This window comes from Rhodoferax sp. ZS1R8 (genome assembly GCF_056521325.1).
The window spans coordinates 1079491-1137161 of record NZ_JBWMBA010000001.1 but is presented as its reverse complement, the minus strand read 5'-3'; the positions used below and the strand labels follow the sequence as shown (position 1 = coordinate 1137161).

Sequence of the window (57671 nt, the reverse complement as noted above, 5' to 3'; positions counted from 1 at the left end):
CCATGACCAGGAGATCGGCTCCCGGCGGGAAGATGGACTCCGCTTTTTTGGCGTTCAACGGTGTAGTGGACATAGGCCCGGTTTTTGTAACAGCAAGTAATGGATGGGTTGCGCGATTATCAAGGCTTTGCGCAAAGGGAACGCCTGCGCGCCCAAGCCGAATGGACTATTGCACCAATGCCGCTCAACTCCAACACGGCGTTGATCGCGATGCTGTTCCAGCTGAAACCCAGCAGCACATCGACGTGGTGGAAGGATGCCGCCCTCACCAGAACAAATACACCCAGGACGACCAAACCGCAAGCCGCTCGGCGGGCGTAGACATCCAGGTCTTCAAGCCTGCGCGCCAGCCATGCGCCGACACCCAATCCCCCCAGGGCCATTGCCGCTATGAAGAGCGCCTGCACCAGGCGGCGCTGCGCGTACCAGCCGTACTGCAAGGCCAAATCCCGCCCCACCTCGGTCAACCAGGTTTGCAAGTCCAACTGCTTGTTGACGCCCAGCGCCAACATGACCAGCGTCAACCCCATCCAAAATCGGTGCTCCGGACCGGCTGGTGAGCGACGCTGGCACAGGTAGCACAGCACCACGGCGGTGGCATAGGCCGCAACGGTGATCCAGCCCATGGCATGGGGGTCACCGATGCCAGGGTGCCAGCGACCATCATCAACCGTGGTCATCGGACAACCACCTTTGCCACGCCCTACCGCGCAAATGGCGCAGCCAGCGGCTCGCCAATGAAAACGCCCTGTGCCGGCCAAGCCACGCTGCTCCAGTAGGCCTCGATTGCGGTTGCCCCTTGCAGGTAGTGGGCCAGCAAGATTGGGGGATGTGGAAACTTTTGTACGTGGTTGCAAGGCTCACTGACGGTGCCATAGCTGGCTGTGGCGCCCGCGTCCAGCCACTCCATCGCACTCATCTGCTCACCAGTGCCGCGCAATACGCCGCCAAACGACGTCAAATGGTCGGCCAGCGCGCCCGGTAGCCAGGGTACCGTGTCGGGGGCCTCCATACGTACCAAACCCGTTTGGTACAGAAACACGCGGTGCAGCGGCTTTGTGTCGGCCGCGTCTCGCCGCACAATCTGAAAGCCCAGGTTCGGCATAGCGCGCGCTGGCGGGTAGGTCCGCGCCCGCACATTGCGTGCGGCGTCACCAGTGCTCACCAAGACGGCATCGGCGATGGGCACGCCACGCTTGCCAAGCTGCTGGTCGGAGGCGATGCCCCGGTCGATCATGGCCATGGCCTTGTGCACACTCCCCGAGGCCAGCAGCATGGAGGGCCTGACGTTCAAGTCAGACCACGGCCGCCGCGCCCTGCTGTCGAACAGCCGTGACGGCGCACTGGGCGCACAGGTGTTAGCACAGACGGATGCCTGGAAACCCAGACTCAGGGCCGACGTGATGGAATTGCACTCGACAGCGTAGGGTTCGACCCAGGCCAGCGCCAGCGCCTGCACCTGGGGACCCATGTGCTCACGTACCTGCGTGGCCAGTGCATCAAACTCGGCGACGCTCAGGCTGGACTTAACCGGCAGGGCCACGCGCAACACATGGTCTGGCGTGATGCCGCGGCGCTGCGCATAGTATTCGCCGACCGCGACCGAGTAGGGATCGGCCGTGTTAATGACAAGGCCCAGGTCTTTCGCGGTGAGGCGCGAGCTGCTCTGCGCCCAGGCGGGGCTGCCGACAACACCCAGACATAACGCGAATGCTACTATTTTTGTAGCTGAACAAGCATATTTCACGAGGGCTACAGCCGAATTCGACCCAAAGGTCTCAGACAAACCCGGATTAGAACGGGATGTCGTCGTCCATGTCGTCAAACCCGCTGGCAGGCCGGGGTGCCGGTGCCTGGCGCGCAGCCGGAGCTGCGGCGGCGCGGGGTGCTGGGGCGGCTGCCGGGCGGCGGGGGGGCGCGCTGTCGTAGCCACCACCGTCATCACCAGCCGGTTCGCCCATGCCTTCGCGGCCGCCCAGCATCTGCATTTCATTGGCGATGATGTCGGTCGCATACTTCTCGACGCCATCCTTGTCGGTGTACTTGCGGGTCTTGATGCGGCCCTCCACGTACACGGAGCGGCCTTTTTTCAGGTACTGGCCAACGATCTCAGCCAGCTTGCCAAAGAAGGTGACGCGGTGCCACTCGGTCTCTTCGACCATTTCGCCGGTTTTGTTCTTGTATTTGCTGCTGGTGGCGATGGTGATATTGGCGACCGGCTCCCCGCTGGGCAGGTAGCGGATTTCGGGGTCGCGCCCCAAGTTGCCGACCAGAATGACTTTGTTAACGGATGCCATGGTGTTCCTAATGGTTTGAAGCCAGTTTATCGGGAGTTTATCCGGCCTTGGGCAGCGCTAGGCCAAAGTGGCCAACAGTCATTATCATGGTGGGTTTTTCCAAAACGCCGTTCATCTCCTCTCTCTTCCGCGGGCCACGACCTTGAACTCTCCTTCCGACGGCACCTACCTTGCCCGGGCATTGCAGCAGCAAACCATCAGCATTCGGGGTGCGCGCACCCACAACCTGAAGAATATCGACCTGGACATCCCGCGCAACCAACTGGTGGTGATCACGGGTTTGAGCGGGTCCGGCAAGTCCAGCCTGGCCTTTGACACGCTGTACGCCGAGGGCCAGCGCCGCTATGTGGAAAGCCTGTCCACCTACGCGCGCCAGTTTTTGCAACTGATGGACAAGCCTGACGTGGACGTCATCGAAGGCCTGTCGCCCGCGATTTCCATCGAGCAAAAGGCCACCAGCCACAACCCGCGCTCCACGGTGGGTACGGTGACCGAGATCCACGACTACCTGCGCCTGCTGTTCGCCCGCGCGGGCACGCCCTACTGCCCCGACCACGGCTTGGCGCTGCAAAGCCAGACCGTCAGCCAGATGGTGGACGCCGTGCTGGCCCTGCCCGTGGATACGCGGCTGATGATCCTGGCGCCGGTGGCGCGCGAGAAGAAGGGCGAATTTCTGGACGTGTTTGCCGAGATGCAGGCCCAGGGCTACGTGCGCTTTCGCGTCAACGGCAAGACCTATGAATTCGACGAACTGCCCACGCTGAAGAAGACCGAGAAGCACGACATTGATGTCGTCATCGACCGCATCAAGGTGCGACCCGAGTTGCAACAGCGCCTGGCCGAAAGCTTTGAGGCCGCACTGCGCCTGGCCAATGGCCGCGCCATAGCGCTGGAGATGGACACATCAAGCGGCACAGAGAATGTCGAAAATGATAGCGCCTTACGCACATCTGGCGAGGGCTACAGCCCGAAAGAGCATTTGTTCAATGCCAAATTCGCCTGCCCTGTCTGCAGCTATTCCATCAGCGAGCTGGAGCCTCGGCTGTTTTCGTTCAACTCACCGGTAGGCGCCTGCCCCAGTTGCGACGGCCTGGGCCAGCAGGACTTTTTTGACCCGGCGCGGGTTGTCGCCTTCCCCACACTCAGCCTGGCCAGCGGTGCCATCAAGGGCTGGGACCGGCGCAATGGCTACTACTTCTCGATGCTGGAGAGCCTGGCCAAGCATTACAAGTTTGACATCGACGCCCCGTTTGAATCGCTGCCCGAAGCAGTGCAGCAGGCCATCCTGCACGGTTCGGGTGAAGAGGACATCAAGTTCAGCTACGTGATGGATTCCGGCGCCTCGCAAGGCAAGAAGCTGACCAAGAAGCACCCGTTCGAAGGCATCGTGCCCAACATGGCGCGGCGCTACCGCGAGACCGACTCGGCGCTGGTGCGCGAAGACCTGTCGCGCTACCGCAGCACCCAGCCATGCCAGTCCTGCCTCGGCTCACGCCTGCGGCTCGAGGCCCGCCACGTGAAGATAGGCGAGGGCGACCAGGCCCGGGCCATTTTCGAAATCAGTCGGTCCACGCTGCGCGAAAGTTTTGCCTATTTTCAGACGCTGACCATGCACGGTGCCAAGGGCGATATCGCAGCCAAGGTGGTGCGCGAGATTGGCTTGCGCCTGAAGTTTCTGAACGACGTGGGCCTCAACTACCTCAGCCTGGACCGCAGCGCCGAGACGCTCAGCGGTGGGGAGTCGCAACGCATACGCCTGGCATCGCAAATCGGCTCCGGCCTGACCGGTGTGATGTATGTACTGGACGAGCCCAGCATTGGCCTGCACCAGCGCGACAACGACCGCCTGATCGACACGCTGAAACACCTACGCGATATCGGCAACAGTGTGCTGGTCGTGGAACATGACGAAGACATGATGCGCGCCGCCGACCACATCATCGACATGGGCCTGGGGGCTGGTGTGCACGGCGGGCATGTCATTGCACAGGGCGACTTTGACGCCATTGTCTCCAACACCAAGTCGCTGACCGGCCAGTACCTGGCACAGGCGCTGAAAATCGCGGTGCCGAAACGCCGCACACCGTGGCTACCCACGGTCATCGCCCAACCCTACAAACCTGCAGACAAGGGGCAGCGCTATGTACCCAGCCCGGCCGCGGTGCGGCGTGCCGAACGCGAGGCGCAGCACCTGGCCACACAGGGCGATCTGCAAAGGCTGCGGGTGGTGGGCGCGAGCGGCCACAACCTCAAAGACGTGACGGTGGACTTTCCGGTCGGACTGTTCACCTGCGTGACCGGTGTCTCGGGTTCGGGCAAATCCACGCTGGTCAACGACACGCTGTACGCCGCCGTTGCCCGCACCATCTACCGCGCCCATGACGAGCCGGCACCGCACACGGCCATCGAAGGCATCGAGCACTTCGACAAGGTCATCAACGTGGACCAGTCACCCATTGGCCGCACACCGCGCAGCAACCCCGCCACTTACACCGGGCTATTTACACCGATACGCGAGCTGATGGCCGAGGTGCCGACTGCGCGCGAACGTGGCTATGGCCCCGGGCGCTTTTCTTTCAATGTGGCCGGTGGCCGCTGCGAGGCGTGCCAGGGCGACGGCATGGTCAAGGTGGAGATGCACTTTCTGCCCGACGTGTATGTGCCCTGCGATGTCTGCGCCGGCATGCGCTACAACCGCGAGACGCTGGAGGTGGTGTACAAGGGCAAGAACATTGCACAAATATTGGACCTCACCGTCGAGGCGGCTTATGAGTTTCTGCAGGCCGTGCCCACCATCTCGCGCAAGCTGCAAACCCTGCTGGATGTGGGCCTGAGCTATATCAAGCTGGGCCAGGCCGCGACCACGTTGTCCGGCGGCGAGGCGCAACGCGTCAAGCTGGCGTTGGAACTTTCCAAACGCGACACCGGCCGCACGCTGTACATCCTGGACGAACCCACGACCGGCCTGCACTTTGCCGACATCGACCTGCTGCTCAAAGTCTTGCACCAGTTGCGCGACGCGGGCAACACCATTGTGGTCATCGAGCACAACCTGGACGTCATCAAGACTGCCGACTGGCTGATTGACATGGGCCCCGAAGGCGGGTCCGGCGGTGGCACCGTGCTGGGGGTCGGTACCCCCGAAGACATCGCGGCCAACCCGGCCAGCCATACCGGACGCTATTTACAGCGCTTGCTGTAGCCACTGCCAGCGCGCAGACGGCGTTCTGCGGCTTCCGTGCTATTGTGCAGTGGCCGCCGGGCGCATTACGATGCGAGCCAGTACCTGGAATCAACAGCCACCCCTCCATGCTTTTGTTTGAGCACAACGTCGAGGTCGACCGCCTGGCACGGCTACTCGAAAGCGCGCGTGTGCCGGACGAAGATCTGCAAACCCAGGTCACACTGGCCTGGTATTTGCGCCAACAAGACAATGTGCGGGCCTGTGCGCTGGCCGGCAAGGCCCGTGCACTGTTGGCCGCGCAATCGGTGGTGGCACCCCAGGAGGTACAGCGGCTGCTAGCCCGGCTGGACCTGGTGGATGCCGAAACACATTGCATGCTATCCGACTTTGACCTGGCCCTCAGGACCGCGCACGACGCACTCGCCGTTTTCAACGCCATTGACGACCCCACAGGTTGCGCCGATGCCCATGGCATTTTGGCCGCCGTGCATTCTGGCACCGGCGACCTTCCGCAGCGCGACCGGTGCCTGGCCGCGGCTGCGGACCACGCTGCACGCTGTACTGACCAGCAACGCGTCGACTATTTCGAGGCCAACCGCGCACGCTACGCGGTGCTGCGCGATGTACGCCAGAGCAACCTGGTGTGGGGACAGCGGTTTGCCGACGACACCAGCGGCATGCACGCCAGCGTTGCGGCCAGCATCCACTCCTACTTCGCCACGCGCGACTACAGCACCGGCAACTTCGCCCGAGCAGTCGTGCAATTCGACAAGGCCTTCGAGGCGGCCAGCCAGTCCGGCCAATTGCTGGTTGCCGTGGTGGCGGCAGTCAACACTGGTAACACCTACGAAGCGCTCAACGACCACGACGCGGCGCTGGAGTGTCTGCAGCGCGGTCTGGACCTGGCACGCACCACAGGCTGGGCCGTCGCGCTGGGGCCTTGCCTGCACCAGATGGCCGAAATCATGGGCGCCATGGGGCGCCTGGACGCGGCCCAATCCATGCTCGACGAGGCCGTACAGATCTACGCGCCGCTGCGCAATTCGCGCAACTACGGCGCCGTATTGGCGTCACTGGGCGAACTGGCGCAAAAACGGGGCGACTATCCCCGCGCGCTGGGACTGTTCCGCCAGCAGGTCGCCCGTGCACAACACCTGGGCCAGACCGACCAGTTGATAGAAGCCCAGACTGGCGTTGCCAGCGCGCTGCTGCAATTGCGTGACGACACCGAGGCCGAAGAAACCGTGACCGCGGCATTGCGCATGGCACAACACCAGGGCGCCGCAATCCTGGAGGTCAGCGCAAAGCGCCTGCTGGCGCGTATCCACGCCTACCGGGGTAACCGCGTGGCGGCGATGGAATGCCTGGAGCAGGCCCTGGCCACCGCACGCAAGGTGGAGGGCTATCTGATCCCCAGCGACCTGCTGTTGGCCGTCGCCGAAGAATATGCCCAGGCGGGCCGACATGCCGAGGCCTACCAGCATGCCGTGCTGGCCGGTGCGGCCCGTGAGCGCGTGCTGAACCAGGAAGCGTCCAACCGCGCGACCGCGATGCAGGTCCGCATGGACACAGAGCGGGCCCGTGCCGAGAGCGACTTCCACCGTCGCCAGGCTGAGGCCGAGACCCGGCGCGCCGCGGTATTACAGCAAAGCAGCGACACGCTGAAGCTGCTCGGCGCCATTGGCCAGGAGATCACGTCGCAGTTGGACAAGGAACATGTCTTTGGTGTGATCGAACGCCATATGCACGGCCTGCTGGATGCTTCCAGCTTCTCCATTTATCTGATGGATGCAGACGGACAAGGCCTCACGTCGGTCTACGACGTGGAAGAAGGCCAGCGCCTGAGCGCCGACCAGTTGTTGCTTGATGACCCCCATTCGTTTTGTGCGCGCTGCGTGCGCGAGCGCCGCGAACTGCTGATCGACTTTACGAATCCCGCGCAGCTACCCAACTATGTGCCGGGCACGCTGGTCACTTTGAGCGCGCTGTTCGCACCGCTGACAATCGCCGACCGCGTGCTCGGTGTCATGACGATACAGTCCACCCGTGCCAATGCCTATGCCGAAAATGAGCGACTGGTGTTCCGAACGCTGTGCGCCTACACCGCCATCGGCCTGGACAACGCGATGGCCTACACCCACCTGCGCGATGCCAAGGACCAACTGGTCGTGCACGAGAAACTGGCGGCGCTGGGATCCCTGGTGGCAGGTGTCGCCCATGAGCTCAACACCCCCATCGGCAATAGTTTGCTCACTGCCACCACCTTGCAGGAAAACACCCGCGCGCTGGAAGCCGCAGCCGCCAGCGGTAGCATGCGCCGCAGCACCCTGACCGACTACATCTCATCTTGCCACGAGGGTCTGGAACTGGTGACCCGCGGCCTGCGTTCCGCCGGCGAACTGGTGCAAAGCTTCAAGCAGGTGGCGGTGGACCGCGCCACGGAACAGCGGCGCACTTTTGACCTGCTGCGCACCAGCCAGGAGGTGGTCGCCACACTACAACGGAGCATCCAGGTGGCGGGCCATAAGCTCGAAATGGATATCGCGGATGGCATCGTATTGGACGGCTACCCCGGGCCCTATGGCCAGGTCCTGACCAACCTGATCAACAATGCCACGCTGCATGCCTTTGGCTCGCGCCGCGGTGGCGCAATGCGGCTGCAGGCACAGCTGGTGCGCAATATTTTGGTGGAAATACGTTTCAGCGACGACGGTGTCGGCATAGCGGTCGAGAATTTGAAGCGTATCTTTGACCCGTTCTTCACGACCAAGCTCGGCCAAGGCGGTAGCGGCCTGGGCATGTCCATCAGCTACAACATCGTCACGTCGCTGTTTGGCGGTGAACTGGAGGTGGAAAGCACGCCGGGTGAGGGCAGCTGCTTTGTGCTGCGCCTGCCGCTGATCGCTCCCCACCACCCGGAGGACAACCGGCACCTGGCTTAGATGGGAGCCCCCACGCGCCGCTGCGCGGGTCGCTACCCCCTCTAGGGGCTAAGTCCGCTGGGGCAGCCCGGCGCGGATTTGCTGTTGCCTTCACTTGCTTGCAATACTGGGGCGGTCGGCCACCCGGTCGCGCCAGGCCTGCAACGCGGCCATACCCTCGCGCCCGGGGTGAAACTTCATCAGGCGGGCAAATTCGATGGCGCAAAATGCCGTGATGTCAGCAATCGTGAAGCGATTCCCCGCCAGCCACGGCTGGTGCTGCAGCACCGTATCAAACCAGGCCGCCACCTCGCGCACCTTGTGAGCCTGCGATTGGCCAAACTCCGGAAACTGCGGCTGCTCCAGCGGCGCCAGCCCCGGGTGCGTGTGGCGTACCGTATTGGCAATGCCAGCCAGCAGGTACAACTCGGCACGCCGGTCCGCCATCTCTATGAACGCACGCTCCTCGGCATCGACGCCCATCAAATTGGGCTGGGGGTACAGGCCTTCTAGGTAGGTGCAAATGGCGCGGGTCTCGGTCAGCACGCGGCCGTCGTCCAGCTCCAGCGCCGGCACCTTGGCCAAAGGGCTCAGGGCGCGGTAGGCCTCGCCCTTGTGCTCCTGGGCGTTCAGGTCTACCGTCACGAGATCAATGCCGGTGATGGCCTTCTCGGCCATGAACGCCAGCACGCGGCGAGGGCTGGGCGCACCGGGCGCGTAGTACAGCTTCATGCTCAGACCCCAGACGTGCGGGACTGTCCCATCTCGACCATGTTGCGCGCAGCCTCGGAGAATTGCTTGGCTTTTTCCTCGCTGTCGCGTACCGGGGATGGCGGGTTTTCTATGCCTCTTTGTACCGCAGGCCGCGACCGGATGGCCGACAGCCAGCGCTGCAGGTGGGGCAAGTCGTCCACCTCCACGCCGGACCAGCGGTGGGTGCGCACCCAGGCCCAGTTGGCGATGTCGGCAATGGAATAGTCGCCTGCCAGGTACTCGTGGTCCTTCAGGTGGCCGTCCAGCACGCGGAACAAGCGCTTGGACTCACCCTGGTAACGGTCGATCGCGGCGGGTATCTTTTCGGGGAAGTAACGGTGGAACACATTTGCCTGGCCCATCATCGGACCCACGCCACCCATCTGGAACATCAGCCACTGCAGCACGCGGGAGCGGCCTTTGGCGTCGTGCGGCATCAGCTGCCCGGTCTTTTCTGCCAGGTAGATAAGGATGGCGCCGGATTCGAAAACGGCGAAGTCATCCGCCCCGCGGTCCACGACGGCAGGGATGCGGCCATTGGGGCAAATCGCCAGATACGCGGGCAATTTCTGCTCGCCCTTGCTCAGGTCTAGCACCTTCAGCGTGTACGGCAGCGCCAGCTCTTCCAGCGCGATAGAGATTTTGTGCCCGTTGGGCGTGGCAGCGGTGTAGAGATCAATCATGCGGCCCATTATGGGGCAGCGACCCGCTCAGCGGCGCAGCGTGGGGGCTAGCTCGGCATCAGCCCAAGAAGCCCAGGTTCGTCGGGTAATCGGGCCGGCCCCCTGCAACGCCGAAACGCCGCAGATTGGGCAGGATGCTGGCCAACTCGCTATCGGCTACACCAAACCAGCGGGCCAGCGTGGCCGCATACTGGTCTACAGACGTGGTGGGCAGCAGGCGCCCTTGGCCTACGTGCCACTGATCCTGCGCCGCGGCGGTGTTGGACACACTGACCGGTGGCGCCGTACCGTAGAACGCTGCGCCGCGGACCGCGCCACCGACCATCAGGTGGTGGCTGCCCCACCCGTGGTCCGAACCATCACCATTCGATGTCAGCGTGCGACCAAAATCCGAGGCTGTGAATGCTGTGACGTTGTTGGCAACGCCCAACTCCAAGGTGGCGTTGTAAAACGCGCTCAACGCCTCGCTGACCTTGCCCATCAAAATGGGCTGTTGCGTGATCAGGTTATCGTGCAAATCAAAGCCGCCCAGCGACACCAGGAATACCTGGCGCTTGGCTCCCAGGCCATTGCGCGCACCGATCAACCGCGCCACCAGCTTGAGCTGATCGGCCAGCGAATTGCCGGTAGGAAACGGTGTGGCAATCGTCGACGCGGCCAGGCCGGTAGAGATCTGCGCCTCCGCACCAATGGCCCGCGCCGTGACCCGGTTGTATTCGTTCTCCAGCGTATGGGTGCGCGGCTGCTGCACCAGGCCGGCCAGGGCCGTCTTGACTGCGCTGGAGCCGTATACATTGTTCTTCACCGCATTGATGGGCACGGCGCCGTTGCTGCTGACCTGGTAAGAAAGCGCACTGGCACCCGACAAAAATACCGCGTTGCCAGTCACATTGATGCAGGTGAACAGCGAGTTGCCGTTGCCCGACAAGGCCAGGTCGCCTATATTGCCACCCCAACCGGTGGTGGAGCCTTCGGGAGACGAGGATTGCCAGATGGACTGCTGGTCGTTGTGCGAAAACAGTTTAGGGGGTAGCGGGAAGTTGACGCGATCCGAGCCTAAATACTGCGCCTTGGTCAGCGGCGCCACCAGTGGGCCTACGTTCAGCTGTACTGCGGCCTTGCCGCTATTGAACAGATTGGCAAGGCCGGTCATCGACGGGTGCAACGCGTACTGGCGCCCACCCGGCAGCGCTGTGGTCGGGTTCAGCAGCGTGGCGCCCAGCGCGGACTTGGCCAGCGCGATCCCCCCAGCCGTCTGCCCGAAGCCCCCCCCACGGATGGTGCTGTACTGGTTGTAGCTGGGATCGTCGTAGGTGACGACGGTGTTGGCATAGTCGTTACCGCCGTAAAAGAACACGCACACCAAAGCCTTGTAATCGGTGGCCTCAAATGCCGCAGCCTCGCCCATGGCGGCCAGATTCAATGCAAAGGGCAGAGCCGTGCCGCTCAGGGCCAGCTGGCCGCTACGCCGCAGAAATGCGCGGCGCGTGTGTTTGTCGGAGTCAAGCAAATGCATGGCGCTTCCTATTTCACTATTTTTGGATGAGGTATTCACTGGACGCCATGACCATCAACACGGCGGCGGCCACGCGGTCGCGCTTGACGCTGTCCGAGCTCGTGGCAGTGACAGGGGTGGCGTTGAGCGCATTGACAATCAGGGTTTGCGTGGCGGCCGACATCTGCCCCGCGCACAGCAGCAAATTCAGACGCTTGACCAGAGCTGCAGCGTCCAGCACCAGAGCCAACTCGGCCGTGTAGGTGGCCGTGATGTCATAGCCATTGGTCGCATTGCTCGTGCTCTGCGGCAAGTCGGGCGCGTTGACAAAGATGCCACTGCGTATCGTGGTCTGCATCGCGTTCAGGTAGCCGCCAACACTGCTTTCGTTGACCAACTGAAACTCTGGCGCCGGTGTCTGGCTAGCGCTTAAAGCGGTGCTGGGCGGCACATAGCCGGGCCGGAAAAAATTGAAAACACTGGGAGAGCGCAACGGACTCTGGCCAATCTGCGTGGCCGGGTTGCTGAGATCCCCGATCTTCCAGCTGCCGCGCGCAGAATTGATGCCAAAGGTGCGGCCCCACTGCACCAGGCGCACGATGGGTTCGCGCAGCTTGCCAAAACCGTTTTGCGTCAGGCCCGCCGGGCTGCGTGCCTCTTCGTCCAGCAGGACAGCAGAGAACACCGCTTTCAAATCGCCTCGTACGCCCGCTCCGTTGTTGTTGAAAGCGCGCGCCACACGTTCCACATACGCCGGACTGGGATTGCTTGTGACCAGTCGCTGGATCATCTGCTTGCCAAAGAACGGTCCGACATTGGGGTGGTTAAACAGCGTGTCCAGCGCGATCTTCAACGCTGCGACACCATCGGTGCCCGCTGGAACCGTAGCGCCGAGAAAGCTGGCCGCCAGTGTGGAATGGTTACTCGGTGTCAGGCGCATCGGAACGCGCGTAAATACCGTGTTGGGGATGTTGCGGTTGTTTACCGGCTCCAGCGTGAAGACGTTTTGTGTCTGGTCGAAATCCCATCCGGTAAATACGCGAGCGATATTGGTGACATCGCTCTGCGTATAGGTTTCCAGCTTGTTGCCGCTGGCGTCTTTTTTCACGGTGCCATCGTTGTTGAGCTGGTAGACGCCCAGCGTGAACAACTGCATCACCTCGCGGCCGTAGTTCTCGTCTGGCGCACGACCGGTAGCCGGATTCTCTTTGAGGTTTCCCTTGGTGTTCAGGTAGTACCCCATCGCAGCGTTCAGCGTCACGTCCTGCAGCAGGTTGCGGAAGTTTCCCGTGGCCTGGGAGCTGAGCATGTCCCACCAATAGGCAATTGCGTGGCTGCGCCACGAAAAATCCAGCCCCGACAGCGACAGGACAAAGAATTCGGACAGTGCAAGCGTCATGCGTTTGCGCACTGCGTCGCTGGACGTCATCAGCTGGTTCCAAAGGGCGTAATCACCGGGGTAGCTGTTGTCGTAGAAATTGGTGGCGCTATTGATGGTGCCGTAGCCGCGCAGGTTCAACCAGTCGTAGGCGGAGGTGCTGGGGGCCGCTGCAAACTGCTCGTTCAGCCAGACCGCATAAGACTTGCTGCGCACTGCGGCAATATCCGCGTCCGATGCAGAAAACTGCGCTTGCAGCAGAAAACGCGCTGCGTCTTCGTCGCTTGCGGCCATGGTGTAGGTGGGGGCAGGCGGCGCGGCAGTCGTGGCTGTCGGCGAAGAGCTGGGCCCCGTCGTCGCACCGCTCCCGCCGCTACCGCCACCACCGCACGCCGCCAGCAGGGCAGCAGCGGCCAGGGCCGGGGTCAATTTTTCGGGGTTGATGGCGGGGCTGTCCGCCGCGACGGCCGGTTCGCAATCGGCCAGATCTGTGACACGCATAGTTTTCGCACCTGTTACTGTAGAGGTGCAGCTTAGCGAGATTCTCTGATCGGTAAACCTTACAAAAGCTCGGTCAGACTGCGCAAGTGTTACGGCGTGTAAACACTCCCAAGGGTTTACCCGCCCCCGAGTTTCGCCGGCGTGGGCTGCGCAGGCTAGCGCGACGCTTGCAGCAGTTCGCGGGTGCGCAAGGCTTCCGCCCGGGCGGCACGGGCGAAGTCGGCCCCCGAGGATGCGTACAAAATGGCCCGCGATGAGTTCACAACGACAGGCGCCGTGGTCTGCCCGTCGGCACTGCGCCAGCCCGCCTTGACGGTGGCGGCCGCATCGCCCCCCTGTGCGCCGACGCCGGGTATCAGCAGTGGCAGCGTGGGTGCCAGGGCACGCACGCGTTCGATCTCGGCCGGATAGGTGGCCCCGACCACCAGGCCCAGTTGGCCATTGAGGTTCCACGGGCCTTGGGCCAGGCGGGCAATATGCTCGTACAGCAGGGGCTGGCCGTCGACCGATGCCAGGCGCTGCGACTGCAAATCGTCACCGCCAGGGTTGGAGGTGCGGCACAGCAGGAAGGCGCCCTTGCCGTGGTACTTCAGATAGGGCGCCACGGAGTCAAAACCCATGAACGGTGACAGCGTGACGGCGTCTGCACCGTAGCGCTCGAAGGCTTCGATCGCATACTGCTCGGCCGTGCTGCCGATGTCGCCACGCTTGGCGTCCAGGATGACTGGCACATGGGGTGCGGCGCTGCGCATGTGGGCAATCAGTCGCTCCAGCTGGGCTTCGGCACGGTGCGCAGCAAAGTAGGCGATTTGGGGTTTGAAGGCCATGGCCACATCGGCCGTGGCATCGATGATGGCCGCGCAGAAGTCATAGATGCGGCTGGCATCGCCGCGGTACTGGTCGGGGAATTTGGCAGGGTCCGGGTCCAGACCCACACACAACAAGGAACCGTTTTGGCGCTCGGCTGTGCGCAGCTGGTCTAGAAAAGTCATGGGCCTTATTGTAGGGAGGCCGCCCAGCGACCCGCGCAGCGGTGGAGGGAGGGGGAGCAAATCCGCGCCGGCAGTAATCTAGCCTTCAAGCACATCCATCCCCAAGCACAGGTCGGCCCAGGCCTTTGCCTTGTCGACGCTGGCGCGCAGCAAGGACCTGGGGTGGTAGCTGACGATGACGGGAATGCCCCGGTAGCTGTAGACCTTGCCGCGCTGTTTGCCCAAGGGCAGCGCGGCCTCGGTTGGGTGCTCCTCCAGCGCCAGCTGCGCGGCAAAACGGCCCATGGCCAGGATGAGCTTGGGCTGCACCAGGGCCATTTCGCGCTGCAGGAACTGTGCGCACTGGGCCAGTTCTGCCGGCTGCGGCAGGCGCCCCATCGGCGGGCGGCACTTGACCACGTTGCTGAGGTATGCGCCCTGGCGACCCTGTCCGCCCCGGCTGGCACCCACCGCCTTCAGCATGTTGTCCAGCAGCAAGCCCGCCTGCTCCACAAAGGGCTGGCCCAGGCGGTCTTCGTCTTCATCGGGTGGGTCGCCCAGTACCAGCCAGTCGGCCTGCAGCGCGGTGTCCGGCATCTGCAGCGTGCTGTGTTTGCGCCCGGCGCACAGGCCGCAGGCTTGGCAGGCGGCGGCCGCAGCGCGCAAATCTGCCGCGTTCGCAGACTGCAGGGCCAAGGCCTCGCCCGGCACCAGCGCCGCAACGGGGCGGCCATTGGGGTACCCGTCGCCCGCACGGGCAGGCGATGGCGGGGGCGCAACAGGCGGTGCGGTGCGGGGTGCCGCAGGCGCAGGTGGGCTGGTCCGCGCCTGCTCGGGCACAACAGCCTCGGTCTGCGGCAGCCACACGCGCACACCCATCTCCTGCAGCATGGCGCGTTGGCGGTCGTCGAGGTCTAGGCTCATGGTGTGATTATGGATTTAGACCAGCTTGAGGCCCATGACGACCGCGTCTTCGCGTTTGCCGTGTCCCGCAGGGTAATAGTCTTTGCGCACGCCGACGCGGGCATAGCCTTGGGCCTCGTAGACGTGCATCGCGCGGGTGTTGCCTACGCGTACCTCCAGCCACAGCCACTGCGCTTCGCGCCCGCGCGCCCACAGCGTCAGCGCGTCCAGCATGACGCGCGACCAGCCCTGGCGCTGGAACTCCGGCGCCACCGTGATGTTCAGCAGGTGCACCTCTTCCACGCCTTCCATGGCCACAAAGTAGCCCAGTACGGTCGTGTCGGCCAGCAGCACCTGGGCCTGGTAGCCCGACTGCAACGCATCGACAAAATGGGGGCGGTTCCACGGATGGGCGTAGGCGCGCTGCTCAATCTGCATCACCGCATCGACCCGGTCGGCATGCAAGGGCTCGAACCGGACCTCGACGGCCGTGGGGCTGGTACTGCGCATGAGCACGCGCAGTCAGTTGCCAGCAGCGGCAGCGTGCGCGGCTGCCTTCTCTGCCATGCGCTCAGCCGTGGTCTTGGCCACCTTGTCGCGGATATAGCTGGGCAGCGCCTGCTCGGCCGGCACTCCCCTGCCGGCAGCCAGCAGCGCCGGCGCCAGGCGCAGCATGGCCGTGGCAGTGGGCAGCGCGGAGATGCGCTGTGCCGCAGCGGCGGCCGGATCCTGCGCGGCCACCCGCTCGCCGTAGACGGCAAATACGTTGCCGGCCAGCAACCACGGCGCTTGCGACAGACCCGGCTCGGCCTGGGCGCGCAGCAATTGCTCGGGTTGCACCAGGTGGCTGCCGCGCAGCTCCGTCCACTGGCCAGCAGCAAAGGCGTAGCTGGCACAGTACATCTCGTCCATGCGGGCGTCCAACAGGGCCGTGACGACACCGGTGGCCTGCGCGGCCAACGCCGTGTACCGCGCTTCTTCGGCCACGGCCAGTAGCGAGTCCACGGCCAGCACCGGCACGCCAGCGCCAAATGCCAGGCCCTGGGCCACCGAGCACGCGGTGCGCAGGCCAGTGAACGAACCCGGGCCGCTGCCAAAGCAGATGGCATCCAGCTCCCGCAACCGCAAACCGGCCTGCTGCAAAAGGCCCAGAATCGCCGGTATCAGATCGGTAGACGCCTTGGCACCGCCGCTCGACGTGTGCTGCCACTGCTGCACCTGCCCGCCCTGCGTGCGGCAGACGGCAATCGACAGCACCTCGGTCCCGGTGTCAAAGGCCAGCAGATTCATGGTTTGCGCCTATGGTTCATAGCCAAATCAGCCTCTAGCCCTCGTGGGGAGAGCGTAAGCAGCTCCTAATTTTGTAGCATCCACAGCAGCCTTGCGCACGCCGAAGACGATGCCCGATGTCACCAAAGCCAGCCCGGCCAACAGGTTCCAGACCAGTGGCTCACCCAGCACCAGCGCGGCGGAGAGGGCCGACAGGCCCGGCACCAGCGCCGTAATCATCGTCGAGCGCACCGGCCCGAAATACTGGATCATCTTCGTGAACGAGATGCCGGAGATGACCACCGAGCCCACGCCCTGGAAGAACATCTGGAAGGTGACATCGTGCAACGGTGCCGTCAGCACGCGCCCCGGCACCCAGTGCAATAGCAGCAGCGCGGTGTAAACCGGCACATAGGTCATGAACGCAAAGGTGGTGATGGCGATGGTGGCACGCACGGCATCCAGCGCATAGCGGCGCACCAGCACGCTGTAGCTGGACCACACGAAGGCTGCCAGCATGAACAGCACGTCGCCGCGCCACACGCCACTGCCATCCAGCGCATGCAGCAGGCTGGCGCCGCCCACCAGCAGGTCACCGCCTACGATCAGCGCCAGGCCCAGCGCACGCACCGGGGTGATGCGGTCACCCAGCACCACGACGGCCAACAACGCCGTCCACAGCGGCAGGCTGCCCGGCATCAGCACCGAGGCATGGGCGGCGGGCGCAAACACAAACCCGCTGTAGGCCAACATGGCGTACAGCAAGCCGCCCAGCACACCGGTCAACAGCGTTTGCCGCAGAGGCAGCGGCGAGAAGCCAAACAGCGAGCCCGCATCCGGATTTGTTCGCCGGTCACGGCGCACCAGCCACCAGCCCCACGGCAGCAGGATCAGGCCGGCGCCCCACAGGCGGGCATAGACGATATCGAAGGGGTTGAGCACACCGCCACGGGCCGGGTCGGCCGACGCGCGGGCGATGACGATGAACGACGTCCAGATGACCACGGTGACCACTGCAGCCAGCACGCCCACAGCTTTGGGGGACAGGGCGGCGAACGGGTTGGCGGGGCGTGTGGACATCCCTTCGATTATCGGGGATGCCCGCCGCTCTTGCCCGCGCGGGATAATCCCATGCATGCAGATTTGCTCCCCAATATCCCGTGCCGGCCCGCCGCCCACGGTGCGCCAACGCCACCTTTCCAATGGGCGGTGCGCCGCCGCTGTGCTGGGTGGCTTGCTAGGCCTGATGAGTCAACTCCACGCCCAAAATTTGCCCCCCGAGGTGGACGCCGCACTGGCCCGCGCCAAGATTCCGCGCGAGGCCGTATCCGTGCTGCTGGTAGACGCCCAGGGCCAGGGTGCGCCCCGCGTCAGCCACCGCGCCAACACCGCGATGAACCCTGCATCGGTGATGAAGCTGGTCACCACCTATGCGGCACTGGACCTGCTGGGGCCCAGCTACACCTGGTCCACACCGGTGTTTGTCGACGGCCCGGTGCGCGATGGCACGCTGCACGGCAACCTGACGATCCAGGGCCAGGGCGACCCCAAGCTGGTGCTGGAGCGCATGTGGCTGCTGCTGCGCCGCGTGCAGGGCGTGGGCATACGCAGCATCGTGGGCGACATCGTGCTGGACCGCAGTGCCTTTGATGTGCCCAATGGAGATCCCTCCGCCTTTGACGGCGAGCCGCTCAAGCCCTACAACGCCGCGCCGGATGCGCTGCTGATCAATTTCAAATCAGTGGTCATGACCTTCGCGCCCGAGCCGGGCGGCACCCAGGCCCGCGTGCAGTTCGACCCGCCACTGGCCGGCGTGCAGATGCAGGCCACGGTGCCACTGCTGGCGGGCGAATGCGGCGACTACCGCTCCACGCTGAAGGCCGATTTCAGCGACCCCAAACAGATACGCTTTGCCGGCAGCTACGCGCCCAGTTGCGGCGAGAAGGTGTGGGCCGTGGCCTATGCCGACCCCAAGAGCTATGCCACCCGCGCCGTGCAGGGCATGTGGCAGGACATGGGTGGCAAGCTGCAGGGCACGGTGCGCGTGGGAACGCTGTCCGGCACCACGGCGGCAGCCTACAAACCGGTGTTTGACGTGCGCTCGGCACCCCTGGCCGAGATCGTGCGCGACATCAACAAGTACAGCAACAACGTGATGGCGCAGCAGGTCTACCTGACGCTGGGGCGCGTGCTGACGCCGCCAGCCACTGCACCCGGCACCAGCGATGCGGTGACGGGGCCGGGCACGTTCGAGGCCTCGCACAAGGTGGTGCAACGCTGGTGGGTGGAGCGCTTTGGCGCGGATGATGTGCCGGTGCTGGAAAACGGCTCCGGGCTGTCGCGCAATGAGCGCATCAGCGCCAACGCGCTGGGGCGTTTGCTGCAGGCTGCCTATGCCTCACCGCTGATGCCTGAGCTGATGAACTCGCTGCCCATCAACGGCGTGGACGGCACGCTGCGCCGCGCCAAGACCCGCACCAGCGGTTACGCCCATCTGAAGACCGGCAGCCTGAACGAAGTGGTGGCCGTGGCCGGCTACGTGCATGGCGTGGCTGGCAAACGCTATGTGCTGGTCGCCATCGTCAACCACCCCAATGCCCGCGCCGCAAGGCCTGCCATCGATGCGATGGTCGACTGGGCCGCTCGGTAATTTATGCCCCTATCTGAAATCATCGGCTACGCCGCGGCCTTCCTCACCACATCCAGTTTTGTGCCGCAGGCGGTGCACACCTTCAAAACGAAGGACGTCCGCGGCATCTCGCTGACGATGTACAGCACCTTTGTGGTGGGTATCACGCTGTGGTTGATTTACGGACTGCTGTTGAACGCCTGGCCCATCGTTCTGGCCAATGCCATCACGCTAACTTTGGCGATCGCGATCCTGGCGATGAAACTCAAGTACCGGTAAACCAGTTTCACCGCTTGGGCGGGACACCTGCCACATTTAAGTCAGACCACCCAAAAAAAGTCGGTGTTTACCCCATGGTCCGAAGGGACCAACCATTCCATAATTTACTGTTCAAAACGAACGGTCGTTCTATTTTATGGAGAGCACAATGAAACAATGGAAATGGGCAGCAGTCGCAGCAAGCTGCGCGGTAGTTTTGGCGGGTTGCGGCGGGGCGAGCGATGGCTCCAACACTACACCCAAGACGGTCGTTACCTCGGCCAAGGTTTTTGGTGACAGCATCATGGACAGTGGCACGTTTGGCTACAAGTTCACGATCCAGAGTGCCGACGCGGCCAACCCGTTTCTGATATTTCCTGAAGTGGTCGCCGCCAATTTTGGCGCGCCCAAGCTCTGCCCCTTCTTCAATTTCAACGGTACGACCTTTGTTCCCAAGACCACCTGCACCAGCTATGCGGTCGGTGGTGGGCGCATCAACAACCTTACCAATGCCTCCGCTCCCGGCAACAATAACCCGTTCTCCATCACCTACCAATTGAGCGTGGGTTCTGCCTCTCTGTCGCCATCAGACCTGGTCATCATTGACGGTGGCGGTAACGACCTTGCCGATCTCACCGGTGCCTACCTGGGCGCCACCACACCAGCAGGCATCGCAACCTACATGGGCCTGCTGGGCACCCTGCTGCCACCGGCGACTGTGTCCGCCATCATCGGCACCCCCACGCCTACCAGCCTGGGCAACGCAGCGGGCGCATACGCTCAGGCCCTGGGCACCACTCTGGCCGCTTCGGTCAAGGCCAATGTCGTGGCAAAGGGTGTGACCAAGGTTGTAGTCGTCAATTCGCCAGATATCACGGTCACGCCACGCTTCTTGGCGGTGCTGTCTGCGGTTGCGGCTGCGGGCGGTACTGCCCAGCGCGATGCCGTCCAAGCCGCTGCGCGGGCATGGACTGCCGCATTCAACAGCAGCCTGGCTGCTGGCCTGGCCGGCACCGGCGTGCAAGTCTATGACTTGAACACCGAAGGCGCAAAGATTTCGGCAACGCCATCACAGTTTGCACTGACCAATGTCACCACACCGGCTTGCCCGAAAGTGGCTGGTGGCCTGGACAGCGTCACGGGCCAGGCCAGCTTGAGCGCACCCGCCACTGTCGCAGCGTGCAACTCCGCGAGCATGTCAGCCAACATCCCGGTCGGCGAGACCTCGGCGAACTGGTGGAAGTCATATGCCTACTCGGACAACTTCCACCCCACACCAGCACTGCACCAGTTGATCGGCCAATCCATCAACCTGCAATTGGCCAAAGCGGGCTGGCTGTAATTTACGACGGAGCAAAACACCATGAAAAATTCTGTGAAATTCCTGCTGATCCCCGTCGCTTTCGCATGTGCGGCGGCCGCCCAGGCGCAAACTGCCGGTACCTGGATGGTGCGCGGCGGTGCCACCACCATCACGCCCAATGTCAACAGCGGCGACCTGAGCGCTCCCAGCCTGGCTGGCACCAAGGCCAGCATCAACAGTTCGACCAAGGTCTCGGGCGGCATCACCTACATGCTGGACAACAACATCTCCATCGACGTGCCGATTTCTGTGCCCTTCCAGCACGACATCTCGGGCGATGGTGCGGTAGCCGGCGCAGGCAAGATTGCCGACGTGAAGGCTTTGCCAGCGACTGTGTTGGTCCAGTGGCGCTTCATGGAGCCTACCTCGGCGTTCCGCCCCTACATCGGCGCGGGCATCACCTATGCTGCCTTCTACGGTGCGCGTTCAACGTCCACGCTGACCGCCATCTCGGGTGGCACACCGTCTAACCCAACCACCTTGTCCATTGACTCCAAGTGGGCGGCAACGGTACAGCTGGGCGCCAGTTTCGCGCTCAACAGCAAGTGGTTTCTGGATGCCAACTACACCTACACCCCGCTGAGCACGCGCACCACGCTGTCTACCGGGCAGACCCAGGACATCAAGCTGGACCCCAGCTCGGTCAGCTTGACGGTTGGGTATAAGTTTTAGAGTGGGGTTGCCCCCACGGTTGCCCACTGCGTGTGGCGCCCTGCCCCCCGAGGGGGCCGCGTTTGGCAAAACCCCAAGTCCACACCTTGGGGCGGCCCGGCGGTGAAACATCCGCTCAATCGGTACAAAAGCAGCCTTCGGGCTGCTTTTTTTTGTGGGATGCTTGGGGCCTATGTATTCGCAACACTTCGGACTGACACAGGATCCGTTTTCCATCGCCCCGGACCCGCGCTACCTCTTCATGAGCGAGCGCCACCGCGAGGCCTTGGCGCATCTGCTGTTTGGCGTGTCGGGCCCGCACAGCACGGCTGGCGGATCGGGCGGCGGCTTTGTGCTGCTGACCGGCGACATTGGCACCGGCAAGACGACCATCTGCCGCTGCTTTTTGGAGCAGATCCCAGCCGGCTGCCATGTGGCCTACATCTTCAACCCCAAGCTCACGGTCGTGGAGCTGCTGCAGTCCATCTGCGAAGAATTCCACATCACGCTGGGAGCCACAGCATCGACGCCGGCCACGCTGAAGGACTACATCGACGCACTGAACGGCTTCCTGCTGCAGAGCCACGCAGCCGGCCAGAGCAGTGTGCTGATCATCGACGAAGCCCAAAACCTGCAGGCCGATGTGCTGGAGCAATTGCGCCTGTTGACCAATCTTGAGACCAACGCGCGCAAACTGCTGCAGATCGTGTTGATAGGCCAACCCGAGCTGCGCACCATGCTGGCGCGGCCCGAGCTGGAGCAACTGGCACAACGCGTCATCGCGCGCTTCCACCTGGACGCGCTGACCGAAGCCGAGAGCACGCAGTACATCCAGCACCGGCTGGCCGTGGCCGGGCACACCGCCCCGTTGCCGTTTGACCGCAAGGCCTTGCAGACCATCCACCGGCTGGCGCGTGGGGTTCCGCGGCGCATCAACCTATTGTGCGGGCGCGCGTTGCTGGGGGCGTGGGCGACGGGTCTGCACAGCGTCAACCGCGGCGTTGTAACCAAAGCTGCGGGCGAGGTATTTGGTGCCGAACAGGATGCGCCGCGAGCCCCGGGTGGGCCAAATAAAGCCTGGCTGCTAGCGGGCTTGGGTGTGTTGCTGGGCGCGGCCGCCACGGCGGCACTCACGCTGTCCAAAGGGCAGGTACCCGCTCAGCCAGCTGTGAAGGCACCCGTGGCCGCTGCCAGCGCACCCTCGGCTGCTGCCAGCGCCGTGCCACCGGTGGCGATGGCGGTGGCTGCGTCCGCCAGCGCCAGTGCTGCTGCAACACCGGTGCCGCCCAGCATCGCACCGCTGGAGACCGTGCTGGCCCAGCTGCCGGGCGACCTGACTCCCGCCTGGAATACCTTGTCCACCCAGTGGCAGTTGCCAGCCGACAGTGCCGATCCCTGTGCCGCTGCGCTGGCGCAGCAATTGCAGTGCTACCGCACGGCGAAACTGAATCTGCCGCTGTTGCGCCAACTGAGTCGACCCGGCATTCTGACGCTGCAGGCGGACGACAACAGCGTGCGCTATGCGACGCTGGTTGGCATGGCGGACCAGACGGCCACGCTGCTGATCGGTGCGCAGCGCCACACGGTCAGCCTCAGTGCGCTGGCCCACCACTGGAACGGAGATTTTGCAACGCTGTGGCGTGCGCCGGAGGGCTACAACCCCGCGGCCCGAGGCGGAGCCACAGGGCCTGCCATCACACAACTGGCGCGCCAATTGGACCAATTGGATGGCACCACGCCGCCGCCGGTGCCTTCCAGCACGCTGCAGCAACTCGACACCGCGCTGAAAGATCGGGTGCGTGAATTCCAACGCACGCACGGCCTGCAAGCCGACGGCCAACCCGGTCCCATGACCTATATGCAACTGGAAAGCGCATTGGGCGGCAGCAGTACGCCCCGCCTGTCCAGCGTTGCACGGTAAACCCACACAAGCCATGTCTTACATCCTCGACGCACTCCAACGGGCCGATGCCGAACGCGCGCGCGGCGGCGTTCCCACACTGCACGCGAAGCCGGTAGCGACCCCGATTGCCAACAACGGCCTCAGTCCCCGGCAACGTGCCGGTCTGGGCATTGCAGCGACTGCAGTGGTGGTCTCCGCGGCTGTGGCCTGGTGGATGTGGCAACCGGCCCCACCACAGCCCCCAGTGGTCGTCGTGGCAGCGGCGCCGGTCGCACAGCCCGTGCAGACACCGGTTCCCGCGCCGATGCCTTCCGCGCTGCCCCCCGCACAGATGGTTACCCCCAACCCGCCGCCTGCGCCCACACCGCCGGCCGCACTACAAACCGCACCTCCACGCGCCGCCGCACCGGTAGTGCCGACGCCCGCGCCATCGGCCAAGCCGCCGACCCCAGTTGCTGCAGCGGAACCCGCAGCCGCTGCGCCACCCAAGGCAAAGGCAGTTGCGGTTGCCCCAGAACCCGCGGCACCAGCCACCGCACCGGCCCCGCTGCTGACCGACTTGCCCGAAACCACGCGCCGGCAGATTCCGGCGTTGGCGATCAGCGGTGCGGTGTATTCAGAGAACCCGTCGCAGCGGCTGCTGCTGGTCAATGGCCTGGTGTTGAACCAGGGCGGACAGGTCGCGCCGGACCTGACGGTGGTGGAGATACGCTCCAACAACTCGGAATTCAACTTCCGCGGAACGCGCTTCCGATTGATGCATTGAAGTGCTGCCGGGGCAGCGACCCGCAAAGCGGCGGAGCGTGGGGGCTCTGGTTCAGGCGCTAGCCCTCTGCAGCCGGTCCCGCACACCTTCCCACTCCAGCGTGTCTGGCGGTGTTTCAACCCAGATCAGCTTGACGCCGTGGTCGTCAAAGCCACGCAGCGCGGCGAACAACTGGTGGGCCGTGGCGGCGGCATCATCGGGCATGCGGCGCAACAAAATAGCCAGCGGCACCTTCTTCAACGGCGTGCGGGCATAGACGGCAATGGTCGGCTTGGTGTCCGATCCGGCGGCGTACATCACGTCGCCCAGCATGCCCACAGCGGCCTGCAGCGCCTGGGCATCCATCAAGCGCACCGTGGCCGTGGGCGCATAGTGCGACTCCAGCGTTCCGGACGCCCTAGGAGCACTTTCAGCCTCTAGCCCTTGTGCAGCTTGCGTAAGCAGCTCCTCATTTGATAGCACTTTTTGCCCGCACGCCTGTTCGATCTGCAGCCGGCTGATCGAGCCCGGGCGCAGCAGCACTGGCGCGCCGCGCGTGCAGTCAATGATCGTGGACTCAATGCCCAGCTTGCACGCGCCGCCGTCCAGGATCAGCAGATCCGGACCCAGCTCGCTGTCCACATGGGCAGCGGTGGTGGGGCTGACGCGGCCAAAGCGATTGGCGCTAGGGGCCGCAATGCCCCACACCGGCTCCTTCCCCGGTGGCGCCTCATGCAGCGCTCGCAGCACGGCCTGGGCTGCGGGGTGGGCCGGGCAGCGCAAACCGATGGAATCTTGCCCGCCGGCTGCCGCGGTACCGACACCCGGTCGGCGCGGCAGTATCAAGGTGAGCGCGCCGGGCCAGAAGGCCGACATCAACTGCTGCGCAAACGGTGGCACCTGGGCCGCGAAATGCTTCACGGCGGGCATGCCGCCGCCTTGCGCGGACACATGCACGATCAGCGGATGGTCGGCCGGTCGCCCCTTGGCTACAAAGATTTTCGCCACCGCGGCGTCGCTGCTGGCGTCCGCACCCAGGCCATAGACCGTCTCCGTGGGCAGGCCCACCAGCCGGCCAGTGCGGATGGCGTCGGCGCAAGCGGCAATAGACGCCGGGTCGGATGCGGGAAGGATCATGGAAGGATTAGAACGCCGCTATACCCAGGATGGCAGCAGCCTGCAAGGCCGTGGAGCGTACCTGGTCAACACTGGCGCCGGTGAGGGTCAGGTGACCCATCTTGCGGCCCTTTGCGGCGTGGGCCTTGCCGTACAGGTGCAGGTGCGCGCCGGGCAGAGCCAGCACCTGCGCCCAGGGGGGCGTGCCACCACCGTCGGGCCAGATGTCGCCCAGCAGGTTCAGCATGATGGAGGGGCTGTGCTGGCGCGGTTGCGTCAGCGGCAGGCCGGCCAGTGTGCGCACCTGCAGCGCGAACTGCGACACGTCGCAGGCGTCCATGCTGTAGTGCCCACTGTTGTGCGGGCGCGGCGCCATCTCGTTGACGACCAGGCCACCCAGCTGCGCCGCCGCGGGTGAGGACGGATCCAGCACAAAGAACTCGACGCACAGCACGCCCACGTAACCCAAACCGCTTGCTATGGATTTTGCAGCGGCTACCGCACGTTCCACGAGGGCTGGAGGCAGATTTCCTTCATACACCTCGGTCACGGCGAGGATGCCGTCGCGGTGCAGGTTGCGCTGTGCCGGCAGGTTCACGCACGTGCCATCCGCACCGCGCGCGACGATGACCGAGCACTCCAGTTGCAGCGGCAGCATCTTCTCCAGCACGCAGGGCACACCGTTCAAAGCCGCCCAGGCAGCGGCCAGCGCAGCGCGGTCGGCCACGCGGGCCTGGCCTTTGCCGTCGTAGCCCATGCGGGTGGTTTTCAGAATCCCGGGAAAGAGGTCTGCCCCCACGCTCGTCACTGCGTGTACTTCGCTACCCCCCAAGGGGGAGCCCGCTTGCTTGGGGCGGCCCGGCGCGGCGCTCGGATCACCGACCACTGCGGCCAACTGCTCAGCGGTTTCGATGACCGCATAGGGCGCGACCGGCACGCCGCAGTTGGCGAAATACGACTTCTCCCGCGCCCGGTCCTGCGAGATAGCCACGCAGTCTGCAGCGGGTGACACGGTGACGGTCTGTGCCAATGCGGCCAGCGATTGGGCCGGCACGTTTTCAAATTCGGTGGTGACCGCCACACAGCGCTGCGCCAGCTGCTGCAGGCCGTCGGCGTCGGTGTATGCGGTTTGGATGTGGTGGTGGCTGACGCGCCCGGCCGGGCTCAGCGGGTCCGCGTCCAGCACAGCGGTGAAGAAGCCCATTTGCTGTGCGGCCTGCACAAACATGCGCCCCAACTGGCCGCCACCCATGACGCCCAGCGTCGTCTCGGCGCTTGCCCCCAGTTTGATTTCGCTCATAAGACTGGAGGGACTGCCATGCCCCGCGCCACTTCCGTCTGGTGCGCGCGGTAGTCTTCCAACTGCTTGCGCAATGCCGGGTTGTCGGCAGCCAGCACGGCGACGGCAAACAACGCCGCATTGGCCGCACCGGCCGCGCCAATCGCAAACGTGGCCACTGGTATGCCCTTGGGCATTTGCACAATGCTGTGCAGCGAATCCACGCCAGACAGGTGTTTGCTAGCCACCGGCACGCCCAGAATGGGCACCGTCGTCTTGGCCGCCAGCATGCCCGGCAGGTGGGCCGCGCCCCCAGCACCGGCGATGATGGCGCGCATGCCGCGGCCGGCGGCGGCCTCGGCGTAGGCAAACATGTCGTCCGGCATGCGGTGGGCCGATACCACCCTCGCCTCATGCGAAATGCCAAACTGCTGGAGAATGTGCACTGCATGTTGCATGGTGTCCCAGTCGGAGCTGGAACCCATGACGACGCCGATTTGAATAGTCATAAATCTTTAAAATGCGAAGGGAAGAGTCCGAAAGAGCGCTCTGCCCTTTGATTACTCCCCCTGATTTTACTTTTTCGCCCTGGAGCGAGCCTACATGATCAACGTCACCATCGAAAACTTCGAAACCGAAGTGGTAGCCACCTCGGCGCAAGTCCCCGTCCTCGTCGACTTCTGGGCGCCCTGGTGCGGCCCCTGCAAGGTCATCGGGCCCATACTGGAAAAGATCGAACTGGCGTACGACGGCCGCTTCAAGTTGGTCAAAATCGACTCCGATGAACAACAGGAACTGGCCCAGGCCTTTGGTATTCGGTCCATACCGACCTGCGTGCTGATGGTCAATGGCAAGCCGGTGGACGGATTCATGGGTGCCAAGCCCGAGAGCGAGATCAAAGCCTTTCTGGACAAGCATGTACCCTCAGCCGAGGCGCTGGAAGCCGAGTCCGATGCCGAAGACGCGCAAGCCCTCATCGACGCTGGCGACCCCCAGGCCGCGCTGCACAAGCTGCATTCGGCGCTCACCGTCAACCCCGGCAACGATGACGCCCGCTACGACTATGTGAAGCTGCTGATCGAGAACGACATGCTGGAAGACGCCGAGGCCGCGCTGGCCCCGACGCTGACCGAGATCCCGCGCCAGCTGCGCTTTGAAGCGCTGCACCAGTTCCTCAGCTCCATCCAGTTCGCCATGAAAGACGACCGTGGCACCTGGACCATGGAGCAATTCGACACGCTGATCGCCGCCAACAAACGCGACTTCGACACCCGCCTGGCCAAGGCCCGCGTGCTGATGGTGGGCGGGAACTGGACTGCGTCCATGGACGAGCTGCTGGAAATCATCATGCGCGACAAAGCCTGGAGCGACGCGTTGCCCCGCAAGATTTTTGTCGCAATTCTGGAGTTGCTGACACCGCCCAAACCTAAGGTGGATCCGCTGGCGACGGGAAAGACGGCTGGGGGAATCGAGATTGCGGGCAAGGCCGTTGCGGCGCTGGACCCGCAAGCACAGTTGGTGGCGACTTACCGGCGCAAGTTGAGCATGGCGTTGAACTAGGCGCAGAATTTCCCGCGCAATCGGACCGTTATGGGAAGTACTCCAGCCGCACCACCTCATTCGACGGCGTCACAACATTGAACGGCGGGTCACGCAATGACAGCCGCTTGCCGAGCGCCTTCACCTGCTCAGGTTTGAAATCGATAAATTGGAAGGGCGACGCCAACGCCCGCTGCAGCGGCGCGAACTCATCGATCATTGCGTTAGTCAAGGCGGCAGGGTTATTGGACCGCAAGTAGGTTTGTGTCGCCGCATCGTACAAACGCACCTGGATAAACGTGCCTGTGCGTCCCATGTCTTTTTTGGGTGGCATCTGCGCAAGCAGTTTTTGCAGATCGGGGGGCAGCAGTTCGTTTTCGGCATAAATGAACTTGTCGCGGCCCATGGACCGAAAATAGAAGGTGGTTTTGTTGCCCCGGCCTTCCGTCAGCAGACCGCGCGGTGCAGGCTTCTCGTACTTGTCTTGGAGTGAAAAATAAGGCTCCACGGGGAAGACGCCTGACGAGCTGCGATGCTGCGTGTACTCCACCAAGCTCTCGACCGTTTGGTCGCGAACACTCGCGTCCTGCACCGTCCCTTCGGAACCGAAGACCACCTGCCGATAAGTCTGCGGCCGGCCGGGCGACCATTGCGGCATGTCCGAAATGACGGCCCAACTCTGCGCTACGGGTTGCTGCGCGCAACCTAGTACGGCAACCACCGCCACGGCACTACAAATCAAACGGAGGGTTTTACCAACGGTGTGTAGTTTCGTCATGCGATCGATTATGCGCATCTTTACGGTCTTGCATTCTTGTATTGAAAATGCATATTTACGCTATCATCTTTTTGCCTGGTGTTCGACTGCAAGCACCGCAAACTGAAGTCCTATAGATGCCATTTGACCCGGTTAACGACCAGCCCAATGCGGCTCCTGCAGAACGCAACACAGCGCCTCCCAACCGGTTCAATCAGTGGATGAAGTATTACTTTCATTTGCTCGGCCTTGGCGGCAAGGGCGCGGGGCTTCTGTTTGGGGTACTGTTTATTGCTTGGTTAAGCGCTGGCATTTACAAAGTGCAACCCGATGAGCAAGGCGTCATTTTGCGGTTCGGTCGCTGGGTGGAAACGACTGGTTCAGGGTTGCACTACCACCTGCCCTATCCAATTGAAACCGTTCTGCTTCCCAAAGTGACGCAGGTCAACCAACTAAAACTTGGCAAGCCGCGTACCGTAGACGTCAATGGAAATGAAGATCCGCGCGAACGCCAAATCCTGACTGGCGATGAAAACATTCTGGAAGCCGAATGCGCTGTCTTCTGGACGATCAAGGATGCAGGCCAGTTTCTTTTCAAGATCAACAATCCGCAGGCCGCCATCAAGATCGCCGCGGAGAGCGCTCTGCGTGAAGTTGTAAGCCGCACGCCGATTCAGGCTGCAATGTCCGACAAGCGCCAGCAGATTGCTGATCAGACGCGTACCCTCATGCAAACGCTACTGGACCGTTCGAACTCCGGTGTGTTGATCACGCAAGTGCAGTTGCAGCGCGTAGACCCCCCTGGCCTCGTGATCGATGCGTTCAACGACGTTCAGCGTGCCAAAGCAGACCAGGAAAGGGCGCGTAACGAAGCCGAGTCTTATGCCAACGACATCCTTCCCCGAGCGCGCGGTGAAGCCTCGCGCATTACGCAGGAAGCCGAGGCCTACAAGGCGCAGGCGGTCAACCTGGCGCAAGGAGATGCCCAGGGCTTCCTGTCGGTCTACAACAGCTACACCAAGGCTAAGGACGTTACAGCTTGGCGCCTGTATCTGGAGAGCGTCGACGAAGTCTTGAAGAAGGCAACAAGAGTGGTCATCGACACCTCAGGCAAGAGCGTCGGTGGCGTAGTGCCCTACATGCAGCTCGACGACAAAAATAAAGCAGCATCCAAAGGTGCGGCGAAATGAGCGGCCGTTTGGTGGGTTGGCTTTGTCTGGGAACATTTGCTGTGCTGTGGCTCTTGAGCGGCTCACTGTTCTCAGTCAGTGAAATCGAGCAGGCGTTGGTGATCCGGCTGGGCGCGCCTATCGGTTCCGTGACCAAGCCGGGTCTGCAGTTCAAGCTGCCAATACTGGACTCCGTGGTGTACTACGACTCCCGCTTGTTGACCCTGGAGCCCCCATTGGAGCAGGTCATTTTGGGCGACCAAAAGCGGGTGGAGGTAAAGACCTATGCCCGCTATCGATTGGCAGATCCCTTGAAGTTCTACCAGGCGGTGCGGACTATTCCCCAAGCGGAATTGCATCTTGCCCAGCTTCTCAGTTCGTCATTGCGGCGAGAGCTGGGGCAGGCTCCGCTTGCTGTTTTGCTGTCGGACAAACGGCAGCAGGTTGTGCAGCGTATTCAGAATGACGTTGCGGGAAAGGCCCAGGAAATTGGCGTCGAAGTGTCCGAAGTGCGCTTCCACCGGGTCGACCTGCCGCTTGAAACCAGCCAGGCTATTTACGAACGCATGAAGTCCGAACGCCAGCGCGAAGCCAAGGAACTGCGTGCACAAGGGTTCGAATGGGCACAACAAATACAGGCCAAGGCTGACCGAGAACGCACCGTAATCCTGTCAGAAGCCCAACGCCAAGCCAAGATCACCCATGGAGAGGGAGAGGCAAGTGCGAACCAGATTTTGGCCAACGCCTTTGACAAAGATCCCAAGTTTTACCACCTGTACCGCTCCTTGCAGACGTATCGCCAGGCATTGGCCGAGTCGGCGCCAACCATCGTGTTGTCACCCGACGCAGAAGTCCTGCGCTATTTCAAGAACGGCCCGGGTTCGCCGGTGCGCCCGTGATCTGCAGCGCGCCGGACAAGCTCTTGGCCAAACGGTCGGCTGTTGGAATGGGCACCCATGGAACTTGAAGTCGGGGTCCACTACCTGAGCATGACCTTGGAGGTTTTGCTGCTCGATTTGCTGCTGAGCAGTGACAACATCGTCCTGATCGCATTGGCCTGCCGGTCGCTACCGGAGTCCAAGCGCAGGCTTGGCTTGATGCTCGGTACCGGCGCCGCCATCCTTCTACGGGTATTGCTGACAACGGTCGCCCGCTTCGTGCTGGAGATACCCATTCTCAAACTTGTCGGCGGCTTGGCGCTGGTGGTCATAGCCATCAAGCTGATACGGGCGGGTGAGGCACCAGTAGCTACACACGAGGGGCCTGACGAAGTGGGCACCAGTCTCTGGTCCGCAGTCGTTACGATCGTCATAGCCGACTTGGTCATGAGTGTGGACAATGTGCTTGGCCTGGCTGCCATCGCGCGGGGAAGCGTTGTGGTGCTGATCATCGGTGTTGTCATCAGCGTGCCGCTGCTGATGTTTGGCAGTGCATTTGTCGGTGGGCTGCTGCAAAAATACCCTCTGCTCATTCGCGGCGGGGGTGCAATGCTCGGATGGTTTGCCGGAGACATTGCCGTTTCGGACCCGATTTTGGCAAGCTGGATAGCACAACAGGCACCAGCGCTATCCTTTGTTGTGCCGATACTCGGGGCCCTATATGTACTGGCCCAGGTGGCCGTGATGCGGCGAGCCCAAGTCGGCGCGGCGCTTTTACGGCCCGCACCGCGCGCCAAGGCAACTCTGCCCCCAACTGTGCCAACAATAGAAGAGACAGCACCGAACAACGATGGCGTTGAGGCACCAACTTCAGCAGCCATAGCCTCCCAAAACGGGTTTGACCGGACAACTAGCTTCTCGGCGGCCAACGAGCCAACCACGTCGGTGCTGCCCTCAGGCTTCGCTCGCGTGCTACGGCATCCCTGGTGGCCAGACCGCGCCGATTGGCCGATCTACGAGCATTGGTGCATCGGCAGCTTGGGTGCCTCCGGTTTTTTGCTCTTCGCACTGCGGCCGCTTCCCGCAATCACGACCATACTGGTCGCGGTCTCGGTATTGGGTATGACACTGGCACCCAAGATTCACACGACGATGCTGCGAAGGGGTTCGCGCAATGCAGTAGCCATCGCGGCGGGCTTGGCTGGGCTGGTGGTGATGTCGGCTCTTCTGCTGATGGTGTTGGTAGTGACCGGGTGGCAGCGACCTATTTTTTAGGTAGTGCGGCGAAAAGAATACAACCGCTCTCGGAATAATAGAGCTACTATTTCATTCGTATGCTGCGGCTGCTCACTGCCCATTGCGGTGGTCCTACAGACTTTTCACTCAACTCCATAGGGAAGAAACCGATATGCGAAGCAAACCTGGGTCGAAGTTGGGTCGTAGCGTATTGCACCGCTTGGGTGTCGGTGTTTTGATCGCCTCTCTGTCGTTACAGACCGCTGTGCCCGCGTTTGCCGCGAACCACGCGCTTTCCGCCGTTGCTGATGTGAATACGCTCGATTACGTAGTCAGCGTAGATTGGGATTTTGATAGCCCGCCAACGCAAGTCGCCAACGGAAGCGTGACGCTTGACCGCGCCTACATTACCAGCCTGTTGAGGGTATTCGCCCAGAGCAACTTCACGATGACGGAGGGGCTGCACAAGATCGGCAACATCTACGTTTACAAAAATGCGATGTTCGGCACCAATGTCGATATTCAGATCATCAACAAGGATGGCCGATCCAACGCAAACGTTGCGGGGTGGCAAAAGCCTGGTGGGATGACGTCCCACAACTACCTCACGATGAGTAGTACCCCAGAAACCCTTGACCAGGTAGGCAAGGTCATCGCCCACGAAATGGGGCACTACACCTACACCGTATTTGACGAGTATCAAGAGGCGGGCAAAGCCTTGGACCCGGCCAATCTCAGTGGCCCGGCCGGAATCGACACACCGCGCAACACGATCATGAACGACCACACGAAGTTCCTGTCGCTGTCTACCCCAACGGACTATGCGGATCCTGCAGGCAGGGCCACAGGTCAGGCGCGCGTTGCGGCAACTGGCGCAAATGCTGCAGGTGCCAGTGCTTGGGAAGTTTTGACAAGAACGCCCGACAAGGATCCCGATGCCCTGAAGAGCTATGAACGTACGTTTTTTGATGCATTCAAAGGCATAGACGCAAGCAAATTGCAGCTCAAGCAGCCCGTCGCCGGCTTTGACTCCAAGCTGAATATTGTGTTCGTGTCAAATCCGGTATTCCGCGACATCATTCTGATTGACCGTACGTTGTCCGCTGAAAGACTGGCCATAGCCATACAGGGAGCAAAAGCGGTTGTGTCGCAGGCCAAAGCCGACACGCAGTTCATGGTTTTGGCATCGCCAGCCGTTGGCGCAGGGCCCCTTCTGCCGTACACCGTAGCAGACGCGGCCGGCAAGACAACATTGGCGACTACGCTTGACGCCGTGGTGCCTGCGGGTAGCGGAAGCTTTGACTCCATGGCTGCGTTTACGCAAGGCTTGCAAGCGTTGGCCGCGGCGCGCAAGCCGGGTGACCTATCCACCATTCACCTGCTGACTGGCCAAGAGACAAGCCTTCCGGCCGATGCGGCAAGCATGGTCAGAGCCGCACGGGTATCTGTAAACCCCCTCGCCGTGGGGGGGAACACCAAGGTCCAACAGGCTGCCGTGCGTGAAAAGGCCCAAGCGCAATCGTCTACCGGAGCGGTGGTCAATTTGGCCGACCTTGCCGGCTCCACTGGCGGCGCGTTTAGAACGGCGAAGGACGGCACGGATGCGGCAAAGGCCGGTATGCGCTCGATGAGCGAAGTGCACGGGCAGGGCGGCGCCACCATCGCTCTCAATGAATCCGGGGCTCTGGCCGCATCGGCCGTATTCAGCACAAAATTCAACATGGCTGCCGGCGATGTTGATGGGAATGTAACCGTTGAGTTTCTATTCGACCCTGTCGACGCCAGCAAGTTAAAAGTCAGCCTGACATCACCCAGCGGCACGGTTTACGGGACGGGCAACTTGCCCAACGGCATCAGCCTTAACGATGACAGTGCCGATGGAGTCATGCAATTCATTGTCAGCAAAGGCTTTTCGAGCCGGGTTGGCAATTGGACTCTCAACGCCACCGCAGTAGCGGCTACGCAAGACGGCGTTGGCGTCGAAATTACTACTGACAACACCTTGCGACTGGTTGCCCATATCGACGGGGGACGAACAGGCTCTGGCAAGGGGCCGACCATCAAGGCAATTCTCTCCAACGACAAGGCAGTGCGTGGAGCCGTGGTCACCGCCGACATTTATAACCCTGACGAAACGCTGGCTCTGGGTGGCGTGTCACTCATTGACGACGGCATTGGCCAGTACCTGGCAAACCTTTCCGGCAAGCTGGCTGCTGGTGAATACACCGTCAAGGTGTACGCGCAAACTGTTCCCGGCTCGCGTGTTGCGGCCATTGGTGCCCCCATCAAAGGGCCTTTCAACGCCGAGACCCCCATTGATCCGCTAACCCGTGTCGCAGAATCCAGCTTCACGCTCGACGCAGGCGCCACAGGCGTAGGAGTGGCCCCGGTTGTTGCGCTTGCGCCTGTAACAGTCAGCACAGGCGGCGGTTGCACGGTCAGTGCCGATGGGCGCGATGCAGGTTTGCTGTTGATGCTGCTGTCGGCTGCCGCAGGCATGGGGCTGCGTCGCCGCCGCAAGGCTATTCGCTCTGACAAGACCTGATCCGGCCTGATCCGTTCTGATGGAAGTCGTGCCACAAGAGCGTGGCGACCGTTTGACGTGGATCATCGCGGCTGGTGCACCCACCGTCGCGTGGGTAGCGCACTCCCTGCTTGGCTTGTCCCTGGTACCCAAAGATATCCCCGGCTGGATTTGGATGTTTGGCGCCGGTCCCTTGTTGGAGGAGCTGGCGTTTAGACCTCTTTTGCAACGCGGCATTCAAGATCGGATTCCGGCGTGGCTTCAATGGGCAGGCGCCATGAAGCCGCTGGCGGGCTCAGCCGGTCACCTAGCCAATTTCGTAGTCGGGTTTGCCTTCGCTGCTGCGCACTTTCCGCAACAAGGCTGGAGCGCCGTGTGGTGGATCGTGCCTTCAGTGGCCATTGGCGAAATATGGCGGCGCCGCCAAAAGCTCTGGCCTTGTGTCTTAATGCACGCCTGGTTCAATGCCAGCCTCACCGCAGCAACTCTCGCTGCGGTACGGTGATAGGTTTACAAAGTGAACGTGAAGTTGTCGATCAGTGCACCCGGCGTGCGTGAGCCGCCGAGGGCGCGGTGGAAATAGGTGTCCACCGCTGGATCAATGGCGGTATGCGTGGTCAAGGCGATCAACTTGGTGCCCAGCGCATCGTAAAGGCTCTCGTCCCACCGCATGTCTTTGATGGGGCCGACGATCTCGCCGTTCTCCACCCAAAAACAGGCGTAGCGGGTCATACCGGTCACACGGGCCGATACAGGGTCGCTCCAGTTCAGGTAATGCAGATTGGACAAGTACAGTCCCGTTCCCAATTGCTGCAAGACGTCTTTCTCTTCCAGCGAGCCCGGCGCGACGTCCATCGCACGCGGTGCCTCAGATTCATTGGCACCATTGGCGACGAGACCAAATTCTTTGCTCGTGCGTGAACTGATCAGCAGCGTGGACAGTTCACCCGCAGCAATGAGCGGCACCGCTTGCTCCGACACCTCTCCGAGCGCATTGAAGCGCGGCGTCAGCCCCAAGCCAAAGTTTTCGGTGACATGCAATTGCGTGGACAGACGGCACTCTTTGTCGGCCAGTTTCTTGAACGGACTGCGTCCCTGTTTCCAGGCCGAAGCCGATAAAGCGTTCCAGCCCATCATGCCGACCAGATCGGCCACTGCGCGCGGAGCCAGGTAGGTGCGGTACTGGCCGGGCTGCACGGTTTGCAAGGGCTTGTCCATCAATGCCAAAAGGTGTTTGCTGTGCGCCAAGTTGGCCCCCCACTGTGCGGGGTCCCAAGCGCTGCCGGCATAGCTGCCCTTGACGGCACGCGAGCCGTTGTACAGCGAATAATCCATGAAAAAGGTTTGCGTGGCAAACCAATGGCGCTGGCCTTTGGAATTGCGGTTGGCGCGGATGATGGAGCCTGCGGCATACAGGCCCGCCATGTCGCAGCCTTGGGCCGGGCCGACGACGGCCTGCACCACCGCATGCGGGGGCAACAGTTGGCCGCGGAAAGTCTCGTCGCTGCTGCCATGCTTGTCGACGGGCACCTGGTGCGGGTCCGTGGGCAGCACCGCCAGTTCGGCACGGCACTGGGCCAGCATCTGCAACATGGCATCGCGATCGGTTTGCATGTTGCCCGACAGGGTTCGCGACATACCGGCGGTACGGCCCGCGCCCTGCAACTGCAATGCCATGGAGATCTGTTCCACATTGGTGTTTTGGCGCACCTTGTTGCTGTTGAAGCGCACGAACAAAGTCTCTTCAGCACTCAGATTCAGCGTGGCCGCCTCACCACCCTGCAAGCTGCCAAGCACGCTGTCTGCCACTGCATCAAAATGCAGGCGCACGGCATCTACAAAATCACGCTGGCTCATGACTGGCCCCCAAACACTTCCACACCGCGGAACAGGCACGGCGGCGACGAGTGCCCCACCCGGATGACCTGGCTGGGTTCTCCTTTGCCGCAGTAGGGCGTGCCGTAGGTGATCTGGTCTTGGCCGACCGCGCTCAGGCGGTTCCAGAAATCAACCGTCACGCCCCGGTAGTTGGGGTTGCGCACCACGCCGGCCAGCTTGCCGTTTTTGATCAAGCGACCATGTTCACAGCCGAATTGGAATTTGTTGCGGTAGTCGTCAATCGACCACGAGCGGTTGGTGGACATCAGGATGCCGTCTTCTACTGATGCAATCATGTCTTCCAACCTGGATGTGCCGGGCTCCAGGTTCACATTGGCCATGCGGTCAATGGGAGCACGGTTCCACGATGACGACCGGAAATTGGCCACACCCGGCAAGCCGGAGCGCTCTTGCGACTCCACCGAACCCAGGCCACGTTTCAAGACCCCGCCTTCGATCAAAAACTCGCGGCGTGCAGGGTTGCCACCGTCATCAAAAGCGTAGCTGGCGAAAGCGTTTTCTTTGGTCGGGTCAAAGGTCACGTTCATCAGCGGCGAGCCATACCGCAGGCTGTCAAAGTCGCTGGGTTGCACAAAACTCCAGCCCGCGTAGTTGCGTTCGTCGCCCAGAATTCGATCCAGCTCCAGCGGGTGGCCGATGGACTCGTGTATCTGCAGCATCATCTGGTCGGGCATCAGGATCAGGTCCATAGCGCCGGATGGGCAATTGGGCGCCGCCAGCAACTCCAAAGCCTCGGTCGCCACGCGCAACCCTTGCTCTGCAAATACGGCCACATCAAAAACCTCGCCACCGAACTGGCCTGTGTGGGCCCAGGTGCGGGTTTGGGACTGCATGCCTTCTGCAGCCGTCGCGGCCACCGCAATGTCCACCATGTCAAAACGCTGCGTGGTGTGGGTTCCGTTCGTCGAGTAGTAGTCAATCTGCGTCTGAACCACCATGGCCTGCGCACTGCGGTTCACGAGTTTTGCGTCGATCGCCATGGCTTTCGAGGCGGCCAACAGGCATTCGGTAATCAATGCCAGTGGCGTGGTCGCCAACGGAGTCTGCTTTGGGCTCTCGTAGGCACCTTGCACCGCCGCCCGTTGCGCTTCACTGAAAGCATGGACCTTGTGGCTGCCGGTTGCGCGGGTGGTGGCAATCGCCTGGTCAAACGCCCGTTGCAGGCCAACGTCGCTGAGGTCAGCGGTAGCCGCATAACCAAAGTGCCCGTCGATCAATACCTCACACATAACGCCTTCTTCCAGCGTCGTTTCGTTTTTGTCTGGTGCGTCGTTGCGTATGGCACGCGCCTGGGTGCTTTCGCGCGAGTAGCGCAGGCCCGCCCACTCTGCAGCCTGGCGGGCATGGCGTAGAGCCGATTGGGGATCAAAATTTGGCATGTGGGGACTGCTCGCGGGTAAAGCCGTAAAGTCTACCGCGTCGTCGAGAATCACCGCGTTGGTCGACAAATGCCACAGTCTCCACCGCTACACGCACTTTGGGAATGCGTCTTTCTGGGCCATACTTCAACGTTTTTCAGGAGTGCTCTGATGGCTGCCGTAACCTCTCATCTTCCCTCGATATGGATGGCTGATTTCTCGAGCAAGGCGGAATTTGACGCCAAGGCTCAGGCGTTGAGCACCCAGCTGGAGGTAATGGCTGCGATGGACGACCGCATGCTGCAATCCCGGCATGCCTTTGACTTCAAAGCATGGTGTTCGGCCTGCCGCGCAGTCACGGCAATGCGCATCACTTGGCACTATTGCGGGACCAACGCGCAGGGTTCAGTTCATCCCGCGTGGACAGAAACGTGCGCCTGCAACCAATGCGGGCTCAACAGCCGCATGCGGGCCTTGGTCGACTTTGTTGGCACGAAGCTGAACGCCAAACCAACATCCCGTATTTACATCGCCGAGCAGACCACTGTTTCATTCAAAGTTTTTACGCAGTTGTTCGATAACGTGACCGGTAGCGAGTATCTGGGACCTGACTACCAACCGGGTAACATCGCCAACGAATCCAGTCCCCACGCCGGCGTCCGGCACGAAGACCTCAGCCGGCTGTCATTCCCTGATGGAGCTTTTGATCTGGTGATGACGCAGGACGTCTTCGAACATGTTCCGGACTACCCCAAAACGTTTTCTGAATCCGCACGTGTGTTGAAACCAGGAGGATCGCTGGTTTTCACGGTTCCCTTCTTTTACGACCAAGCAAAGACCACCATCCGCGCAACGATGGATGCACAAGGCAATGTGCAGCACATCCTGCCGCCCGAGTTCCACGGCAACCCGGTCTCCAATGAAGGCTCACTGTGTTTTCAAAACTTCGGCTGGGACCTGTTGGAAGCCCTGCGCAATGCGGGCCTGCAGCGCCCCCAAGCGCATATGTACTGGGGGCCATGGGCGGGGCATATCGGCTTTCCGTTTTTTGTATTCAGTGCCCACAAGGCCTCAATCACCTGACGAGGCCGCGACCGCAGTAAAAGTCATCCAGGACCACTTCACGCAGCAAGGCCACTTCACGCTCGGAAGGGTTCTTGACAAATACCTCGTAGAGCTGTCGTCCCAACGATGTCGGCACTACGAAATCCCCGAGAAGCTGTGCACGCGTGGCAATGGCGTCCTCAACAAATTTCAGGGCACCCTGCCGGATTTGCGTTCGGATGGGTTGGCATCGCATTTCATCAGGACTCAGGGCGCGAACTTCGGGGGCTACTGCGCCACCCGGTTCGACGTGGTAGCGGATGATCTGACCCTCATCCGAACTCAATAATTTCTCCAGATCAAAACTTTGTCGCAGCATGGCCGTTGCATCGTTGTTGAAAACAACGTACTGGCCAAAACACCCTTGAACGGTAACGTCAAACCGACTGGCAACGGCTTCTGCACGGCTATCTGTCACCATGTAATAGCCGTGGACCTTGCCCCCCAGAATCTGATTCAACCGGCCTTGTATGGTGGCCGAGTAACCCACGTCCACCAATGCAGACTTTTGTCCGCCATTGAGGCCCATCCCATCCAGATACGCCATGATGCCGGGCAGCTCCGCTTTGGCTTGCGCCAAGATGCGCGGGGTCAATGTCGCAAGCAAGGGCTTCAAGTGGTCGATTTGTCCATCTTCAACCTCTACTTGTCGACCTACAGCCAGCAGCCCCTGGCGTTCGAGAGACGCCCATTCATCCTCCGTCAGCACGATGCCGTAACGCTCCCGAACAAAAGAGGCCGCATCATTTTTAAAAAAGACGGTACGCGCAATAGCCTCAATCTCTTCGGTTCCGCGGATCATGGGCACCGTGACTGCCCTACGGGAGAGCACCAGGTATTCCGACGGCGCAGCCATATCCATCTGTCTAGCCCAGATGTCGTAGACCTTCTTTAGAAACTCGCCTTCGCGGGACAGAAAGTAGAGGCGATCGGTGCCGTCTAGTGCAGCTTGCTGGGCCAACCACTGGACAAACGACAAGACCAAAGGGCCCAGAACCGTGTAGCCCATTGCCAGGTAATTGGGCGGCACCATATCCTGCGAACTGTAATTGTTGTAGAAGACAGGTGCCAAATTGGCACGCACCAAAAGACCGAGTGTCAACTCAGCATCCAGATCGTTTTGGGCCAATGCTTGCTTCGCTAGTGCGCTTAATCGCGTGGCAGCACATGCCATTTCCACCGGGCGCATCACGTGCCAAACTTTCATGCCCATATCACTGGGTATTTGCACGTCAGAGTGTTCGTTGTCACCCACCATCATCATCTGCTGGGGTGTCGCATGTTCTACAGCGAGGATATGGCGGTAGAGCTCCCCGCTATCTTTGCGCAGGCCGATGTCTGATGACAAATACAGCGTGTGCCAACCAACAATCCCGTGCGCGGTCAGCATCGACTCTATGACCGACCGAGGCAAATACATGTCACTGGCCAGCACCACCCGCTTGCCCAGGGACAAAGCGAATTGCAGAATGTCGAACACCTCTGGCCGCGCGACGACTGATGCCTGTTCCACGCTTTCTTCCAGGCTGCGTAAACGGGTCACCTCGTCTTGCGGCAGCCCAGACAAGGTCTCAAAGGCCATGAATATTGCATCCAACCCCACGTCACGCCCAGCCTGTTGGCGGGCCTGGGCTTCTGCCTGCGCCCTGTACCTCATATAGGTTTTGCCAATTTCCTCACCCGCTCTTCGCGCAACAATGGCTTTGGTACTCTCCGGGTTTAACAAAGGGCGCAGCAGCAGGGTGTCAAAGATATCAAAGACCACAACCTTCAGGTAAACCTGTGACACCACCGCCCGCACACTCTCGGGAGTTTGTCCGAAGTATTGCTCGAACCCCCAAGCCGACGAACGCGGCGACGCAACGTCCGGCAAGATCGCTGCGGTACAGCCACTGCGGTAATTGGTCAATGCAAACATGCGCTCCAGCCCATGCGCCAATGTGGCATCCCGTTGACCCGTCTCTGCGGGGAAATCATCCAGGGTCAGCCCTGCGTCAAACAACGGTGCCAACGCTTGTTTTCGCGCCCAGAACATAGACCCCGCCGGGTAGTCAAAGTAGCCATTGGGCATATTCTCGATACCCAGGCGTTGGCACCAGATACGGCCGGTTCCCCGGTTCGATAGCCAGGTGTTGGCCCAGTACGGAAGCTTGGAATAGTTCTGCGCATACACAAGACCAAAGCCCTCGCTCCCGCTCAGCAGCGCAAAAATCTTTTGGATCTGCAGCGGGCTGCCGAACAGTTGCTGCAGCAAATACTCTCTCCAACCGAGGGTTGCTCCATCGTTGTACAGCGACTTTTTGCTGTGGATGTGTGCCAAGTAATCGTAGTGGCGCAGATCCTCGCCAAATGCGCAGAACATGGGGGCCACATCACGCCCCTGGTTGGGAACTACCAGCACCTTCAAGCGCGACAGCGTGGGCAGGCGACCCAGCAATTTTTCGCTGGCTCTGCGGACCTCTTCTGTGGGCACTGACACATACAGGTCGAAAGCAAATGGCATGCGCGACAGAAAATCTGCAAACTCAGGAACCACATCCTCGTAAAAAATATGTGCATGCACCGCAATGCGTCCGCTTGGTGCCTCCTCCAGTGGCACCACCCTGTCCATGTCCACTATGCGTGACTGGGATACATCGGCGGGCGCGAGAAAATGGGGCGGTGCCGGTGCAATTTGCACGCCATCCACCATGGCAATCGCGTCTGGCGCAACATCTCCTTTTGGTGGGGGCAAGTGAAAGCCCAGGCGGGTTGCCACGGCACCGAGCAGGCGGCGCACGCCGTCCATGGCCTGTTCGTGCTCCCCCCGCATGATGCGCGATACAAACCGCAGCAATCGGGTTGCCCGCCAGGAGGTTGACGCAAAAAGCGCGTTGATGGTTTTTTGCAGTGCTTCGGCATGGGCTGCGTGATTGGCCGCCAGCTCTTCCGCTGCACCTTTTTGCCGGTTCAAGCGCTCCAACCCGGCCTGAAGGTCTAGTATGGCCTGCGCCTGGGCGATCCCGCGGGCCTTCGCAGCATCTAGCTGCAGGTGCAGGTCTGCCACTACAGCGTTAGCCTCTGATACCCGTACGCCCAGTTGCTGGTTTTCATGGTAGCGGTCCAACGCCATTTGGTAGAAATGGTTTCTCGCGTTTTCAAACCAGTGGATGGAGCGTACCCATTCGCGCGGTGTAAACCGGGGGAGCCAAGCTTCAAAAATGCGTGCGCGGTTGACGAGGTGCTTTTCAGCGTCGGCTTCTGCCGAGAGGCCAGACGTGCCCAGACCCAGGCGGTATACGGCGCTGACTTCAGGCACATGCTGAAAAGGCGCCTGCGCTGCAAGCTGCAGCCAGAATTCCCAGTCTTCGAGACATTCCAGATCGTCCCGAAAACGGCAACCTTGGTCGAAAAACGAGCGCTCGAAAAGCACCGCATGAATAGGTAGAAAGTTGGCGCCGCGCAGGCGGTCTGCATCCCAGGGCTCATCCAGAACCAGCACGGTTTGGCCCTCGCCGCCCACCAACTGCACGCCTGTGTAACAGGCCCGTGCCGAGCCTTCGGCCAACGTACGGCTGAGTTTTTCCAGGTGGTTGGGCAGGAAGAAATCATCGTCGTCCAAAAAGATGAGGTATTTGCCCTTGGCGCTTTCCATTCCCAGATTGGCAGCGGCAGAGCGAGTCAGCGGGCCTGCACCTTGAACCAGTCGCAGTGCGAAGCGGCCGCAGCTATCGCCCAGGGCGGTGTGTGCGTCCCCCTTTGCACTCACCACGACTACTTCTACGTTGGGATAGGTTTGCTGGGCCACCGAATCCAATGCATCCTTCAGCATGGGCCGATCCATGCTACGGACGATGACACTGACCAGTGGCGCCTCCGGTGCCACCAGAAACAACTTCGTTTGTTGTTGGTGTTGTGATTCCCGTTCACCACGGGCGGAGTTGTCTGATTCGTCCAATTCAAGCATCACCTTAGCTTATCAGGCGCTGCAGGCTCGGTCGGTGTGGCACCCAACTCATCTCTCAACTAGACAAACATCCCGCCCGAAACTTCGATCCGCTGCGCGTTGATCCAACGGTTGGCGTCACCCACCAGCGATGCAACCATAGCGCCGATATCATCCGCTTCGCCCACCCGCCCCAGCGCCGTTTGCGCTGCCACAAAGGCGTTCAGCTGTGCGTTGTCCCGCACCGCGCCGCCACCAAAATCGGTCGCAATTGCTCCGGGCGCTACGGTGTTGACGCTGATGCCGCGCGGGCCCAGTTCCTTGGCCATGTAGCGGGTCAGCACTTCCACGGCACCTTTCACGGCTGCATAGGCGCTGTAGCCGGGCAGCGCAAAGCGGGTCAGGCCCGAAGACACATTGACGATACGGCCGCCGTCCTCCATCAACGGCAGCAAAGCCTGGGTCAGAAAGAACACGCCTTTGAAATGGATGTTGACCAGCAGGTCGAATTGCTCGGTCGTGGTCTCCATCAGCAACGCGTGCGCGCCGGCGCCGGCGTTGTTGACGAGGATGTGGAAGGTCTCGCGGTCCCACGCGCTTTGCAGACCTTGGCGCAGTAGAGTGGCAAACGCCGCGAAGCGGGCGCTATCCGCCACGTCCAGCTGCAGGGCCAGCGCTTTGCGGCCCAGCGCTTCAATTTGCGCGACCACCGCGTCGGCCTCTGATTTTTGCGATTTGTAGGTCAGCACCACGTCGTGCCCTTGCCGGGCCAGATGCAAAGCAGTGCTTTTGCCCAAGCCGCGGCTGCCGCCGGTAACGAGTGCTATGGAGGGGGAAGTTGTCGTTGTCATGTTTGCTTTCCTTCAAAGTGGTTGCGAATGGAAGGCAGTTTATTGATCGCCAATCGATATATAAAGCGGGATAATTTGATTTATTTGTTATCAATATTTGAACAATGAGTTTGCTCCACCAGATGCGCACCTTCACCCGGGTGGCCGAACTGTCCAGCTTCAGCCAAGCGGCGCTGGACCTGGGTCTGCCGAAGGCCACGGTCTCCACCGCCGTGCAGCAGTTGGAAAACGCCTTGGGCACACGCCTCTTGCACCGCACGACCCGCAGCGTAGCGCTGACGCAGGACGGCCAGGCTTTTTACGAGCGCAGCAAGGATGCGCTGGCCGACATAGACGAGCTGCAGGCCATGTTCCAGCAACCGAGCGCGTCCGCAGCCAGTGCGTTCAAGGGCCGCGTGCGCCTGGACATGTCTACCGTGATGGCACGCTGCGCCGTGCTCCCGCGCCTGCCCGAGCTGTTGCAACTGCACCCGCTGCTGGAGATTGAACTCAGCAGCACCGAGCGGCGCGTAGACCTGGTCAGCGAGGGTTTTGACTGTGTGGTGCGTGCCGGCACAGTGGTTGACCCCGGCCTGGTCACCCGTCCCCTGCCGCCCATGCCCATGGTCAACTGCGCCAGCCCCCAGTACCTGGCACGCTACGGCACGCCGCAGACGCTGGAGGACCTGGCCCACCACCAGCTGGTGCACTACGCCGCCACGCTGGGTGCCAAGTGCTGTGGCTTCGAGTATGTGGTGGGCGACGTGGACCATGCCGTACCCATGGGGGGCCCACTCACCGTCAACAACGCCGAGGCCTACCAGGCCGCCTGCTTGGCCGGCCTCGGCCTGATCCAGGCGCCGCTATCGGGTGTGGGGGATGCGCTGGCCGATGGCCGGCTGGTCGAAGTGCTGCCAGCATTCCGCGCACGGCCCATGCCGCTGTCACTGGTCTACGCCAACCGGCGCAACCAGCCGGCGCGCGTGCGGGTGGTCATGGACTGGCTCAGCGCGGTGGTCACGGAATATGTAGAGCGCTATTGACTTAATAGCTGCTCACGCTTATTTGACGAGGGCTAGCGGCTAATTTTACTCAAGGCATCGGCCAGAAACACCACCCAACCCAGCCCCAGCGACGGGCGATAGACCATGGCCACATCCTGCACGCAGCGGTAGGGGCAGCCGGTAACCGGCACGGTGCGCAACTGCCATGCAGCGATCGCGTAGTCCGGCAGATAAGCCAGTGCGCGGCCTTGGCTCAGCAGTTGCTGCACCAGCATCAGGTTGTCGGTGCGGTAGCGGATCTTGCGGGCAAACACGTCGTCGCGCCAGCCGTCGGTGGCGCTCTGGTTGTGCAGGCTGGCGAAGGGGGGCGTCAGCGGCGCGACGAAATCGTGCTGCAGCAAGTCGGCAATGGGCACAGCGGGCGGCGAGCTTGCATCCCCGGCCTTGGGCCGCGTGGTGGCAGCCGCTTGGCCCAGCGGGCGAGCCAGGCCAGCCGCCACGCGAAATTCCGTGCTGCCCAGCGCCACCGCCGCCAGCCGCCCGTCCAGGCTGCGGCCCTGCGACATGCTGACCAGCCCCACGTCGCACTCACCCGACAACACAGCGGCCAGCGTGGCCTCGTCCCCGCTGTGCGACAGCACAAAGCTGGCCTGCGGGTAGCACGCCAGCACCGTGTCGGCCAGCTGCTGGCTCCAGCCCAGTTGCAGGAGGTCGGGCCCGGCGATGCGGCATTTGATGCTGTGGCGTTCACCGGCAAAGTCGGCCCGCACCTGCTCGGCAGCGGCCACCAGCGGCATGGCGCGCTCGACCAGCCGCCGGCCTTCGGCGTTGAGCTTCAATGCGCGGCCCTCGCGGTCAAACAGCTGGGTGCGCAGCTCGGCCTCCAGGCGCTTCAGGGATTTGGAGACTGCGCTGGGCGTCAGGCTCAGAGCGTCGGCCGCCAGCGCCAGGTTCTGGTGCTGGGCTACGGCCAGAAAGTGGGACAGCGTGGGCAGGTCAATCATGAGCAAGGAGACCGTATTGGTGACTATTAGTTGAACATTAGGACAGTGAATTGGAGCACACTGCGGTCTTCCTTGCCCCGACCCCAGCCCTATGACCACCACCAACACGTCTTACCCCAACCGCCAATGGTTCTACACCCAGCGCCCAACCCGCCGCGTGGGGCCCGAGCACTACACGCTGGTGGACAGCACGCTGGACGCCACCGCGCTGTCGGTCAACGAGATCGTCGTGCGCGCCCACACCATCAGCGTGGACCCGTATATGCGCATCCAGCAGCATGCGCGCAACACCTACGACGTGCCGCACCCGCTGGGCATCGTGCAGCGCGCCGGCGTCGTCGGCCAGGTGGTGGCCTCCAACAACAGCCAGTTTGCTCCCGGAGACTGGGTGCTGGGCTACACCGGCTGGCAGCTGTATGCCAAATGCCATGCCAATGATTTGCAAAAGCTGGACCCGGACCGCGCACCGGTCAACACCGCACTCGGCGTGCTGGGCATGCCCGGGCGCACCGCCTGGTTTGGCCTGATGGAGGCGGGGCGGCCCAAGCCGGGCGAGACGCTTGTGGTCTCGGGCGCGGCCGGGGCTGTGGGCTCGCTGGTGGCGCAGTTTGGCAAGCGTGCGGGCTGCAAGGTGGTGGGCATTGCCGGCGGACCGGACAAGTGCCGCTACCTGCTGGACACGCTGGGACTGGACGGCGCTGTGGACTACCGCGCCTACACAACAACGAATACAGCCGATGTGCCCGCGCTCCAGGCCGAGATCCAGCGCCACACCGGCGGTGTGGACGTGTACTTTGACAATGTAGGCGGCACGGTGACCGACGCCGTCATCCCGCTGATCAAGCGCCGCGCGCGCATCGTCATCTGCGGCACTATCGCGCAGTACGACGGCGGGCTGGACACACCGGACATGGGGCCACGTTTTTTGCAGCACATGCTGTACGAGCGGGCCACGATACAGGGCATCCTGGCGCGCGACTACGTGCACCGCATGGATGAGATGCGCGCCATCGTCGAGCCCTGGGTGCAGAGCCGATCCATCGTGTTTGACGAGACCATCGTGGACGGCTTTGAGCAATTGCCCAGCGCGCTGAACATGCTGTTCGAAGGGCGCAATACCGGCAAACTGCTGGTGCGTGTGCACCCATGAGCGGCGCACCAACCCGCCCGATCCGCGATTGGTCCGAACACGCCGCCCCGGTAGCCTTGGACAAGGCCTACCGCCTGCTCAACCATGGCCCCACAGTGCTGGTCTCCAGTGCGCATGGTGGTGCGGTCAATGTGATGGCTGTCGCGTAGACCATGCCGTACCCATGGGGGGTCCACCCACCGTCAACAACGCGGAGGCATACGTGAGTCGCTATTGATTTGATAGCTGCTTACGCTCGCTCCATGAGGGCTAGAGCAATATTCGACTACACGGCGTCAAACTGGGTGTCACTGTTGGCACAGCCGTAGTCGGGGCAGACACTTGTGCGTCCAGCAATACGGCACGTGTCGCCCGCGGTAGGGATTCGGAACGTCCAGCGCGCCGGAGGATGATCAAATTCACCAGGAAGTTGACCGAGTACAGCCTGCCGTAGGCTGGAGTGACTTGAAAGCTTCACAAAAGGGCCGCACAGTAGGGCCCTTTTGTGTACTGGAGCTGAACCATGAAGATCTTTGACAACCCAACAACCCGCCTGCGCGCCTCCCTCTTTGCGTTGACCTGCGCCAGCGTAGCCGCTTTGGTGGCGTGTGGGGGCAATAGCCCGGCGCCTTTCCTGACGCTGGATGGCGCTAGACCGCTGGTGATCGGCCACCGTGGCTCCGCAGGCTACCTGCCAGACCACACGCTGGAGGGCTACCGCTTGGCCATCCAGAATGGTGCAGACTTTATCGAGCCTGATCTGGTGGCCACCAAGGACGGCGAACTGATCGCACGCCACGAACCCAATATCACCGGCACTACCGACGTGGCCAGCCGCCCTGAGTTCGCAGCACGCAAGACTACCCGCATGGTGGATGGCGTTTCGGAGACCGGTTGGTTCGCGACCGACTTCACGTTGGCCGAAATCAAGACGCTGCGAGCCGTCCAACCCTTGTCCGACCGCAGCCAGTCGTTCAATGGCCAGTACCAGATCCCGACGCTGCGTGAAGTGCTGGATCTGGCCAAGGCCGAAGGCACCAAGGTCGGACGGGTGGTTGGCGTCTACCCCGAGACTAAGCACCCTACCTACCATGCGGACGCTGGTCTGATGCTGGAAGACCGCCTGCTGACCATCCTGAACGAATACGGCTATACCAAGAAGGATTCGCCGATCATCTTGCAGTCTTTCGAAGTTTCAAACCTGCAATACCTACGGACCAAGACCCAGTTGCGCATCATCCAATTGGTCGACGGTGACGATTACGACTTCAAGACCGGAGCCGTGACGCTGGCCCCACCCTACGACCGCCCGTACGACTGGGCGCGCACCGGCAAGACGGGCACGTTTGCCACCATGCTGACACCAGCCGGACTGGCTGCGATCAAAACCTACGCGGACGGCATAGGCCCATGGAAGCCCTACCTCGTCCCGGTCAAAGGCACGTTCGACGCCAACGGCAAAATGCTGGACCTCAACGGTGACGGCGTCGTCAATTACAGCGACACGATCTCCCAACCCGCAACGAGCGTGGTGGCCGACGCGCACAAGGCAGGTTTGATGGTGCATGCATACACCTTCCGCAACGAGGGCAAGCGCTTGGCGTTTGACTACAAGGGTGATCCCAAGAACGAATACCTGCAGTTCTACCGCATAGGCGTAGACGGCCTGTTCTCCGACTTCGCAGACACCGCCGTCGCAGCCCGCGCAACGTATCTCAAAGAACTGGGGCGCTAAGCCGAACCGAGCCGTCCCTCGCGCGGGAATGGTGCGAAACTTACATTTCCTTACAATGGATCCATTTGTTTCGGCCGCAATCAGCGGTTCGATACCATGGACACCAACACCTCCCCGTTGTCGAAGGCCATTCGGCGCCAGCTGACCAGCATCCGCGGTGAGCTGGCCAATCGTCTGGTGCGGGGTGTTTTCTGGATTGGCGTGCTGGTGGTGCCGCTGTCACTGTCCCGCACCCAGTACACCGGCTGGTTGCCGATCTACTCCCTGCACCTTGCCGTCGGGGCGCTGTACGTGGCGCTGGCGCTGTTCCGCCGGCGGCTGCCCACCTGGCTGAAGGCCGGCGCCGTCGTCGCCACGCTCTATGTGGTGGGGGTGGCTGGCGTGCTGAGCCTGGGTTTGGCTGCACCCTCGCTGTGGTGGTTGATGGGAAGCCTCATCATTGCCAATGTGCTGTTTCCGGCGCGCGGCGCCTGGGCCGTGATGGCGGCGGCCGCAGCGGCAATGGGCATTGCGGCCGTTGGGTTTACCACGGGCTGGCTGGAACTCAGCGTCGACCTGAATGCTTATATGCGCCAGCCCGCGGCCTGGGCCACGCTGCTGGTGGGTACAGGGGGCTTCATGGTGGTGGTCTTCCAGGCCGTGGCCGTGTACAACCGATCGGTCTCGTTGGCAGTAGAGCATGCAATGCTGCAGTGGGTGGAAGGCGTTCCACTAGGGGTGCTGGTGCTGGATGCCGACGGCAGGGTCCACTATGGCAACAAGCGGCTGGAAGAGCTGCTGGGCGTCGACGTGGAAGAAATTTGTCGGCGCACATCCATGCACGCACCCATCAATGTGTTCGACACCATAGGCGGCAAGGTTGCTGGCAGCGGCAAACGTTTTCCCGCCGGCCTGCACCCGCTGTTTCGCGCGATGCACGGTGAAGAAAGTAATGTAGAAGACCTGGAGATCACCGTGCGCGGCGAGCCCCGGCGGTTTCGCGTCACCGGGCGTCCGGTGCGCGATGCCGAAGACGAATTGGTATACGCCGTGGGCACTTTTGAAGACATCACCGAACGCAAGCGCGGAGAAATGGAACTGCATCGCACCCGCGAGCGGGCCGATTCCGCCAGCCGCGCCAAGGGCCAGTTGCTGGCCAACATGAGCCGTGAAATGCGCACGCCCATCGACACCCAACTGGGTCTGCTGCAGCTGCTGCGCCGCACGGGCCTGAACGCGCACCAACAGGAATACGTGACGCGGATGGATGTCCAGTCGCGCAATCTGCTGGCCACCGTCGACGAGGTGCTGGACTACTCGGAAAGCGCGTCTGGCCGCCTGGTGCTGGTACCGCGTCTGTTCCACATTGACCCGCTGCTGGCCGAGCTGCAACAGCGCCTGCTCGACCAGATTTGCGAACGGGCCGTGACCGTCCGCATCGTCTGTGACCCGCAGATCCCCGCCGAACTGTATGGCGACGATGCGCGCCTGTTGCAGGTATTGGGAAATCTGGGCGACAACGCGGTCAAGTTCACGTGCAGCGGCGCGGTAACGCTGGAAGTGCAATTGAAGAAGCATGTGGCGGATTCGGTGCTGCTGGAGTTCGCCGTGCGCGACACCGGCATTGGCATCGCGCCGCGCGACCGGCACCGCGTGTTCTCGGGCTTCTTCCAGGCAGAAACACCCGGCGTGCCGCGCCCACCCGGCGGTGCTGGCGTTGGACTCGCCGTGGCCGACCGTCTGGTACGGTTGATGGGTAGCTCGATTGCGGTTAGCAGCACCCTGGGGCAGGGCAGCGTGTTCAGCTTCCCGCTGCGGCTGCTGTTGACACCAGAGGAGCACGACCGGCCGCTCTACCCCGACATGCCAGATGAGGTCTGACGGCGCAGCAGGCACACGCGCCACAGCAATGCCAGGAAATTCGCTACGCTATTGATAGCGGCTTACGCTCACCCCACGAGGGCTAGCGGCCGATTATGCTTAAACACGGCAAGCTCAAGTCGTCAGGCGTTCCAGCGCTTCTTGGTACTTCGCGGCGGTCTTGGCGATCACATCGTTGGGCACACGCGGTGCGGGCGGCGTCTTGCTCCAGGGCTTGCCGTCGACCACCGCCTGCTCCAGCCAGTCACGCACAAACTGCTTGTCGTAGCTGGGCGGGTTGGTGCCAACTTTGTAGCTCTCCACCGGCCAGTAGCGCGATGAATCGGGCGTCAGCACCTCGTCCATCAGCGTCAGCGTGCCGTCGGTGTCCAGGCCAAATTCAAACTTGGTGTCGGCAATGATGATGCCCTTGGTCAGCGCGAATTCGGCCGCTGCCTTGTAGATGGCGATGCTGATGTCGCGCACGCGGGTGGCCAGGTCCAGGCCAATGGTTTCCACCGTTTGCTCAAACGTGATGTTCTCGTCATGGTCACCCACCGCCGCCTTGGCCGCCGGGGTGTAGATGGGCTCGGGCAGCTTGGATGCGTTTTGCAAACCTGCTGGCAGCTTGACGCCGCAAACAGCCCCGTTGTCCTGGTATTCCTTCCAGCCGCTGCCGGCCAGGTAGCCACGCACCACGGCCTCGATCGGCAAAGGCTTCAGGCGTTTGACCAGCATGGAGCGACCTTCGACCTGTGCCACCTCATCGGGCTGCACGGCGCTCTCGGGCGCTTCGCCCGTCAGGTGGATAGGGCAAATGTTCAGACCCTTGGGACCGAGCTTGTCGAACCAGAACAGTGCCATCTGCGTCAGCAGCTTGCCTTTGCCCGGAATGGGCTCACCCATGATGACGTCAAAGGCAGAGAGCCGGTCGCTGGCCACCATCAGGATGCGGTCGTCGCCGACGGCGTAGTTGTCGCGCACCTTGCCGCGGGCAAGCAGGGGCAGGGAGTGCAGGGCGGAGGTGTGTACGGTGCTGGTGGAGGTCATGGTCCGGGCAGTTCTTTGATAAAGTTTCTCTTGGCTGTTCAACAGGCGTCAGTTCTGGCAGCTTGGTTCAAGCAGATTGAGGTGTCCGACTAAAGCGGCCAAGTGCGTATTACCCGCAACGACCATTACACGTTTCTTTTCCTCAATCGACTTGGAAATTGTCTTAAGCAAGTTTGCATTTCGAATGCTATTTATTGTCGCGTCCACCATTTTTAGAGTGTTGCTTTCGATGCCGTGTATTTTCATGGTTGCATCGATCTGCCGCCAGTCTGCGTCCAATCGATAAGACTTCCTCACCATCTCATCGACATCCTGGATCGCATGCGGGCGGGTCTTGTCCCCGACCAGTGCAGCGAGGTACAAATTTGCTTTTGACTGTAGATTCCCGTCGCCTTGGGCGTCTCGCCATTGAGGCACCATGCGTAAAAGTAAATAGAGCTTGACGTCTTCTGCCTGGTGAATGCGATTTGCAGCAACTCTCAGGTCGCTGTCTGACGGTTCAAAACTAATGGTGTCGGTGTCACTTCGACGCCCCCTATAGGCCAGATATCCCATTTCGCTTTGATGTTGAATCGCTTCTTCGGCGTCTTGAACGCTCTTCCAATCTCCACCCTCTGCAACAAGAAGGTTTGGTGAAAAGGCGTCCAAATTTGCATCCAACACTTTGAATATGGGGGCTTGAGGATCGAAAGTGTGTCGCGTACCGACGAATAGCAGTCGGCAGCCTTGTCCTACAAAGAAGTAAGTTGAAATTTCAGCATCCGCAGCTCTCTCCGCTATTGCCCCCAGGCGCTGCTTCGTCTCTTGGATTGTTTGGGCTGCCACGTGTTGGAAAGCGATGCCGAGAAAGGCAAACGTGGATAGGACTACCCATCCAAGTGCCGAACTCCTCGCTTTGGGGCGACGGAAAACTCTTTTCACCCCCATAGGATTGCTCTCATCGACGCTATGCCCATCCTACAAACCGCAATTGCGGTGCTACTGTGGCAATGCGTTCAAAGTCGCGATCGGCATGCAGCAAGGGCTCGTCTGCCTCGATGGCACATGCGGCAATCAGGCAATCGTTGGGGCTGCGGATCGTCACGCCCGCCCAGCGGCAGCGGGCGTATAACATGGCCGCCTGGCGGGCGGTTTCGTGGGAATCTTCTGGCACAAATACAGGCACCTTATCCAACTGAGCCTGCAGGTTTACGAAGTGTCGCGCATTGCTCGCGCCCTGCAAAATCTCTTGGTAGACGACATCAGGCATCAGCAATGGTTCACCCTGGCGCAAGGCCTGCTCCAGTCGCCGACCGACCTCTGACGGGTGACCGCGCAGCATGTTGATCCAAGCCGACGAATCCGCGATCATCGTGCCCGCTTGACCGCGGGTCGAATGGCCTTGGTAGTAGTTTTTTTGCCAATCGCATACGGCGCAACGGACTCGGCCACATGCGGAACCTCTTGGAACAAGGCCTTGGGGTCATAGTCTTCAGCGACCACGCCAGTGCCGACCAAGGCCAACAAGCCAGAGTAGTCCGGCTTGCGCACAAAGGCGCGCAAAGCCGCTTCGACGGCAGCCTTCTTGGTTTTGACGCCAGCACGCGCCATGGCCTGCGCGACCAGTTCGTCATCCAACACAATATTGGTTCGGGTACTCATGCTATACACCTTCGATGTGTATAGTGATTATGCCACTGCACCCCCTGTCGCAGATCGTCACCGGCCCCAAGATGACCAAGGGGGGAGCGACCCGCGCAGCGGCGGAGCGTGGGGGCCTTTTTTATTGCACCACTTGGGCCAGCTCGCCCTTGGCGTACCGCGTGGCCATCACAGACAGGCTGTCTCCCTTGACCTTGGCGCCCTGGCCTTCACAACCGAACTCCATGTAACGCTGCTTGGCGATGGCCTTGGCGGCTTCGCGGGCGGGCTTGAGCCACTCGCGGGCGTCGAACTTGTCCGGGTTCTCAAACAGGAACTTGCGCACCGCGCCGGTCATGGCCAGGCGGATGTCGGTGTCGATGTTGATCTTGCGCACGCCGTGCTTGATGGCTTCCTGGATCTCTTCGATTGGCACGCCATAGGTCTCTTTCATCTTGCCGCCGTACTGGTTGATGATGGCCAGCAGGTCTTGCGGCACGCTGGAAGAACCGTGCATCACCAGGTGGGTGTTGGGAATGCGCGCATGGATTTCCTTGACGCGGCTGATGGCCAGGATGTCGCCCGTGGGCTTGCGGCTGAACTTGTAGGCGCCGTGGCTGGTGCCGATGGCGATGGCCAGTGCGTCGAGCTGTGTGCCCTTGACGAAGGTGGCGGCCTCTTCGGGGTCGGTCAGCATCTGGCTATGGTCCAGCTTGCCTTCGGCACCAATGCCGTCTTCCTCACCGGCTTCGCCGGTTTCCAGGTTGCCCAGGCAACCCAGTTCGCCTTCGACTGTCACGCCGGTACGGTGCGCCATTTCCACAACCTTGCGGGTCACTTCCATGTTGTATTCAAAGCTGGCCGGTGTCTTGCCGTCTTCCATCAGCGAGCCATCCATCATCACCGAGCCAAAGCCCAGGCCAATGGCGCCTTCGCAGACCTTGGGGCTGGTGCCGTGGTCCTGGTGCATGACCAGCGGAATGTGGGGGTAGGCCTCGCAAGCGGCCTGGATCAGGTGTTTGATGAAAGGCTCACCCGCGTATTTGCGGGCGCCAGCGCTGGCCTGCAGGATGACCGGTGCGCCGACCTCGTCAGCGGCCGACATGATGGCCTGGACCTGCTCCAGGTTGTTGACGTTGAAGGCCGGAATGCCGTAGCCGTTGGCGGCTGCGTGGTCCAGCAGTTCGCGCATTGAGACGAGTGCCATAGTGAAATCCCCTGGGAAGTTGGTAACCGCTTGGTAACTTGTACCGATCGGCGGATTTTAACTGGCCAGCAAGACCCACTGATGAAGAGTCCTGCGCATGGGCGGGCGCTCAGCGCAAAGGCTTACAAAAGTTACCCAACCTTGCAGATTTTCAGCATATTGGTGCCGCCTGGCGACCCCATGGGCTCCCCACAGGTAATGGCATACACATCACCGGTTTGCACAATCTCACGCGATTTCAGGTGGTTCTCCGCCTGCAGCAGCGCCGTATCACGGTCGGCGCTGGTGTCGATGAACAGGGGCCGCACGTTGCGGTACAACGCCATCTTGCGCTGCGTCGCTACCTTGGAGGTTAGTGCGTAAATCGGCACACGGATCAAATGGCGGCTCATCCACAGCGCGGTGGAGCCGCTGTCGGTCATCGCCACAATCGCCTTGGCACCCAGGTGGTGGGCCGTGAACAGTGCACCCATCGCAATGGTCTGGTCGATGCGCTGGAAGGTCTTGCCGGTGAAGTCGGCTTCCAGTTCGAAGTTTTCATGGCCCTCGGCCGCGTGGCAGATCTTGGCCATTTCAATGATGGTCTCTAGCGGGTACTTGCCAGCGGCAGTCTCAGCCGACAGCATCACGGCGTCGGTACCGTCCAGCACCGCATTGGCCACGTCGCTCACCTCGGCGCGCGTAGGCACCGGGTTGGTGATCATGGATTCCATCATTTGTGTGGCGGTGATGACCACGCGGTCGTGCTCGCGGGCCAGCTTGATCATGCGTTTTTGCAGGCCCGGCACGATGGCGTTGCCCACTTCCACCGCCAGGTCACCGCGGGCGACCATGATGCCGTCGCTGGCCAGCAAAATCTCCAGCAGCTTGGGGATGGCCTCGGCGCGCTCGATCTTGGCGATCAGGCCGGGCTTGTGGTTGAACTCGGCTGCGGCCACATTGCACAGCTGGCGCGCCATTTCCATGTCAGTGGAATTTTTGGGGAAGCTGACCGCCACATAGTCGGCCTGGAAGCTCATCGCGGTGCGGATGTCCTCCATGTCCTTGGCGGTCAGCGCGGGTGCGGAGAGACCACCGCCCTGCTTGTTGATACCCTTGTTGTTCGACAGCTCACCACCCAATTTGACCGTGGTGTAGATGGCTTCGCCCTTGACGGCATCGACGGTAATGACGATCAAGCCGTCATTGAGCAGAAGCACGTCGCCGGCCTTGACCTCGCGCGGCAAAGCCTTGTAGTCCAGGCCCACAGCGTCGATATCGCCCAGCTCGGTACGGGCAGCATCCAGCACAAATTTTTGGCCGGGTTCCAGAAAAACCTTGCCTTCAGCGAACTTGCCAACGCGGATCTTGGGGCCTTGCAGGTCGGCCATGATGGCAACCTCGCGGCCAGCGCGCTGCGCCGCTTCGCGCACCAGGCGAGCGCGGTCGATGTGGTCTTGTGCCTTGCCGTGGCTGAAGTTCAGCCGGACCACATTGACGCCGGAACGGATCATCTCCTCCAACAGTGCGGGATCGCTGGAGGCGGGGCCCAGGGTGGCAACAATCTTGGTGGCGCGACGTAGCATGAGTCTGTCTCCTCTTATAGTGGCAACCATTCTCACACGGAACCCCCTTGTTGGCGTTACACAGCACCGTCAACCTGCCAGCGGCGGCGCAGAGGGCAAGCCCGTATGTTCGCCAGGCGCAAGCTGTGGTTGAATAGGCCACCCAGACCCCGACACCCGTGACGCATCCTCCGCCCATGACACCCCTAGACTCATCAATGGATGCGATGCTGGACAGCTCCCACGGCAAACCCAAGCTGCTGGTGGTGGACGACCAACCCATCAATATCCAGGTCATGCACCAGGTGTTCGGCGCCGACTACCAGGTTTTCATGGCCACGCATGGCGAACAGGCGCTGTCCATCTGCCAAGCCAATCCGCCGGACCTGGTGCTGCTGGACGTGGTGATGCCTGGCATGGACGGCTTTGAAGTCTGCAGCCAACTCAAGGCCAACCCGGCCACCCGCAACATACCGGTGATCTTTGTCACCGCCCACAGCGATGCTGCGCAGGAGACCCATGGCCTGAGCGTGGGGGCTGTGGATTTCATTTCCAAACCGGTCAACCCAGCCGTGGTGCGCGCCCGGGTCAAGACCCACCTGACGCTCAAGTTCCAGTCTGACCTGCTGCGCAACCTGGTGTTCCTGGACGGGCTGTCGGGCGTCTTCAACCGCCGATATTTTGACCAGCAGCTGGGCGTGGAGTGGGCGCGTGCCGCCCGCAGCAACACCCCGCTGTCGCTGATCATGGTCGATGTGGACCATTTCAAGCTGTTCAACGACCGCTATGGCCACCAGGCTGGCGATGATTGCCTGCGCCAGATTGCGCTGGCGCTGAAGTCCGGCCTGCGGCGCCCGGCTGACCTGATCGCGCGCTACGGCGGCGAAGAGTTCGCCTGCATTCTGCCCGACACCGCATTCGAGGATGCGCTGGCCATGGCCCAGGACATGGAGCGCAAGGTGCGCGCACAGAAGATCCCGCACGCACTGTCCCCCTATGACGGCATGGTTACCGCAAGCCTGGGCTTGGCTACCCGGCTAGCGCCTGCCAGCGGCGACGCCGTGGCACTGGTCGGTCTGGCCGATTCCCAGCTCTACCAGGCCAAACAGACAGGGCGCGGTCATGTCTGTGGTGCTACGCTCGGCGCAATGCCACACCATGCTTCATAGAAAACCTGCGACACTATTGTTTATCCGCAAGCCATGAACCAAAGCGACCTGATACGCTCTGCCAGCTTAATCGACCACTTGGTGCAACTGAGTGGCCTGCGCAAGCGTGACGATTTGCTCAGCGGCATCACCCGGGCGCTGTTGGAAACGATTGACGCACCGAAGGTCGAAATCTTTGGCCTGATCCATGACGAAAACCGCCAGTTCTGGTTGCCGCTGACACAAGCTTTGCCGGGCGAAAAGGTCCGCTTCGTGACCGACCCGATGCGCGGCGACCCCGAAATGATGGCGCCGGTCGACAGCGACCCCGGTCGCCACGAATGCCTGATGCGCATGGCAGTGGTAGTCACATCGCCCACTACTGACCAACCCGGCTACGTAACACGCTTCCCGATGACCGTGGCTGAAGGCGCCACGTTGTGGGGCGTGGCCGAGATCAGCTCGCCGCAGCCGCTGACACCTGACGACTGGCGCGACGCGACCCGTCTGGTCACGATGTACGGCAACATCTTGGACATGCTGGACTACAGCGAACGCGATGCGCTGACAGGGCTGTGGAACCGCAAGCCCTTTGACGATCTGTTCTACAAGACCCTAAAGCCCACCGAGGCGGTGGAAAGTGATTCCTTACCCAATGGCATCGAGCACCGCTCGCCCAATGTGCCGTCCAATTTCTGGCTGGCCATGGTCGATATCGACCATTTCAAGGCAGTCAACGACACCTATGGCCATCTGATCGGCGACGAGGTGCTGATCTTGGTGGCGCGGCTGCTCAAGGCGTCGTTTCGGGCCTACGACCGCGTCTACCGCTTTGGTGGCGAAGAATTTTTGGTGGTGCTGCGCAGTGCCGAC

49 protein-coding genes and 1 pseudogene (2 of these 50 only partly in view) are annotated in these 57671 nt (G+C 61.9%); 22 read left to right on the top strand and 28 right to left on the bottom strand.

From position 1 onward, the window contains the following. The 4 genes in view from xrtB to ssb are tightly spaced (at most 46 nt apart) and all read right to left on the bottom strand, a layout consistent with a single transcriptional unit that may run on beyond the window. Nucleotides 1–73, bottom strand: partial view of an exosortase B gene (xrtB, locus tag AC097P_RS05270; protein ID WP_479609305.1) — the 5' end (the start) only. It extends 827 nt beyond the left edge of the window; the window shows 73 of its 900 coding nt (coding positions 1–73); the start codon lies at nucleotides 71–73; its stop codon lies off the left edge, out of view. A 46-nt stretch (nucleotides 74–119) separates the two neighbouring features. Next, nucleotides 120–680, bottom strand: a complete 561-nt coding sequence (locus AC097P_RS05265; protein ID WP_479609304.1) for a hypothetical protein — start codon at nucleotides 678–680, stop codon at nucleotides 120–122. A gap of 23 nt (nucleotides 681–703) precedes the next feature. After that, nucleotides 704–1747 carry a TIGR03790 family protein gene (locus AC097P_RS05260; protein WP_479609303.1) on the bottom strand — a complete coding sequence of 348 codons (1044 nt, stop codon included), beginning with the start codon at nucleotides 1745–1747 and terminating at the stop codon, nucleotides 704–706. A gap of 46 nt (nucleotides 1748–1793) precedes the next feature. Continuing rightward, complete coding sequence (gene ssb / locus AC097P_RS05255) at nucleotides 1794–2297, bottom strand: single-stranded DNA-binding protein (protein ID WP_479609302.1); 504 nt, start codon at nucleotides 2295–2297, stop codon at nucleotides 1794–1796. Between the two features lie 142 nt (nucleotides 2298–2439). On the opposite strand from ssb, the gene uvrA reads away from it, so the two are divergent. Both uvrA and AC097P_RS05245 read left to right on the top strand, forming a co-directional pair. Beyond that, nucleotides 2440–5499 (top strand): excinuclease ABC subunit UvrA, encoded by a 3060-nt coding sequence (gene uvrA / locus AC097P_RS05250; RefSeq protein ID WP_479609301.1) that lies wholly within the window; start codon nucleotides 2440–2442, stop codon nucleotides 5497–5499. 107 nt (nucleotides 5500–5606) lie between these two features. Continuing rightward, on the top strand, nucleotides 5607–8423 hold the full coding sequence (locus AC097P_RS05245) for an ATP-binding protein (protein WP_479609300.1): 2817 nt from the start codon (nucleotides 5607–5609) through the stop codon (nucleotides 8421–8423). 90 nt (nucleotides 8424–8513) lie between these two features. Here the strand turns inward: AC097P_RS05245 and AC097P_RS05240 are convergent, their stop codons facing one another. The 9 genes from AC097P_RS05240 to AC097P_RS05200 all read right to left on the bottom strand — a co-directional run bounded on the left by AC097P_RS05240 (nucleotide 8514) and on the right by AC097P_RS05200 (nucleotide 17435). Then, nucleotides 8514–9134: a glutathione S-transferase family protein gene (locus tag AC097P_RS05240; RefSeq protein WP_479609299.1), complete on the bottom strand. Its 621-nt coding sequence runs from the start codon at nucleotides 9132–9134 to the stop codon at nucleotides 8514–8516. Nucleotides 9135–9136: 2 nt separating this feature from the next. After that, nucleotides 9137–9838 carry a glutathione S-transferase family protein gene (locus tag AC097P_RS05235; protein ID WP_479609298.1) on the bottom strand — a complete coding sequence of 234 codons (702 nt, stop codon included), beginning with the start codon at nucleotides 9836–9838 and terminating at the stop codon, nucleotides 9137–9139. Nucleotides 9839–9896: 58 nt separating this feature from the next. After that, complete coding sequence (locus tag AC097P_RS05230; RefSeq protein WP_479609297.1) at nucleotides 9897–11354, bottom strand: DUF1501 domain-containing protein; 1458 nt, start codon at nucleotides 11352–11354, stop codon at nucleotides 9897–9899. Between the two features lie 16 nt (nucleotides 11355–11370). Next, nucleotides 11371–13212: a DUF1800 domain-containing protein gene (locus AC097P_RS05225; RefSeq protein WP_479609296.1), complete on the bottom strand. Its 1842-nt coding sequence runs from the start codon at nucleotides 13210–13212 to the stop codon at nucleotides 11371–11373. A 155-nt stretch (nucleotides 13213–13367) separates the two neighbouring features. After that, nucleotides 13368–14204, bottom strand: coding sequence for an orotidine-5'-phosphate decarboxylase (gene pyrF / locus AC097P_RS05220; protein ID WP_479609295.1), 837 nt, complete (start codon nucleotides 14202–14204; stop codon nucleotides 13368–13370). A 78-nt stretch (nucleotides 14205–14282) separates the two neighbouring features. Continuing rightward, complete coding sequence (locus AC097P_RS05215) at nucleotides 14283–15107, bottom strand: uracil-DNA glycosylase (protein WP_479609294.1); 825 nt, start codon at nucleotides 15105–15107, stop codon at nucleotides 14283–14285. 15 nt (nucleotides 15108–15122) lie between these two features. Beyond that, nucleotides 15123–15596 (bottom strand): ribosomal protein S18-alanine N-acetyltransferase, encoded by a 474-nt coding sequence (gene rimI / locus AC097P_RS05210; RefSeq protein WP_479609293.1) that lies wholly within the window; start codon nucleotides 15594–15596, stop codon nucleotides 15123–15125. A gap of 12 nt (nucleotides 15597–15608) precedes the next feature. Further along, complete coding sequence (tsaB, locus tag AC097P_RS05205) at nucleotides 15609–16376, bottom strand: tRNA (adenosine(37)-N6)-threonylcarbamoyltransferase complex dimerization subunit type 1 TsaB (protein WP_479609292.1); 768 nt, start codon at nucleotides 16374–16376, stop codon at nucleotides 15609–15611. A 27-nt stretch (nucleotides 16377–16403) separates the two neighbouring features. Beyond that, nucleotides 16404–17435 (bottom strand): DMT family transporter, encoded by a 1032-nt coding sequence (locus AC097P_RS05200; RefSeq protein ID WP_479609291.1) that lies wholly within the window; start codon nucleotides 17433–17435, stop codon nucleotides 16404–16406. Between the two features lie 55 nt (nucleotides 17436–17490). On the opposite strand from AC097P_RS05200, the gene dacB reads away from it, so the two are divergent. The 6 genes from dacB to AC097P_RS05170 all read left to right on the top strand — a co-directional run bounded on the left by dacB (nucleotide 17491) and on the right by AC097P_RS05170 (nucleotide 23925). Further along, on the top strand, nucleotides 17491–19005 hold the full coding sequence (dacB, locus tag AC097P_RS05195; protein ID WP_479609290.1) for a D-alanyl-D-alanine carboxypeptidase/D-alanyl-D-alanine endopeptidase: 1515 nt from the start codon (nucleotides 17491–17493) through the stop codon (nucleotides 19003–19005). A gap of 3 nt (nucleotides 19006–19008) precedes the next feature. Continuing rightward, complete coding sequence (locus AC097P_RS05190) at nucleotides 19009–19263, top strand: SemiSWEET transporter (RefSeq protein ID WP_479609289.1); 255 nt, start codon at nucleotides 19009–19011, stop codon at nucleotides 19261–19263. A 148-nt stretch (nucleotides 19264–19411) separates the two neighbouring features. Further along, nucleotides 19412–20584: an SGNH/GDSL hydrolase family protein gene (locus AC097P_RS05185; protein ID WP_479609288.1), complete on the top strand. Its 1173-nt coding sequence runs from the start codon at nucleotides 19412–19414 to the stop codon at nucleotides 20582–20584. Between the two features lie 21 nt (nucleotides 20585–20605). Further along, nucleotides 20606–21277, top strand: coding sequence for an OmpW/AlkL family protein (locus tag AC097P_RS05180; protein ID WP_479609287.1), 672 nt, complete (start codon nucleotides 20606–20608; stop codon nucleotides 21275–21277). Nucleotides 21278–21449: 172 nt separating this feature from the next. Then, complete coding sequence (locus tag AC097P_RS05175; protein ID WP_479609286.1) at nucleotides 21450–23177, top strand: ExeA family protein; 1728 nt, start codon at nucleotides 21450–21452, stop codon at nucleotides 23175–23177. 13 nt (nucleotides 23178–23190) lie between these two features. After that, entirely contained in the window at nucleotides 23191–23925 is a 735-nt protein-coding gene (locus tag AC097P_RS05170) for a general secretion pathway protein GspB (RefSeq protein ID WP_479609285.1), read from the top strand. A gap of 51 nt (nucleotides 23926–23976) precedes the next feature. Here AC097P_RS05170 and AC097P_RS05165 read toward each other — a convergent pair whose 3' ends face one another. Genes AC097P_RS05165 through purE form a run of 3 tightly spaced genes read right to left on the bottom strand, consistent with a single transcriptional unit; the run spans nucleotide 23977 to nucleotide 26808 of the window. After that, nucleotides 23977–25041 (bottom strand): L-threonylcarbamoyladenylate synthase, encoded by a 1065-nt coding sequence (locus AC097P_RS05165; protein ID WP_479609284.1) that lies wholly within the window; start codon nucleotides 25039–25041, stop codon nucleotides 23977–23979. A gap of 7 nt (nucleotides 25042–25048) precedes the next feature. Further along, a complete protein-coding gene (locus AC097P_RS05160; RefSeq protein WP_479609283.1) occupies nucleotides 25049–26320 on the bottom strand; it encodes a 5-(carboxyamino)imidazole ribonucleotide synthase in 1272 nt (423 codons plus the stop codon). Further along, nucleotides 26317–26808 carry a 5-(carboxyamino)imidazole ribonucleotide mutase gene (gene purE / locus AC097P_RS05155; protein ID WP_479609282.1) on the bottom strand — a complete coding sequence of 164 codons (492 nt, stop codon included), beginning with the start codon at nucleotides 26806–26808 and terminating at the stop codon, nucleotides 26317–26319. Before purE ends, AC097P_RS05160 begins: the two co-directional genes overlap by 4 nt. A gap of 94 nt (nucleotides 26809–26902) precedes the next feature. Here purE and trxA point away from each other — a divergent pair, with 94 nt between their 5' ends. Next, the gene (gene trxA, locus AC097P_RS05150; protein ID WP_479609281.1) at nucleotides 26903–27859 is read left to right on the top strand and encodes a thioredoxin; all 957 of its coding nucleotides are present in this window, start codon (nucleotides 26903–26905) and stop codon (nucleotides 27857–27859) included. Nucleotides 27860–27887: 28 nt separating this feature from the next. Here the strand turns inward: trxA and AC097P_RS05145 are convergent, their stop codons facing one another. Continuing rightward, complete coding sequence (locus AC097P_RS05145; protein ID WP_479609280.1) at nucleotides 27888–28565, bottom strand: hypothetical protein; 678 nt, start codon at nucleotides 28563–28565, stop codon at nucleotides 27888–27890. A 167-nt stretch (nucleotides 28566–28732) separates the two neighbouring features. Here AC097P_RS05145 and hflK point away from each other — a divergent pair, with 167 nt between their 5' ends. From hflK to AC097P_RS05120, 5 genes are all read left to right on the top strand, one after another. Then, nucleotides 28733–29785, top strand: a complete 1053-nt coding sequence (gene hflK, locus AC097P_RS05140; RefSeq protein WP_479609279.1) for an FtsH protease activity modulator HflK — start codon at nucleotides 28733–28735, stop codon at nucleotides 29783–29785. Between the two features lie 41 nt (nucleotides 29786–29826). Beyond that, nucleotides 29827–30663, top strand: coding sequence for a protease modulator HflC (gene hflC / locus AC097P_RS05135; protein ID WP_479609278.1), 837 nt, complete (start codon nucleotides 29827–29829; stop codon nucleotides 30661–30663). A 57-nt stretch (nucleotides 30664–30720) separates the two neighbouring features. Beyond that, complete coding sequence (locus AC097P_RS05130) at nucleotides 30721–31917, top strand: YjbE family putative metal transport protein (RefSeq protein WP_479609277.1); 1197 nt, start codon at nucleotides 30721–30723, stop codon at nucleotides 31915–31917. Nucleotides 31918–32050: 133 nt separating this feature from the next. After that, nucleotides 32051–34423, top strand: a complete 2373-nt coding sequence (locus AC097P_RS05125) for a JDVT-CTERM domain-containing protein (protein ID WP_479609276.1) — start codon at nucleotides 32051–32053, stop codon at nucleotides 34421–34423. A 19-nt stretch (nucleotides 34424–34442) separates the two neighbouring features. Next, nucleotides 34443–34907, top strand: coding sequence for a lysostaphin resistance A-like protein (locus AC097P_RS05120; RefSeq protein ID WP_479609275.1), 465 nt, complete (start codon nucleotides 34443–34445; stop codon nucleotides 34905–34907). Between the two features lie 5 nt (nucleotides 34908–34912). Here the strand turns inward: AC097P_RS05120 and AC097P_RS05115 are convergent, their stop codons facing one another. Further along, the gene (locus tag AC097P_RS05115; protein ID WP_479609274.1) at nucleotides 34913–36259 is read right to left on the bottom strand and encodes a TldD/PmbA family protein; all 1347 of its coding nucleotides are present in this window, start codon (nucleotides 36257–36259) and stop codon (nucleotides 34913–34915) included. Then, on the bottom strand, nucleotides 36256–37680 hold the full coding sequence (locus tag AC097P_RS05110; RefSeq protein ID WP_479609273.1) for a TldD/PmbA family protein: 1425 nt from the start codon (nucleotides 37678–37680) through the stop codon (nucleotides 36256–36258). The genes AC097P_RS05115 and AC097P_RS05110 overlap by 4 nt, the downstream gene beginning before the upstream one ends. 186 nt (nucleotides 37681–37866) lie before the next feature. Here AC097P_RS05110 and AC097P_RS05105 point away from each other — a divergent pair, with 186 nt between their 5' ends. Then, the gene (locus AC097P_RS05105; protein ID WP_479609272.1) at nucleotides 37867–38742 is read left to right on the top strand and encodes a class I SAM-dependent methyltransferase; all 876 of its coding nucleotides are present in this window, start codon (nucleotides 37867–37869) and stop codon (nucleotides 38740–38742) included. On the opposite strand, the gene AC097P_RS05100 is transcribed toward AC097P_RS05105, so the two are convergent. Both AC097P_RS05100 and AC097P_RS05095 read right to left on the bottom strand, forming a co-directional pair. Further along, nucleotides 38735–42709: a rhamnan synthesis F family protein gene (locus tag AC097P_RS05100; protein ID WP_479609271.1), complete on the bottom strand. Its 3975-nt coding sequence runs from the start codon at nucleotides 42707–42709 to the stop codon at nucleotides 38735–38737. The genes AC097P_RS05105 and AC097P_RS05100 overlap by 8 nt on opposite strands. Before the next feature lie 59 nt (nucleotides 42710–42768). Next, nucleotides 42769–43539, bottom strand: a complete 771-nt coding sequence (locus AC097P_RS05095; RefSeq protein ID WP_479609270.1) for an SDR family NAD(P)-dependent oxidoreductase — start codon at nucleotides 43537–43539, stop codon at nucleotides 42769–42771. A 104-nt stretch (nucleotides 43540–43643) separates the two neighbouring features. Here AC097P_RS05095 and AC097P_RS05090 point away from each other — a divergent pair, with 104 nt between their 5' ends. Continuing rightward, nucleotides 43644–44561 carry a LysR family transcriptional regulator gene (locus tag AC097P_RS05090; RefSeq protein ID WP_479609269.1) on the top strand — a complete coding sequence of 306 codons (918 nt, stop codon included), beginning with the start codon at nucleotides 43644–43646 and terminating at the stop codon, nucleotides 44559–44561. A 32-nt stretch (nucleotides 44562–44593) separates the two neighbouring features. Here AC097P_RS05090 and AC097P_RS05085 read toward each other — a convergent pair whose 3' ends face one another. Further along, entirely contained in the window at nucleotides 44594–45526 is a 933-nt protein-coding gene (locus AC097P_RS05085) for a LysR family transcriptional regulator (protein WP_479609268.1), read from the bottom strand. Nucleotides 45527–45617: 91 nt separating this feature from the next. Here AC097P_RS05085 and AC097P_RS05080 point away from each other — a divergent pair, with 91 nt between their 5' ends. From AC097P_RS05080 to AC097P_RS05065, 4 genes and pseudogenes are all read left to right on the top strand, one after another. Beyond that, nucleotides 45618–46676 (top strand): NADP-dependent oxidoreductase, encoded by a 1059-nt coding sequence (locus tag AC097P_RS05080; protein WP_479609267.1) that lies wholly within the window; start codon nucleotides 45618–45620, stop codon nucleotides 46674–46676. Next, a pseudogene (locus tag AC097P_RS05075) lies at nucleotides 46673–46822 on the top strand (flavin reductase); the annotation flags it as partial. The gene AC097P_RS05080 and the pseudogene AC097P_RS05075, both read left to right, overlap by 4 nt. A 356-nt stretch (nucleotides 46823–47178) precedes the next feature. Continuing rightward, complete coding sequence (locus AC097P_RS05070) at nucleotides 47179–48390, top strand: glycerophosphodiester phosphodiesterase (RefSeq protein WP_479609266.1); 1212 nt, start codon at nucleotides 47179–47181, stop codon at nucleotides 48388–48390. 96 nt (nucleotides 48391–48486) lie between these two features. After that, nucleotides 48487–50250, top strand: coding sequence for a sensor histidine kinase (locus AC097P_RS05065; RefSeq protein ID WP_479609265.1), 1764 nt, complete (start codon nucleotides 48487–48489; stop codon nucleotides 50248–50250). 114 nt (nucleotides 50251–50364) lie between these two features. On the opposite strand, the gene AC097P_RS05060 is transcribed toward AC097P_RS05065, so the two are convergent. From AC097P_RS05060 to pyk, 6 genes are all read right to left on the bottom strand, one after another. Beyond that, nucleotides 50365–51279: a phosphoribosylaminoimidazolesuccinocarboxamide synthase gene (locus tag AC097P_RS05060; protein ID WP_479609264.1), complete on the bottom strand. Its 915-nt coding sequence runs from the start codon at nucleotides 51277–51279 to the stop codon at nucleotides 50365–50367. Between the two features lie 48 nt (nucleotides 51280–51327). Beyond that, nucleotides 51328–52206: a hypothetical protein gene (locus AC097P_RS05055; RefSeq protein WP_479609263.1), complete on the bottom strand. Its 879-nt coding sequence runs from the start codon at nucleotides 52204–52206 to the stop codon at nucleotides 51328–51330. Nucleotides 52207–52225: 19 nt separating this feature from the next. Beyond that, the gene (gene vapC / locus AC097P_RS05050) at nucleotides 52226–52630 is read right to left on the bottom strand and encodes a type II toxin-antitoxin system VapC family toxin (protein ID WP_479609262.1); all 405 of its coding nucleotides are present in this window, start codon (nucleotides 52628–52630) and stop codon (nucleotides 52226–52228) included. Next, the gene (locus tag AC097P_RS05045; RefSeq protein ID WP_479609261.1) at nucleotides 52627–52920 is read right to left on the bottom strand and encodes a type II toxin-antitoxin system VapB family antitoxin; all 294 of its coding nucleotides are present in this window, start codon (nucleotides 52918–52920) and stop codon (nucleotides 52627–52629) included. The genes vapC and AC097P_RS05045 overlap by 4 nt, the downstream gene beginning before the upstream one ends. Before the next feature lie 121 nt (nucleotides 52921–53041). Beyond that, nucleotides 53042–54106, bottom strand: a complete 1065-nt coding sequence (fba, locus tag AC097P_RS05040) for a class II fructose-bisphosphate aldolase (RefSeq protein ID WP_479609260.1) — start codon at nucleotides 54104–54106, stop codon at nucleotides 53042–53044. Nucleotides 54107–54237: 131 nt separating this feature from the next. Then, nucleotides 54238–55671, bottom strand: coding sequence for a pyruvate kinase (gene pyk, locus AC097P_RS05035; RefSeq protein ID WP_479609259.1), 1434 nt, complete (start codon nucleotides 55669–55671; stop codon nucleotides 54238–54240). Between the two features lie 176 nt (nucleotides 55672–55847). Here pyk and AC097P_RS05030 point away from each other — a divergent pair, with 176 nt between their 5' ends. Both AC097P_RS05030 and AC097P_RS05025 read left to right on the top strand, forming a co-directional pair. Further along, nucleotides 55848–56819: a diguanylate cyclase gene (locus tag AC097P_RS05030; RefSeq protein ID WP_479609258.1), complete on the top strand. Its 972-nt coding sequence runs from the start codon at nucleotides 55848–55850 to the stop codon at nucleotides 56817–56819. 33 nt (nucleotides 56820–56852) lie between these two features. Continuing rightward, nucleotides 56853–57671, top strand: the 5' portion of a protein-coding gene (locus tag AC097P_RS05025; protein WP_479609257.1) for a GGDEF domain-containing protein. It continues 264 nt past the right edge of the window; the window shows 819 of its 1083 coding nt (coding positions 1–819); its start codon is at nucleotides 56853–56855; its stop codon lies beyond the right edge, outside the window.

Excerpts from the sequence above, each read along its gene's own strand:
- AC097P_RS05265 (WP_479609304.1), bottom strand. The coding sequence starts at position 680 with ATGACCACGGTTGATGATGGTCGCTGGCACCCTGGCATCGGTGACCCC.
- ssb (WP_479609302.1), bottom strand. The coding sequence starts at position 2,297 with ATGGCATCCGTTAACAAAGTCATTCTGGTCGGCAACTTGGGGCGCGAC.
- AC097P_RS05245 (WP_479609300.1), top strand. The coding sequence starts at position 5,607 with ATGCTTTTGTTTGAGCACAACGTCGAGGTCGACCGCCTGGCACGGCTA.
- AC097P_RS05240 (WP_479609299.1), bottom strand. The coding sequence starts at position 9,134 with ATGAAGCTGTACTACGCGCCCGGTGCGCCCAGCCCTCGCCGCGTGCTG.
- AC097P_RS05235 (WP_479609298.1), bottom strand. The coding sequence starts at position 9,838 with ATGATTGATCTCTACACCGCTGCCACGCCCAACGGGCACAAAATCTCT.
- AC097P_RS05230 (WP_479609297.1), bottom strand. The coding sequence starts at position 11,354 with ATGCATTTGCTTGACTCCGACAAACACACGCGCCGCGCATTTCTGCGG.
- AC097P_RS05225 (WP_479609296.1), bottom strand. The coding sequence starts at position 13,212 with ATGCGTGTCACAGATCTGGCCGATTGCGAACCGGCCGTCGCGGCGGAC.
- pyrF (WP_479609295.1), bottom strand. The coding sequence starts at position 14,204 with ATGACTTTTCTAGACCAGCTGCGCACAGCCGAGCGCCAAAACGGTTCC.
- AC097P_RS05215 (WP_479609294.1), bottom strand. The coding sequence starts at position 15,107 with ATGAGCCTAGACCTCGACGACCGCCAACGCGCCATGCTGCAGGAGATG.
- rimI (WP_479609293.1), bottom strand. The coding sequence starts at position 15,596 with ATGCGCAGTACCAGCCCCACGGCCGTCGAGGTCCGGTTCGAGCCCTTG.
- tsaB (WP_479609292.1), bottom strand. The coding sequence starts at position 16,376 with ATGAATCTGCTGGCCTTTGACACCGGGACCGAGGTGCTGTCGATTGCC.
- AC097P_RS05200 (WP_479609291.1), bottom strand. The coding sequence starts at position 17,435 with ATGTCCACACGCCCCGCCAACCCGTTCGCCGCCCTGTCCCCCAAAGCT.
- dacB (WP_479609290.1), top strand. The coding sequence starts at position 17,491 with ATGCAGATTTGCTCCCCAATATCCCGTGCCGGCCCGCCGCCCACGGTG.
- AC097P_RS05190 (WP_479609289.1), top strand. The coding sequence starts at position 19,009 with ATGCCCCTATCTGAAATCATCGGCTACGCCGCGGCCTTCCTCACCACA.
- AC097P_RS05185 (WP_479609288.1), top strand. The coding sequence starts at position 19,412 with ATGAAACAATGGAAATGGGCAGCAGTCGCAGCAAGCTGCGCGGTAGTT.
- AC097P_RS05180 (WP_479609287.1), top strand. The coding sequence starts at position 20,606 with ATGAAAAATTCTGTGAAATTCCTGCTGATCCCCGTCGCTTTCGCATGT.
- AC097P_RS05175 (WP_479609286.1), top strand. The coding sequence starts at position 21,450 with ATGTATTCGCAACACTTCGGACTGACACAGGATCCGTTTTCCATCGCC.
- AC097P_RS05170 (WP_479609285.1), top strand. The coding sequence starts at position 23,191 with ATGTCTTACATCCTCGACGCACTCCAACGGGCCGATGCCGAACGCGCG.
- AC097P_RS05165 (WP_479609284.1), bottom strand. The coding sequence starts at position 25,041 with ATGATCCTTCCCGCATCCGACCCGGCGTCTATTGCCGCTTGCGCCGAC.
- AC097P_RS05160 (WP_479609283.1), bottom strand. The coding sequence starts at position 26,320 with ATGAGCGAAATCAAACTGGGGGCAAGCGCCGAGACGACGCTGGGCGTC.
- purE (WP_479609282.1), bottom strand. The coding sequence starts at position 26,808 with ATGACTATTCAAATCGGCGTCGTCATGGGTTCCAGCTCCGACTGGGAC.
- trxA (WP_479609281.1), top strand. The coding sequence starts at position 26,903 with ATGATCAACGTCACCATCGAAAACTTCGAAACCGAAGTGGTAGCCACC.
- hflK (WP_479609279.1), top strand. The coding sequence starts at position 28,733 with ATGCCATTTGACCCGGTTAACGACCAGCCCAATGCGGCTCCTGCAGAA.
- AC097P_RS05130 (WP_479609277.1), top strand. The coding sequence starts at position 30,721 with ATGGAACTTGAAGTCGGGGTCCACTACCTGAGCATGACCTTGGAGGTT.
- AC097P_RS05125 (WP_479609276.1), top strand. The coding sequence starts at position 32,051 with ATGCGAAGCAAACCTGGGTCGAAGTTGGGTCGTAGCGTATTGCACCGC.
- AC097P_RS05120 (WP_479609275.1), top strand. The coding sequence starts at position 34,443 with ATGGAAGTCGTGCCACAAGAGCGTGGCGACCGTTTGACGTGGATCATC.
- AC097P_RS05115 (WP_479609274.1), bottom strand. The coding sequence starts at position 36,259 with ATGAGCCAGCGTGATTTTGTAGATGCCGTGCGCCTGCATTTTGATGCA.
- AC097P_RS05110 (WP_479609273.1), bottom strand. The coding sequence starts at position 37,680 with ATGCCAAATTTTGATCCCCAATCGGCTCTACGCCATGCCCGCCAGGCT.
- AC097P_RS05105 (WP_479609272.1), top strand. The coding sequence starts at position 37,867 with ATGGCTGATTTCTCGAGCAAGGCGGAATTTGACGCCAAGGCTCAGGCG.
- AC097P_RS05100 (WP_479609271.1), bottom strand. The coding sequence starts at position 42,709 with ATGCTTGAATTGGACGAATCAGACAACTCCGCCCGTGGTGAACGGGAA.
- AC097P_RS05095 (WP_479609270.1), bottom strand. The coding sequence starts at position 43,539 with ATGACAACGACAACTTCCCCCTCCATAGCACTCGTTACCGGCGGCAGC.
- AC097P_RS05090 (WP_479609269.1), top strand. The coding sequence starts at position 43,644 with ATGAGTTTGCTCCACCAGATGCGCACCTTCACCCGGGTGGCCGAACTG.
- AC097P_RS05085 (WP_479609268.1), bottom strand. The coding sequence starts at position 45,526 with ATGATTGACCTGCCCACGCTGTCCCACTTTCTGGCCGTAGCCCAGCAC.
- AC097P_RS05080 (WP_479609267.1), top strand. The coding sequence starts at position 45,618 with ATGACCACCACCAACACGTCTTACCCCAACCGCCAATGGTTCTACACC.
- AC097P_RS05070 (WP_479609266.1), top strand. The coding sequence starts at position 47,179 with ATGAAGATCTTTGACAACCCAACAACCCGCCTGCGCGCCTCCCTCTTT.
- AC097P_RS05065 (WP_479609265.1), top strand. The coding sequence starts at position 48,487 with ATGGACACCAACACCTCCCCGTTGTCGAAGGCCATTCGGCGCCAGCTG.
- AC097P_RS05060 (WP_479609264.1), bottom strand. The coding sequence starts at position 51,279 with ATGACCTCCACCAGCACCGTACACACCTCCGCCCTGCACTCCCTGCCC.
- AC097P_RS05055 (WP_479609263.1), bottom strand. The coding sequence starts at position 52,206 with ATGGGGGTGAAAAGAGTTTTCCGTCGCCCCAAAGCGAGGAGTTCGGCA.
- vapC (WP_479609262.1), bottom strand. The coding sequence starts at position 52,630 with ATGATCGCGGATTCGTCGGCTTGGATCAACATGCTGCGCGGTCACCCG.
- AC097P_RS05045 (WP_479609261.1), bottom strand. The coding sequence starts at position 52,920 with ATGAGTACCCGAACCAATATTGTGTTGGATGACGAACTGGTCGCGCAG.
- fba (WP_479609260.1), bottom strand. The coding sequence starts at position 54,106 with ATGGCACTCGTCTCAATGCGCGAACTGCTGGACCACGCAGCCGCCAAC.
- pyk (WP_479609259.1), bottom strand. The coding sequence starts at position 55,671 with ATGCTACGTCGCGCCACCAAGATTGTTGCCACCCTGGGCCCCGCCTCC.
- AC097P_RS05030 (WP_479609258.1), top strand. The coding sequence starts at position 55,848 with ATGACACCCCTAGACTCATCAATGGATGCGATGCTGGACAGCTCCCAC.